This is a genomic window from Microcoleus sp. M2_D5 (genome assembly GCF_036701935.1).
Classification (GTDB): domain Bacteria; phylum Cyanobacteriota; class Cyanobacteriia; order Cyanobacteriales; family Microcoleaceae; genus Microcoleus.
On sequence record NZ_JAUBRP010000029.1, the window covers coordinates 15,456 to 73,126 of the forward strand.

At 46.8% G+C, this 57,671-nt stretch carries 44 protein-coding genes (1 of these 44 only partly in view); 17 read left to right on the forward strand and 27 right to left on the reverse strand.

The window, feature by feature from the left end; all coding sequences use genetic code 11:
- The 3 genes from QUA50_RS14325 to murJ form a co-directional block, all read right to left on the reverse strand.
- On the reverse strand, positions 1-2,174 hold a 2,174-nt coding region (locus QUA50_RS14325; protein ID WP_333262160.1), incomplete at its 3' end, for a DUF4347 domain-containing protein.
- 296 nt (positions 2,175-2,470) lie between these two features.
- A complete protein-coding gene (locus tag QUA50_RS14330; RefSeq protein ID WP_333262163.1) occupies positions 2,471-2,614 on the reverse strand; it encodes a hypothetical protein in 144 nt (47 codons plus the stop codon).
- A gap of 663 nt (positions 2,615-3,277) precedes the next feature.
- A complete protein-coding gene (gene murJ, locus QUA50_RS14335; protein WP_333262165.1) occupies positions 3,278-4,891 on the reverse strand; it encodes a murein biosynthesis integral membrane protein MurJ in 1,614 nt (537 codons plus the stop codon).
- Positions 4,892-5,305: 414 nt separating this feature from the next.
- Between murJ and sfsA the strand changes: the two genes are divergently transcribed.
- Entirely contained in the window at positions 5,306-6,043 is a 738-nt protein-coding gene (gene sfsA, locus QUA50_RS14340) for a DNA/RNA nuclease SfsA (RefSeq protein WP_333262166.1), read from the forward strand.
- 2 nt (positions 6,044-6,045) lie between these two features.
- On the opposite strand, the gene QUA50_RS14345 is transcribed toward sfsA, so the two are convergent.
- The 6 genes from QUA50_RS14345 to QUA50_RS14370 form a co-directional block, all read right to left on the reverse strand.
- Positions 6,046-6,273: a hypothetical protein gene (locus QUA50_RS14345; protein WP_333262169.1), complete on the reverse strand. Its 228-nt coding sequence runs from the start codon at positions 6,271-6,273 to the stop codon at positions 6,046-6,048.
- Positions 6,274-6,372: 99 nt separating this feature from the next.
- Positions 6,373-7,653, reverse strand: coding sequence for a S8 family serine peptidase (locus QUA50_RS14350; protein ID WP_333262171.1), 1,281 nt, complete (start codon positions 7,651-7,653; stop codon positions 6,373-6,375).
- Positions 7,654-7,838: 185 nt separating this feature from the next.
- A complete protein-coding gene (locus QUA50_RS14355; RefSeq protein ID WP_333299474.1) occupies positions 7,839-8,189 on the reverse strand; it encodes a hypothetical protein in 351 nt (116 codons plus the stop codon).
- A 163-nt stretch (positions 8,190-8,352) separates the two neighbouring features.
- Positions 8,353-9,276 carry a hypothetical protein gene (locus QUA50_RS14360; protein WP_333262177.1) on the reverse strand — a complete coding sequence of 308 codons (924 nt, stop codon included), beginning with the start codon at positions 9,274-9,276 and terminating at the stop codon, positions 8,353-8,355.
- Between the two features lie 320 nt (positions 9,277-9,596).
- Positions 9,597-10,031 (reverse strand): hypothetical protein, encoded by a 435-nt coding sequence (locus QUA50_RS14365; RefSeq protein ID WP_333262181.1) that lies wholly within the window; start codon positions 10,029-10,031, stop codon positions 9,597-9,599.
- A 146-nt stretch (positions 10,032-10,177) separates the two neighbouring features.
- On the reverse strand, positions 10,178-10,909 hold the full coding sequence (locus QUA50_RS14370; RefSeq protein ID WP_333262184.1) for a helix-turn-helix transcriptional regulator: 732 nt from the start codon (positions 10,907-10,909) through the stop codon (positions 10,178-10,180).
- A gap of 422 nt (positions 10,910-11,331) precedes the next feature.
- Here QUA50_RS14370 and QUA50_RS14375 point away from each other — a divergent pair, with 422 nt between their 5' ends.
- The 5 genes from QUA50_RS14375 to QUA50_RS14395 all read left to right on the forward strand — a co-directional run bounded on the left by QUA50_RS14375 (position 11,332) and on the right by QUA50_RS14395 (position 16,071).
- Positions 11,332-12,654: a 3-isopropylmalate dehydratase large subunit gene (locus tag QUA50_RS14375; protein WP_333262187.1), complete on the forward strand. Its 1,323-nt coding sequence runs from the start codon at positions 11,332-11,334 to the stop codon at positions 12,652-12,654.
- A gap of 164 nt (positions 12,655-12,818) precedes the next feature.
- Complete coding sequence (locus QUA50_RS14380; protein WP_333262189.1) at positions 12,819-13,616, forward strand: hypothetical protein; 798 nt, start codon at positions 12,819-12,821, stop codon at positions 13,614-13,616.
- Between the two features lie 42 nt (positions 13,617-13,658).
- On the forward strand, positions 13,659-14,417 hold the full coding sequence (locus QUA50_RS14385; RefSeq protein WP_333262191.1) for a DNA-binding protein: 759 nt from the start codon (positions 13,659-13,661) through the stop codon (positions 14,415-14,417).
- A 334-nt stretch (positions 14,418-14,751) separates the two neighbouring features.
- Positions 14,752-15,450 (forward strand): aquaporin Z, encoded by a 699-nt coding sequence (aqpZ, locus tag QUA50_RS14390; RefSeq protein ID WP_333262193.1) that lies wholly within the window; start codon positions 14,752-14,754, stop codon positions 15,448-15,450.
- Between the two features lie 129 nt (positions 15,451-15,579).
- Positions 15,580-16,071: a gluconokinase gene (locus QUA50_RS14395; RefSeq protein WP_333262196.1), complete on the forward strand. Its 492-nt coding sequence runs from the start codon at positions 15,580-15,582 to the stop codon at positions 16,069-16,071.
- A 336-nt stretch (positions 16,072-16,407) separates the two neighbouring features.
- Here the strand turns inward: QUA50_RS14395 and QUA50_RS14400 are convergent, their stop codons facing one another.
- Complete coding sequence (locus tag QUA50_RS14400; protein ID WP_333262199.1) at positions 16,408-17,385, reverse strand: carbohydrate kinase; 978 nt, start codon at positions 17,383-17,385, stop codon at positions 16,408-16,410.
- 444 nt (positions 17,386-17,829) lie between these two features.
- On the opposite strand from QUA50_RS14400, the gene QUA50_RS14405 reads away from it, so the two are divergent.
- The 4 genes from QUA50_RS14405 (at position 17,830) to QUA50_RS14420 (ending at position 20,832) form a co-directional block, all read left to right on the forward strand.
- Positions 17,830-18,105, forward strand: coding sequence for a photosynthetic electron transport-dependent transcriptional regulator PedR (locus QUA50_RS14405; protein ID WP_006633901.1), 276 nt, complete (start codon positions 17,830-17,832; stop codon positions 18,103-18,105).
- A 34-nt stretch (positions 18,106-18,139) separates the two neighbouring features.
- The gene (locus QUA50_RS14410) at positions 18,140-18,424 is read left to right on the forward strand and encodes a hypothetical protein (RefSeq protein ID WP_333262269.1); all 285 of its coding nucleotides are present in this window, start codon (positions 18,140-18,142) and stop codon (positions 18,422-18,424) included.
- A gap of 86 nt (positions 18,425-18,510) precedes the next feature.
- Positions 18,511-19,788: a histidine--tRNA ligase gene (hisS, locus tag QUA50_RS14415; RefSeq protein ID WP_333262202.1), complete on the forward strand. Its 1,278-nt coding sequence runs from the start codon at positions 18,511-18,513 to the stop codon at positions 19,786-19,788.
- A 273-nt stretch (positions 19,789-20,061) separates the two neighbouring features.
- Entirely contained in the window at positions 20,062-20,832 is a 771-nt protein-coding gene (locus QUA50_RS14420) for a Uma2 family endonuclease (protein WP_333262205.1), read from the forward strand.
- Between the two features lie 110 nt (positions 20,833-20,942).
- On the opposite strand, the gene QUA50_RS14425 is transcribed toward QUA50_RS14420, so the two are convergent.
- From QUA50_RS14425 to QUA50_RS14435, 3 genes are all read right to left on the reverse strand, one after another.
- Positions 20,943-21,266, reverse strand: coding sequence for a hypothetical protein (locus QUA50_RS14425; RefSeq protein ID WP_333154693.1), 324 nt, complete (start codon positions 21,264-21,266; stop codon positions 20,943-20,945).
- A gap of 495 nt (positions 21,267-21,761) precedes the next feature.
- Positions 21,762-23,927, reverse strand: coding sequence for a hypothetical protein (locus tag QUA50_RS14430; RefSeq protein WP_333262208.1), 2,166 nt, complete (start codon positions 23,925-23,927; stop codon positions 21,762-21,764).
- A complete protein-coding gene (locus QUA50_RS14435) occupies positions 23,903-25,480 on the reverse strand; it encodes an ATP-binding protein (RefSeq protein ID WP_333262210.1) in 1,578 nt (525 codons plus the stop codon). The genes QUA50_RS14430 and QUA50_RS14435 overlap by 25 nt, the downstream gene beginning before the upstream one ends.
- 176 nt (positions 25,481-25,656) lie before the next feature.
- Between QUA50_RS14435 and QUA50_RS14440 the strand changes: the two genes are divergently transcribed.
- Positions 25,657-26,793 carry a DNA cytosine methyltransferase gene (locus QUA50_RS14440; RefSeq protein WP_333262213.1) on the forward strand — a complete coding sequence of 379 codons (1,137 nt, stop codon included), beginning with the start codon at positions 25,657-25,659 and terminating at the stop codon, positions 26,791-26,793.
- On the opposite strand, the gene QUA50_RS14445 is transcribed toward QUA50_RS14440, so the two are convergent.
- The 4 genes from QUA50_RS14445 to QUA50_RS14460 form a co-directional block, all read right to left on the reverse strand.
- Positions 26,790-28,001 (reverse strand): class I SAM-dependent methyltransferase, encoded by a 1,212-nt coding sequence (locus QUA50_RS14445; protein WP_333262216.1) that lies wholly within the window; start codon positions 27,999-28,001, stop codon positions 26,790-26,792. The two genes, QUA50_RS14440 and QUA50_RS14445, sit on opposite strands and share 4 nt — an antisense overlap.
- Positions 28,002-28,010: 9 nt before the next feature.
- Positions 28,011-28,370 carry a transcriptional regulator gene (locus tag QUA50_RS14450; RefSeq protein ID WP_333262218.1) on the reverse strand — a complete coding sequence of 120 codons (360 nt, stop codon included), beginning with the start codon at positions 28,368-28,370 and terminating at the stop codon, positions 28,011-28,013.
- Positions 28,363-28,701 carry a type II toxin-antitoxin system RelE/ParE family toxin gene (locus tag QUA50_RS14455; protein WP_332985497.1) on the reverse strand — a complete coding sequence of 113 codons (339 nt, stop codon included), beginning with the start codon at positions 28,699-28,701 and terminating at the stop codon, positions 28,363-28,365. The genes QUA50_RS14450 and QUA50_RS14455 overlap by 8 nt, the downstream gene beginning before the upstream one ends.
- 86 nt (positions 28,702-28,787) lie before the next feature.
- Positions 28,788-29,972 (reverse strand): NAD(P)H-quinone oxidoreductase subunit H, encoded by a 1,185-nt coding sequence (locus tag QUA50_RS14460; protein WP_333262220.1) that lies wholly within the window; start codon positions 29,970-29,972, stop codon positions 28,788-28,790.
- 57 nt (positions 29,973-30,029) lie between these two features.
- Here QUA50_RS14460 and rsmH point away from each other — a divergent pair, with 57 nt between their 5' ends.
- The 3 genes from rsmH (at position 30,030) to QUA50_RS14475 (ending at position 34,096) form a co-directional block, all read left to right on the forward strand.
- Positions 30,030-30,932, forward strand: a complete 903-nt coding sequence (rsmH, locus tag QUA50_RS14465) for a 16S rRNA (cytosine(1402)-N(4))-methyltransferase RsmH (protein WP_333262223.1) — start codon at positions 30,030-30,032, stop codon at positions 30,930-30,932.
- A 562-nt stretch (positions 30,933-31,494) separates the two neighbouring features.
- Positions 31,495-33,168: a SpoIIE family protein phosphatase gene (locus QUA50_RS14470; protein ID WP_333262225.1), complete on the forward strand. Its 1,674-nt coding sequence runs from the start codon at positions 31,495-31,497 to the stop codon at positions 33,166-33,168.
- Positions 33,169-33,673: 505 nt separating this feature from the next.
- On the forward strand, positions 33,674-34,096 hold the full coding sequence (locus QUA50_RS14475) for an anti-sigma regulatory factor (protein WP_333104293.1): 423 nt from the start codon (positions 33,674-33,676) through the stop codon (positions 34,094-34,096).
- 137 nt (positions 34,097-34,233) lie between these two features.
- Here the strand turns inward: QUA50_RS14475 and QUA50_RS14480 are convergent, their stop codons facing one another.
- The 3 genes from QUA50_RS14480 to QUA50_RS14490 form a co-directional block, all read right to left on the reverse strand.
- Positions 34,234-34,587, reverse strand: a complete 354-nt coding sequence (locus QUA50_RS14480; RefSeq protein WP_333298552.1) for a hypothetical protein — start codon at positions 34,585-34,587, stop codon at positions 34,234-34,236.
- A 77-nt stretch (positions 34,588-34,664) separates the two neighbouring features.
- Positions 34,665-35,099 carry a nuclear transport factor 2 family protein gene (locus QUA50_RS14485; protein ID WP_333262228.1) on the reverse strand — a complete coding sequence of 145 codons (435 nt, stop codon included), beginning with the start codon at positions 35,097-35,099 and terminating at the stop codon, positions 34,665-34,667.
- A gap of 475 nt (positions 35,100-35,574) precedes the next feature.
- Complete coding sequence (locus QUA50_RS14490) at positions 35,575-36,537, reverse strand: orange carotenoid protein N-terminal domain-containing protein (RefSeq protein ID WP_333262231.1); 963 nt, start codon at positions 36,535-36,537, stop codon at positions 35,575-35,577.
- A gap of 209 nt (positions 36,538-36,746) precedes the next feature.
- Here QUA50_RS14490 and queG point away from each other — a divergent pair, with 209 nt between their 5' ends.
- A complete protein-coding gene (gene queG / locus QUA50_RS14495; RefSeq protein ID WP_333262234.1) occupies positions 36,747-37,712 on the forward strand; it encodes a tRNA epoxyqueuosine(34) reductase QueG in 966 nt (321 codons plus the stop codon).
- A 350-nt stretch (positions 37,713-38,062) separates the two neighbouring features.
- On the forward strand, positions 38,063-38,701 hold the full coding sequence (locus QUA50_RS14500) for an HAD-IA family hydrolase (RefSeq protein WP_333262237.1): 639 nt from the start codon (positions 38,063-38,065) through the stop codon (positions 38,699-38,701).
- A 150-nt stretch (positions 38,702-38,851) separates the two neighbouring features.
- Here QUA50_RS14500 and QUA50_RS14505 read toward each other — a convergent pair whose 3' ends face one another.
- Complete coding sequence (locus QUA50_RS14505; RefSeq protein WP_333262241.1) at positions 38,852-39,679, reverse strand: SWIM zinc finger family protein; 828 nt, start codon at positions 39,677-39,679, stop codon at positions 38,852-38,854.
- Positions 39,680-39,922: 243 nt separating this feature from the next.
- Positions 39,923-43,243, reverse strand: a complete 3,321-nt coding sequence (locus tag QUA50_RS14510) for a DEAD/DEAH box helicase (RefSeq protein ID WP_333262244.1) — start codon at positions 43,241-43,243, stop codon at positions 39,923-39,925.
- A gap of 448 nt (positions 43,244-43,691) precedes the next feature.
- On the opposite strand from QUA50_RS14510, the gene QUA50_RS14515 reads away from it, so the two are divergent.
- A complete protein-coding gene (locus QUA50_RS14515) occupies positions 43,692-45,845 on the forward strand; it encodes a polyribonucleotide nucleotidyltransferase (RefSeq protein ID WP_333262247.1) in 2,154 nt (717 codons plus the stop codon).
- A 359-nt stretch (positions 45,846-46,204) separates the two neighbouring features.
- On the opposite strand, the gene QUA50_RS14520 is transcribed toward QUA50_RS14515, so the two are convergent.
- The 5 genes from QUA50_RS14520 to QUA50_RS14540 all read right to left on the reverse strand — a co-directional run.
- Complete coding sequence (locus QUA50_RS14520; RefSeq protein WP_333262249.1) at positions 46,205-47,455, reverse strand: Rid family detoxifying hydrolase; 1,251 nt, start codon at positions 47,453-47,455, stop codon at positions 46,205-46,207.
- Positions 47,456-47,719: 264 nt separating this feature from the next.
- Positions 47,720-53,056: a response regulator gene (locus tag QUA50_RS14525; RefSeq protein ID WP_333298551.1), complete on the reverse strand. Its 5,337-nt coding sequence runs from the start codon at positions 53,054-53,056 to the stop codon at positions 47,720-47,722.
- 51 nt (positions 53,057-53,107) lie between these two features.
- The gene (locus QUA50_RS14530; protein ID WP_333262270.1) at positions 53,108-54,010 is read right to left on the reverse strand and encodes an HNH endonuclease; all 903 of its coding nucleotides are present in this window, start codon (positions 54,008-54,010) and stop codon (positions 53,108-53,110) included.
- Positions 54,011-54,067: 57 nt separating this feature from the next.
- Positions 54,068-57,160: a methyl-accepting chemotaxis protein gene (locus QUA50_RS14535; protein ID WP_333262255.1), complete on the reverse strand. Its 3,093-nt coding sequence runs from the start codon at positions 57,158-57,160 to the stop codon at positions 54,068-54,070.
- A gap of 147 nt (positions 57,161-57,307) precedes the next feature.
- A protein-coding gene (locus QUA50_RS14540) for a chemotaxis protein CheW (protein ID WP_333262271.1) crosses the window boundary here: on the reverse strand, positions 57,308-57,671 show its 3' portion. Its footprint extends 170 nt past the window's final position; only the last 364 of its 534 coding nucleotides appear in the window; its start codon lies off the right edge, out of view — the gene reads right to left on this strand; it ends in the stop codon at positions 57,308-57,310.

Here is a 57,671-nt window from a genome sequence, read left to right on the forward strand (position 1 = left end):
ACTAAATCAGCAGCAACTGCAATATTAGTGGCGTTGTCTGCGGGGGTGAAACTGGTGGCTGTGGGGGCTGTGGTGTCAGCTACGGTGGTGAAATTCCAAGCAGTTGGGTCTACAAGACCGGCATAATTGTTACCTGCTAAGTCTTTAATCGCACCGGCGGCAATTTCAACGTAGTAATCTGTACCCTCAACTAAATTTGCTGTGGGATTAATGGTGACGCTACTGCCAGTAACCGTGACATTGGCTGAGGTGACATCAATGGTTTCTACAACTGAGTTGTCGGAGACTTTCTTGATGACAATATTGCCAGTACCTTTTTGTACGGCTTCACTCAAGGTGACGACTAAATCAGCAGCAACTGCAATATTAGTGGCGTTGTCTGCGGGGGTGAAACTGGTGGCTGTGGGGGCTGTGGTGTCGAGTAGGGTAATCGTTCCATAGGTATTACTATTATCAGTAGCAGTGGTACTAGCATTTGTGGCGGAATTACTGCTGTAGGTCACTCCTGATGCTGTTACGGTTGCACCAGCGTTCACGAAAATAGCACCGCTTTTACCCTGACCAGGCTGAGCGCTAAATCCACCCGATCCTCCAGTGGCACTGTTGTTATTAAACGTGACATTCGTTAGCATCAGAGAACCATTGCGAAGGAAAATGGCTCCGCCTAATCCAGCTCCGCCGCCACCGCCAGCGTCGTAACCATTGCCGCCGAAACTGCCTCCTAAGCCACCGCCGGTATTCCCGCTACCACCACCACCACCAAAGCCACCATTACCACCAAGGCCGTAGGTAGAACCGTTAGCAGCAACGCCCGCATTACCACCACCGCCACCGAATCCTCCAGAACCGCCTTGACCCGATACACCGCTAAACTGGCTAGCACCACCGGCACCGCCGCCACCAAAGTCACCTCCTTGACCGCCGTTGGTACCATTAGCATTGAAAGCACTGAGGCCACCGCCGCCACCCCCACCGAACCCTCCGTTGCTAGCAACTCCACTATTGCTGGTTGTGCCGCCCGTGCCGCCGGTGTTACCAAAGAAGCTACTGCCACCACCGGTACCCCCACCAGTGGTGCCATTAGTCCCAATGTCACTAAATCCGCCGCCACCACCCCCACCACCAGGTTGGTAGCCACCTGAGCCACCGGCTCCGCCGAAGCCGCCACCACCACCCAAACCATTAGAAGCGCCTCCTTGACCGCCTACTGCCTGGTTCTGGGTAAAGGTAACATTATTGATGGTTACTTGAGCGGGCAGTGAAGTTCCGTTGCCATTGATAAATAATGCACCACCAGCCCCTAGTCCACCACCACCGCCAGCAGCACCATTGCCACCTTGGCCCCGCCCGCCCTGTAGGGTGAGGTCGCTAAAACTTACTGTGCCTTGGTTGACAAAGAACAGGCGCACATCACCGTTGTCATTAATGCCATTATTATTGGCATCCCCGCTAATCTTCACGAGGTTCAGCCCAGTCCCCTGGATGCTCACACTGTCATCGACGATTAGTTGCGAATTGAGGCGGATGGTTTGGGAGGTGTTAAATACACTGGGATCGAAAATAATGGTGTCTGCACCCGTCTGGGTATTGGCTTGGGCGATCGCCTCGCGCAACGACCCCGCCCCACTGTCGTTGGTGTTCGTCACGGTAAAGGTGGCAAGTACCCCATCATACTTCTGTGCTCCTTGTGTCTGAAAAGCTATGGGAGTCTCAATGTTGCCGATGTTTACCTCCAAAGCCCAGTCGCCCCCTAGTGCTGCATTACCGGTCTTGTCGGTGGATGCTGCCACATCCGCCCCTGTTATTTCACTGAGGCGTTTTACGAAGGTTGCTCCAACTTCTCCCGCTGCTACATCGCATCCATAAAGTAGGATATCGCCATTTGCTGTCAGGGCATTTCCCCACTGTTTTATCTGAGCGCTAAAATTTTCTAAGTCATTCCCATTGAGTACGTCTGCACCGAGTTTTAAACTGCCTTCGCTGCCGTGAGAAACTATATGAACTGCTTCAATATCTTTTTGATCTGCCAAGGCGTTTGTAATTTGGTCGATCGCGCTGAAATTTTCATTTAAAATCACAATTTGAGCGGGATCGATGCCTTGGATCAGGCTTTGATAATCTTGTACAGAGGAGTCAACGAAAATAATTTGCTTGTTCGCGGTTGGTACGTTCATAATTCCTGACATCCTTGATATCTATTGTTTACATGGAAGTCTGGCAGGGGTTGAAACCCCCGCCTCGCTTAATTCCTCGCTATGAGGACTGAATAATTTATTAGTTCTCTTGCTTAAATAAATCGGGCGGTAAAATTGTTAGCCCGTTCCGCTGGAGGATTAAATAACCTGGAAACATCCAAGGCGTTACCGCGAATTAGTAACTCAATGCTGTCCATAATTCAAGCGATGTTTCTGATACAGAACATCACTTTGGCTTCGGGAAATAGTGCCAGGATTAATGACAGTTTGCTGCATCACAGGCGATTGGTGTCCCCGATCGCTTCTTTTTCAGCTTGTGGCTGGTAGTCAGCCGAAAAGATACTCATAATCAGCGTCGGTTTTAGTTCAGAGGAAATAAACACGGAGCACTGATTGTTTTGGGTCACGGCTGACAGCATTCGATCGACTGGCGCCCCCAATAGGGGAAGTCATAGCGCTGTGAAACCGGGGATTTTGTCGTAGTAGTGCAGCCAGTAAAGTAGAGCCTGAGCGGGGTAGTCCTGATACGAAGTGGGCTTTCACTGGCTTCGCGTGGGAATGAATGTATATACCATAGATGCAACTTTAATATATCATACTAAAGACATATTTTTCCTACCATGTTTTTATTTAACACTTGGCAACACAACATCCAGGTTTACGATATCTTTACAATCTAGAGATCGTGGGTTGGCTTTCCCTATCTCTATCGTTGCTTCGGGCCCCTGCCTCTGTAAAGTCGGAAAAGTCGGATCTTAAAGTCGGAAAAGTCGGATCTTTTCCATGAGGACATAATTTAGGCATCCAAAAGAGGCTGTGGGTATGAGGGTTTATTTTTTTTAGCGGATTTTTATTGGCTATTTTGCCAGACAGCATAAAGTTTGACGATATCTTGAGAATCTAGACATCGCCCTTGTTAATTACTCTGGAATTTTTGACCGCAGATGGTGGCGGATATACGCGGATGGACGCTTCGGAGTGTTGATTTGGATTTAAGGACGAGATCCCTTTTTGGTATGTGGTGTACTTAAGGGCTCTCGCACTTTTGTTGATTCCTTGAATCGGCCGCCAATTTCGGATGTTTATTTGCGAAAACGCCCCCGAATGCGATCGACAAACATATCAACTTCCGGCAACTTCATTTGACTGACAAACAGGGCAAAAACCCCTAACCCTACAAAACTTGCCACACTCAACTGCACTAATTGAATTACCAAACCTTCAGTACCCAAAACTCTTTGACACGCTTGCAGAGTAGCCAAGGTAACGAAAGCAGTTACAGAACTGGCAGAAGTTAACCCCAGAAAAGGCAAACTCCACTCCCCCCAAGGCAGGCCGCCCAGCTTTTTATCTAATAAGTACAAAAGCATAATCATCGAAACTAGATTCACTCCCACCGTCGCCAAAACTAATCCGGGCGCGCCAAAGGCTCCTACCAATAAATAATCCAAAATAGCGTTTAAAAAGATATTGATTATACTGATGCGAAAAGGGGTTTCTCCGTCTCCCAAAGCGTAAAACACCCGTACCAAAACGTCGCGTCCCAAATACACAAACATTCCAATACTGTAAGCCATCAATATCGGCGTGACAAACTCCGAGGCCGATCGATCGAAAGCATAGCGTTCGTAAACCACGCGGACGATCGGCCCGGCAAGTGTTACCATTAAAGCGCTCAGCGGCAGCATCGTAAGGGCCGTCAAAATTAAAGATTGACGAATTCGAGCTTTTAATTCCGGCCAATCTCTCGGATCGGTGAGGCGAGAAAATATGGGGAGAAATGGCACTAAAATTACATTAGAAATGATGCCTAAAGGCGTCATAACTAACAAGCCACTGTAACCCATCGCAGAGGCAGCTTGAGGGATGTAGGATGCGAAAAATAGGTCAGTATAAACATTAATTTGCAGCATTCCTGATGATAAGGTAGCAGGAAGCATCACCTTAATTACTTCTGGCACTCCCGGCCGTTTAAAATTAAACCGCAAGCGCAATGTTCCCAAGCCCGCGCGCCACTGCGCCACCAGTTGCACCAACCACTGCAAAACAGCGCCCGCTAAAGTTCCCCAAGCTAACACTAAGCCGCCAATTAGTGCGAATTCTGGCTGAATAATTTTGTCTCCGAGTTGCAGTGCGAGAATCCCTAAACCGCCGACAAGTGCAACGCTAGAAAATAAAGGGCTAATCGAAGGCAACCAGTACATATCGGCGGCATTGAGAGTACCGAAACCAATGCCGATTAAGCCTGAAAGTAATGCCATCGGCGCCATAATCCGAAATTGCTGAACAGCAATTGCTTTGATTTGTAAACCTTCTGGTGTCCTATTTAATCCCGGTGCCACCAAATCGATCAGCGGATCTGCAAAAATAATTAAAGCGATCGTCACCAACAGCAACAAGCCGCCGACTAAGGTGGTGATAGTCTCGACTAAGGGCGCTGCTTCTTTTTTATCCCGGCGGGCTAAAACACTGACTATGGCGCTGTGAAATGGCCCGTTAATCCCTCCCAGCAAAATAAATAAGAAACCAGGGATGACGTAGGCGTAGTTGTAGGCATCGACGGCGACACCGACTCCAAAGGCTGCGGCGATCGCAATTTGGCGCACCAATCCAAAGACTTTGCTAATTAGAGTGGCGACTGCGACAATGCCGGCAATCCCTGCGAGGGAACGAGAGGGCTTCTGTAATTGGGACACAAATGGTTACAAACGCTAGTGCTAAAAGGATTCACTTATTTTAATCGCGAATCGGGAGAATCATATCATGAACTGATAAAACTTCTAGGGGGAATTGCGCTGATACCAATTTTATCGATATTACTGACTTGCGGAAATTCAATAATCGATCGGGACTATTCGTCCTAACTACCAACCGCCGTTTCGTGCTATGATGCTTCAATCTCAAATCTACAATCTACAATCTACCATCTAAAAATGATGAAACAAATGAGTTGAGAAAAGCAGATAAATAACATATAGTTGATAACTTACGATCTATTGTGTTAGATCCCAGACTTATTTAAAAAGTGCGAACCCAGGTATTCGGTTATAGGTATAATCTACAATCTACAATCGAGAATCTAAAATCTAAAATCTAAAATCTAAAATCGAATGACTGGCTTAATTTACAAATATCCTCCTCTCTTACCAGGAATTCTCATCAAGCGTTACAAGCGATTTTTTGCCGAAATCGAACTAGATTCGGGAGAAATAATCACGGCGCACTGTCCGAATACTGGCCCGATGACTGGTGTTTGCATTCCGGGCAATCCAGTGCTAGTATCTCTTAGCGACAATCCTAAACGCAAGTTAGCTTATACTTGGGAATTAATTAAAGTTTGCGACACTGTGCCAACTTGGGTGGGAGTTAATACTGGGCTGCCAAATCGAGTAGTTAAATTAGCTTTGGAATTGAAATTGTTTCCAGAGTTGGGCAATTACAGTTTAATTCAACCGGAGGTTGTTTACGGGAATGATAAAAAAAGTAGAGTGGATTTTTGGCTAACTGGTGAGGAAAAACCGATTTTTCTGGAAGTGAAAAATACAACTTGGGTAAAAGAGGAGTTGGCTCTATTTCCCGATACAGTGACGGAGAGGGGACAGAAACATTTGAGAGAATTGATAGAAGTGGTGCGGCAGGGTTCGAGGGCTGTAATGCTGTATTTTATTAATCGCGGGGATTGTACGGAGTTTGCTCCGGGGGATAGTGCCGATCGCATTTACGGAGAATTGTTCAGACAGGCTATGAGTGAAGGTGTAGAGATTTTGCCCTGTCGCTTTGATGTGACACCGGAAGGCATTCGCTATTTGGGGTTAGCAAAACTAGATATACTAACCCCTAAATTATAGGTTTAAATTGCCTGCATTTCTCGATCGATCTCGACACTAGCCACGCCCGGTACTCTCTTTAGTCCTTCTAGCTTCGATTGAGAAACTTCTCCAATAACGATACCAATCACAGGCAGCACCTCATCCACTTTCATTCCCGCCGATTCTAAGGCAGTGACAACCGATTGAATTACCGATATGTTTTGGTCGTCAACAGCCACTATGATGCGCTGTACTTGTTCGTCAGACATATTTAGCATCCTTTGGAGTACATCCATTGCGCTATTGTAAATTGTCTACTGTTAGATCCCCGCAGGCTTAAAGTGCTGCGGGGATTTGGGTATTCTGCATTACGGAGCTTGTACTAAACCGCTTCCGACACGAGTATTTGGCAAGGGTAGCGCCATAGCATAGGAAGTCAGCAATTGCCAAAGTTCAGCGCCTCGTTTACCAGTCGATTCGGCATACAGGGCCGCGAGCCCAGCCACGTGCGGTGTTGCCATGCTAGTGCCATTGTAAGCAGCATAACGCCCTTGCTCCATAGGCACTGATGAGTATATTTCCACTCCCGGAGCCGCGATATCGACTTTAGTTCCTTGAATTAGGCCAGAGGTAGCCGAGAAGTCAGCCACTGCGAGGCAGTTATCGATCGCTGCAACAGCCATAATCGACGGGCTATTGGCTGGTTGTCCGACGCTTCCTCCGGTTCGTCCGTTATTGCCTGCTGCTGCCACGATCAGACACCCATTTTCCAGTGCTCGGCGGCCGACAGTTTCGTAAGCAGTAGACGGTGTTCGAGTGGGGTTTCCTAATGACATCGAGATCACTTGACAGCCGTTGGCGATCGCCCATTCCATCCCGGCGAGAATCCAGCCACTAGCGCCACTACCGGCATTGCTCAACACTTTACCGACATAAATGGTCGATTCGTAAGCGATCCCGTACCGCCGGCCGTTGAGATCCTTGAACCCGCACGCTGTGCCAATGCAGTGCGTGCCATGACTGTTGACATCTTGTACGTCCTCCCCTGGTACGAAGGACTGCGATAGGATCGATCGGCCCGCGAAGTCAGGATGCAATAAATCCATCCCCGTATCCAGCACCGCAACTTTCATTCCACTACCAGTCAGCAGAGAATTCATCACCTTCGTTGCCTTCAAACCCCAAGTAGACTCGATATCATCAGCAAAACATCGTGGTTTCTTGATTTCTGCTACCTCTGTATTAGTGGCTTTGTCGTACAGGTTATCCACCGCATCGCGATAGCCCCGCAGGTAATCTGCCGACAACCCATCGCCAATGGCGTAGAAAGTGCGCTCTGGTTCGATCGCCAGAATAGCCGAATCCTCTCCCGCTGATGTCATGACGCTGCTGAAAGCCTCTTCGTCTAAGGAAACAACGGCCACGCCGAGAGTAGGAAACACCGCTCCCCCTGATGCTTCGAGTTGGCTCAAGTCTAGAGCAGAGTCCGCGAAATCGGAAGCATTTGCCAGTCCTCTGATACCAGTTTGGTCGCTCAAGAGGTCTAATCCTTCTGTCACTGCATCATCGCCGAAAGTAATAATGTAACGCCCTGTTGTTTCATCGGCTCGGGCAGTTTCTGGGATGGAAAAACTAGGTTGTTCAGACATAAATACCTCTTCTTGATTGTTATTGGACATCAATGACAGTTTTTCTGACATTGATTTCTATGGTTTTTGTTGCCGACTCAACTTATTTAGCACTTACGCAGGCGAACAATTTTGACATTATTTATGAAGTAAGGTGCGGAGTGCTGCGTTCTACAGATCGACTCTGTGCGTAACTCCTGTTCTGTTTATTCGGCTAATTTGCTAACTTGATGGTAAAAATCCTCCTCTAAACGGCTTTTTCCTGTCTGGATCAGCCATTTTTCTAAGGTACGGTTTTCATCCGTAAGTAGTTGAGATTTACCATTAGCTATAGCCACTACCAATCCCTTATAAATCACAATTTTTGGATCGCCCTCTACCTCTTCACCACTTTCTCGGACAATCAAACCACGATACCCCAAGCCTTCATTAACAGTTCCTTCTCCTTGATGTGCAGACAATGATTGAAACCGTTGTGTGAATTCCTGAGATTCTTGCACGCTCAATTCCCAATGTGGGTTGGGTCTGCCACTAAACATATCCACTTCTACTTGCATCTTTTTGTCTCCTAAAGCTTTGACCGAACATCCAAGCAAAGTCACCAAAAACATTAAAAAACCCAAGCCAATTATCCTTTTTGGATATGTTGTGAGTGAATAAACCCGTTGCATGGTCTGCTTCTCCAGTGTGAGGAATCCACATTTGGCAGTGCTATAGATTCTATTTAATCTTTTGACTCTTACAAGTGTAAAAGTAGCCACAGAAGATGGTGTAAGGCCCACGGTTACAGGTAGCGGGGTTAGTGATGACTATGCCGCTGTTATCTGTATTTCGAGCCGCTGTCGAACCCGGTTTGTGACCCCAAAATCCTTCTCGCATTTTGCGATACCAGTGGAAATCAACAAAGCCCGGACCAGGGGCAATCACCAGTGCTACTAAATAGCGAGGGGCTTGTGAAGCGGGGAAACAATCGTAGCGTTTGTGCAATCCATCACACAGGGAAGCTTTGGTAACTTCTACGCAATTAATTGCAGTGTACTGATGTCCGCATCCTTTTCCTGGTTGGGCAAAAGTATCTGTCCGCTTGTTGCTGGCATAGTTATAGCAGTTGTTTTTCTGCCGAATTACGGGGTTGTTGTTCCAAAAGCCGGGGTTATAGGGCGAAGTATTATAAATGCAGGTAGCAGCCACCTCACTTGAGGCTTCTACTGCCATGTTTGGTAAGTCTTCAACCTCCGAAACTGAACGTCTGCTGCTGGTTTCCAGTTGTTGTCGCAGGAAATTCTGCAACATTTCATCTAAAGGTAGTTGTTCTCCGAAAGCCGATGCTTCTGGAGATGATTCTGCACTGCTCATTAAGCCGATCAAACGCTCAGCAATCTCGTTTGCTTTATCGCTAGCAGCACTCGCACCGGCTGCCATATACATACTAGCGGGTAGTTCAAAGTCTTGGGCAAGCTCGTCAGAGAGGGGTTCAATGGTGAAACCGCGAAACCCTAATCCAGCATCAGCAGAAGCTGCCTCGGCTACAATGCTACGATGATTAGCAATCTCTTTGAGCGTAGTTCGAGCTTCTTCCTCGTCTGCAACGATCCACTCGGGAGCGGGTCTTCCGGAAAATATATCGGCAGTAATCCGTAACATACTTAACCTCTTTTTTGAGTAGTTTTCAGCAAACAAACTCCACCTTAAAGTTGTTTAATAGCTGGAAATAACAACCTTGGCTGTGAGTGCTTTTTTAGCTGAGTTTCCAAACTGGATAACAGCTTTTGATCTAATAGTCGTCCAAATAAACTTGGAGAGCAATACGACGATCCGCGTAGAGGATTATGAAGATATTGCAACAAATTTTGCCTGTTTTTGGCATAGCTTTTTCTCACAAGACTGGGGCGTGCAAAATCCGGGAATAAACCCCAGCGCCAAGGCTTGCGTTTATGGCGTGGGGTTTCCGGTGAAGCAGCTAGTTACAAACAGATAATTGTGCCGCTCTTAGAAACACACTTCCACTTCGAGAAAGGAGTCGTCCGATAACAAGCCTGTGCTTTATAAGTCAGACAGCTACCTTGCAAACACACTTGAATTGATGCCTTCGCTAACAGGATATTGCCTTGAAGCGTCTGGCACTTATTGAGACCTATATTGGCACAGGCTACCTCAAGTCCTGCCAGTTTCAGGCAGACTTTAAAACCATCGCCAACTTTGGAATAACAAATTGCGATCGGCCCTATGATGCTAAAGCAGCCGGATAGGGCTTCATGAAGCTCTAAAGTAGCTGCCATCTGCTCATCTGCTTTTGTAACTTCCGTCATACCTTCTGGGCTAACCAAGGTGGCTAGTCCTTCTGCATCTAGGAATTCCAACGGATCGTGGTCGAGTTCTATCAATTCATGGTTTGCCATAATCTTGTCGCCTTTATTTAGGTTTGAGTTGTTGTCAATTAAACACCTCAGCCAAACAGCCACTACGGTTAGGCTGTGTGCTTGGTGTATGTTCTAATCCTCCTCAAAATAAACTCGGGCAACAATACGACGATCTGCGTATGGGATTATGAAGATAGTGCAACAGATTCTGCTTTTAACAACCCCAATTTTTCCATAGCCACCATCACTGCCGCAGTCCGGGTTTGTACGCTGAGTTTCCCGTAAAGATGTTCTAGATGTTTTCGGACTGTTCCTTCACGGCAACCAAGAATTTTAGCAATTTGGGCATTATTTTTATCTTTTGCAATCCAGAAGAGAACCTCTGCCTCGCGTTTGGTAAGTCCTAACAATGTCAGGCAACAAATAGATAATTCTTGCATTTCTTCTTCCTCTAATAGCAAGAGATATTGCTCTCCAATGGGATCGGGTATCAGGCGGACGCTCAACTGTTTTCCTGCTTGCTGAATGTACAATGGTAGACAGCTATATGGAATATCTCTGTTGAATGTGAGTCGCGATATCTGTTGATTGAACCAATGTTGTAATAGTTCTGGTAATGAGTGCGGGGCGCGGGATACAAAATACTGGTTCAACAGTTGTTCGGCGCGTTGAGTCATGAATTGCACCTGCCCTGCAATTTCCACAACTATCGCCCCTACCCGATCCAAGATTTGCTTGACTAATGTCTTAATGAAAGTATCTGACTCTTTGTTAGTGCGATCGCCTAAAACTTCGAGAGTATAATTTTGGTAGCAATTTTCGTAACTTTTGGCTTCAGCTTTTGCTGCTGGGAATTTATCAATACCTTCAGATGTTAAAATAACTGCGCGCTGATGCTTTGGTGTCTGGGAATTCATGGGAAGTATCTCCATTGGCATACAGGGTGAGAATGACGAAACCAGATACTCATGCGGGGCGGGTATCTAGCTCATTTCACTTTTGTTGAGGTATATAAGTGTAGAAATGCACTCTGAGATTTTTTGACGGTGCCTGATTTAAGTTGCTTTTCTTAAGTAATCACTAACTAATAACACTCGCTAGCTGTTAGTTACCAGTCGCATAATCGAGTGACTTGCATAAATTTTATTTTTGTGTTAATCGAGGGATAGGCTCTTGTAGAGATTGGCGATATGCGAAAAAGAAAGTGACAGTCAATCGACTTGAGATTTGAGATTTAAGATTGAAGAAAATGTTTAGTTGATAAATTACCTGTCAACATCAGGCGATGTTTCGATTACAATACACTATGTAGCATCTAATAAAAAAGAGCGATCGCACTATGGGAATGACCCTGACCGAAAAAATCTTAGCCAAAGCATCGGGCCGCACTAAAGTCGAGCCCGGAGAAAATATTTGGGTAGAAACAGACGTGTTGATGACCCACGATGTCTGCGGGCCCGGCACTATCGGCGTTTTCAAACGCGAATTCGGTGAGAATGCCAAAGTCTGGAACCCAGACAAAATCGTTCTAATTCCCGACCACTACATTTTCACCAACGACGAACGCGCTAACCGCAACGTGGATATTCTCCGCGATTTTGCTGCCGAACAAGGGATAAAATACTTTTACGACATCACGGATCGATCGGACTTCAAAGCAAATCCCGACTACAAAGGAGTTTGCCACATCGCGCTAGCACAAGAAGGCCACACCAGACCAGGGGAAGTGCTCTTCGGCACCGATTCCCACACCTGCAATGCCGGCGCTTTCGGACAATTCGCCACGGGTATCGGCAATACAGACGCGGCTTTTATCATGGGAACAGGCAAATTGCTGATTAAAGTTCCGGCGACAATGCGCTTTGTACTCAACGGCGAACTGCCGGATTATTTGTTAGCAAAAGACCTAATTTTGCAGATTATTGGTGATATTAGCGTTGCAGGTGCTAACTACCGGACGATGGAATTTGCGGGCGATACAGTTGAGCGTTTGACGATGGAAGAACGGATGACGCTGTGCAATATGGTGATTGAAGCTGGCGGTAAAAACGGCACGGTTGCGCCCGACAAAACTACGTTTGATTACGTTACTTCGCGCACTGATAAAGCCTTCGATTCATTTTACAGCGATGGGGATGCTAAATTTTATAGCGATCGCACCTACGATGTCAGCCAATTAGAACCCGTCGTCGCCAAACCGCACTCCCCGGACAACCGCGACTTAGCCCGCAACTGCCGCGATGTCAGGATCGATCGAGTTTACATCGGTTCCTGCACCGGCGGCAAAACCTCCGACTTTCTGAATGCCGCCCGCATTCTCAAAGGAAATCAAGTCAAAGTTCCGACTTATTTAGTACCGGCAACTCAGAAAGTTTACGAAGATTTGTTTGTCACAAAATACGAAGGTCAAACGCTTTCGGAAATCTTCTTAGCTGCAGGCTGCATCGAACCCGCAGCGCCTTCTTGCGCCGCTTGTTTGGGCGGGCCAAAAGATACTTTCGGGCGGATGAATGAAGCAGAAATTTGCGTGTCTACCACTAACCGCAATTTCCCCGGCCGGATGGGGAACAAAGAAGCGCAAGTTTATCTAGCTTCGCCTTACACGGCGGCGGCTTCTGCCCTGACTGGGTATGTCACCGATCCGCGCGAATTCCTGTGTTAGAAGTTGTTAGCGATGTTTAGAATCTTAGATCCCCGACTTCTTAAAAAAGTCGAGGATCTGGGTATTATGTTTTTTTTAGATGGCTTTACCTATCGCTGAATTTGACGGCGATCGGCTAGTTAGAATAAAATGAAAATAAATATCGATATCAAATCTAAAAAGTCATGATAAATCATAATATTTTCCGCAAAGTGGCTACCGCATTTGCCCTAATTGCTATTACCCTATCATGCAGTGCAACGAAGACAGTAACTCGGACACAAAAGAAAGCAGACAAGCCACAGCCACAGATTGCTTACGGCGATTTAATTGTTGACCCTGAATCAGAATATATTATGATTCCAGTTATTCTATCTAGCGATGAAAAATACTCTGGACGTGACAGTATCTCATCAAAATTAAGTTTTTATGGAGATTCAACGGGCAGCCGCATGATAGGTAACAATATGATTTTTTACAACAAAACTAACGGAGAATCTAATATTCTATTAAATAGAAAAGCGTTAATATCTAAATATGAATATTTGCTAGGTAAAAAAGATCCAGAAAATCCCAGCAATCAAAATGAACAAACAAATCAACAGAAGCAAAATTCATCTAAAAAAGTATCCAGCAAGCCTCAGAATCAATTGCTGTTGTTTCATATCATAGATAGCGACACAAATGCTGATGGCAAAATTGACGGCGCAGACGCGATCGTTGGATATTTATCTAACTTGGGAGGCAAATCGCTTCAGGCAATCACTCCCCCCGATACCCAGTTAATGAGTTGGGTATTTGATAAAAAGAGCGGCGGGATTTTTGTTACAATTAGAAAAGACTCTGATGGCGATCGCAAATTTACCGAAAAAGACGATCTCGATTTTGTCCGAGTTAATGTCAGCAAACCCAATGTAGGCAAAGAGATAATCGACGGTAAAACTAGGCAAAAATTGCAAAAAATTATTCTTAATTCAAAGTAAACATAAGGTGCACACCCTACTTGAATTGACAGGAGATTTACTTTGAAAACACTATTTTTAGCTTGGCAAAGCCCGGACAGCGGTTCTTGGTTTCCGATTGGTCGATTGATATTTAACGGTAAAGAATACCAGTTCAATTATACAAATGGTGTTCTAGAAGCTAAACTTAAGTGCGGGTTTCAACCCTTGCCATCTTTCCCGGATTTCAATAATGTTTACACTTCACACAAACTGTTTTCGTTGTTTTCTAATAGAGTGATGGGCAGATCGCGCCCTGAGTACCCTGAATTTGTACAGTGGTTGAATATCCCTGAACGCGAACATGACCCAATTGCTTTATTGGCGCGCAGCGGAGGCAAACGGGCAACTGATAAATTTGAGGTGTTCCCTTGTCCCGAACCAGATGAAAATGGACGTTACTGTATCCATTTTTTTGCAGATGGACTGCGATACCTTTCCAAGTCGGCAATTGAACGGATTAATCGGCTTCAAGTGGGCGAACTTTTGTATTTAGCCCACGAATTTCAAAATTCGCGCGCTTCCCGTCTGCTTCTGTGTACTAAAGATCACTGGATTGTTGGCTATTGTCAGCGCTATTTTGTGGATGATATTTTTGAAATTATTTTGCAGCATCCAGAATTGGTTCGCGTACAAGTCGATCGCGTCAATCAACCCCCAACGCCGCTACAGTTCCGCTTGCTGTGCAAGATGACTGCCGATTGGCGAGACTTTCGCCCCTTCCAAAGTCGGATGTACCAGCCGGTTAGCAATGATGTTTTAGCTGCAAGTGCGATCGGATAATCAGCAACAATAAGTAAAATTACGATCGCAGAATTAGGGAAGAAGTCAAGTTAATTGTTTTGAATTGAATACAGAAGATTGCACAATTTATACAAATAATTAGCTGAATCTTGACATATTTTACATAATAGAGTATGTTTGAGCTAATTAATCGATTCCTAATTTCGCATTCTCAGTTAAGCCCATACAATCTATGAAAATTATAGCTACAGATTGCTAATGATTTTGATTAGTATTGTTGCGCTAACTGAAACAAATTCTAGTTCTAATTTTTATATTTAGAACTCGTATGGGTGTAAAATTCACCGATTATAAACTTGAGACAATTGTGAGTATGAACAAAAAAATAAAGATTGGGATTGCTGAAGCTTTTGGTACTTTTGTGTTGGTATTAGGTGGATGTGGCAGTGCGGTTTTAGCTGGAGATAAAATCGGCTTTTTGGGAGTTTCGATCGCCTTTGGTCTGTCTCTCTTAATCATGGTTTATACGATCGGCCCTATCTCTGGATGCCACATTAATCCGGCGGTAAGTATCGGTTTAGTAGTTGCCAAACTGATCGATGCTGTTTTGCTTCCTTATTATATAGGAGGTCAGATTGTAGGGGGAATTTTAGGCGGTCTTGTTTTGTACATGATAGCATCAGGAAAACCGGGTTTTGATGCGGCGGCTTCGGGATTTGCATCTAACGGTTTTGCAGAACATTCTCCCACTGGTTACGGACTGTTGGCAGCAGCTTGGACGGAAATTGTACTGACTGCTTTTCTGTTATTTACAATCATGGGTACTACCCATCCCAAATATCCCGTCGGTTTGGGCGGAATTCCCATCGGCTTGATGCTGGTGTTGATTCACTTAATCGGAATTCCCGTAACCAATACTTCGGTTAACCCAGCTAGAAGTATCGGTGTGGCACTTTTTCAAGGCGGATGGGCAATCCAACAGTTATGGGCGTTTATTGTATTTCCCGTGATCGGTGGAATTATCGGCGTTTTGGCTTATAATTTCATTAAACCCACTATGGAAGAAATTTGAGCTAAAATCAAAAATAAGCCGGGTTTATTGAATTTTTTAGGGTGGTAGAATTCATCCCACAAATTAACAAACCCGGTTTGTCGATCGCACAACTTGATAAAATTGCAAGTATTTCGGTAAATAGGTGCCATGATTACGATCGTGATGGGAGTCTCAGGTTCTGGCAAAACTACTGTTGGCAAGTTGCTGGCGCAATCTCTCAACTGGGATTTCAGCGATGCCGACGATTTTCACCCATCAGCTAATATCGATAAAATGAGTCGGGGCATTCCTTTAGAAGATGCGGATCGCCTTCCTTGGCTATTACAATTGCAAGCTACAATAGACAGGTGGCTGTTAGAAAATAAAAATGTGGTTTTGGCTTGTTCTGCTTTAAAAAAATCTTACCGCGAAATGCTCTACCGAGACCAAAAGCGCATGAAGATAGTTTATCTAAAATGTTCTTTTCAGCTATTAGCCACCAGGTTAAAAACTCGCGAAAACCACTACATGAAAGCAGACTTGCTGTTAAGTCAGTTAGACAGTCTCGAAGAACCAGAAGATGCAATTATCATAGATGCTTCGCAGCCACTAGAGTTAATCGTGCGCCAAATTATATCATGTCCGATAGATAGCCCATAATACCATTGCCGGGGCGGGTTTTTGAGATTGTCCGTTAGGGGCCAATATTATTGGTGAAACCAACCTACAGGAATCAGGGTAATCGATCGGACATGATATGATGTGCGGTTAATTGCCCCCAATAAAACCTATAATACTAAATCGAGCTTAAATACCAGTTTATTTCTTAGTCCCTCTTAACTAGGGCAAGAATTTGTATAGTAGCTATTTCAAACGGCGAGTCTTAGCGAGGGTTTTTAACTCGGATTTAGTATAACAGTTATTTTTTTCCTAGCAACCGAGTTTATGAACCAAAATTAGCCCCCTTTCCGTTTCCAGACTGATAGGTTGGCAGCCCTAATTTTTGTACAAATATAAGAAAGCTTCTACTTCAGCCGCAGTAGGTTGAGATATAATTGCCCCGGGTTTCATCGCTGTCATCGCACCTACCGCACTGGCATAAGTTACAATTGTTTGGGCTATTTTGGGATCGGCTAAATTCTTAATTCCATGCTTGCACAACTGTCGCACAAAACCAGCCAGAAATGCGTCGCCTGCACCTGTTGTATCCTCAACATCTACTTTAAAGGCGGGGATTTTTCCTTCATTTTCCGAGATACAATAGGCGCAACCTTTCTCGCCGGCTGTCACCAAAACGCCTTCTACGGAATCGAGGCGGTAGGTAATAGCTCCAGCATCGGTAGTGTCAAACAACCATTCGGCTTCTTCCTCAGATAACTTGACAAAATCAACTTTTTTTAATATTTTTCTAATGCGCGCTTTTGCTTCGTCTGGATTTGGCCAAAACACGGGACGCCAATTGATGTCAAGTATAATTTTAACGTCATACTGTTCTGCTAGTTCGATCGCTCGGACGATCGCCTCTCGACTTTCAGGATAAGCTAATTCTAAAGTACCTAGCACTAAATATTCGGCATTTTCAAACAGCACTTCGGGTAGTTGTGCAGCGAGGAGGCGGGTGTCTGCAAAATCGGCCGTATCAAATTCCCCAAAACCGGCAAAAGATCGATCGCCCGCTTCATTCCGCAAGACATAAACTTGCCGCGTCGGCGCACTTGGATGTCGCTGCAATCCAGCAAGATCAACCCCTACTTCTTGCAATACCTGCACTAGGGAATTCCCCAATTCATCCCCACCTACAGCACCGATAAATCCCGCCGCCGTCCCCAATTTAACCAAAGCACAGGCAACATTAGCAGGAGCACCGCCGGGATATGCCGTCCAAGATTCTACCTCTTCGAGAGATACTCCTGGTTTGTCTGCTAAACAATCAAATAAAACTTCACCCAGACACAGAACGCGAGGATAAGTCATGTCTATTTTAGATTTTAGATTTTAGATTTTAGACCAGCAGTTGACAGCTCAATAATTATTTTTAACCCATCCCAGAAAAATTGCAAGCTATATTTTAATAGCTGCTCCTATAATACCAGACTTACTGATACTGGCAGTTACTCGCTCAACGCACAAGTGCAGTGCGGGCGTATCAGTTGTTTTACCTGAAAACATCTGCAGGTTTTGCCCGGATGTCAGATGCGGGCAGGTAAAGGACTCGCCCGCCACCGGAAGGGTGCCAGCAGTGCAAGTCGGTGCGGGTCATGCTGTGTCAGCGCTGGGTTTGCACTCTTGGCGATTCTACAGGCGAGTTGGTGCTTCGGGCCCTAAAGAGTAGCACAACAAATTAAATTTGCTCTTCATACTCGATCCCTCATCCTTTAGAATTGTAGATAGGTAAATATGCAGACATAGGAAAAATTTATGAGTGGGATTGTCTCTGGGACCCCTGTCACCCTTTCGGACAGAGAATTGCAAGTGGTAGAGTTAGTAGCAGCGGGATTGACTAATGAGAAAATCGCCGAAAAGTTAGAGATTAGCAAGCGTACAGTTGACAACCACATTAGCAATATCTTGAACAAGACGCGGGCTGACAATCGAGTTACGCTTGTACGCTGGGCGTTGCAGTGGGGAAAGGTATGTTTGGACAATATTAACTGCTGTCCTCTACCGCGGCCGATCGACAAAGAAGTATCTTAAGTAGGGATTTTGGTTGGGGACAGGCAAATAAATGATGCAAACGGCACAAGAAAAACAACTCCGCTATCAAATTCAAAGCCCTGGATTGCCGCTGGCGGTGTATCGCGAAGTGGCGATCCATTTGCGTCAAGTTGAAGGGGTGCAAACCGGTTTAATCCCGCAGCAGTCGCAGCGGTTTGATTACTACGACAGCCAAGTTGGAGGTTTGTGGATACAGTATCCTGAAGGGTTCGATTTGGCAGGTCGCGAGCGGGTCGATCGCATTTTGGCTTATTATGGCGATCGTTACGGAGCCTGGGAATCATTAGTTATTGGTTAATCCTTCGATGATTCGGCGATTGAAATCGCTACTACACAAACGAAGTCCACTCCAAGCGGACTAAGAAATAAAGACTGACTAACAAAATGAGTGCAATTAAAACTTTACCGGGAACGCGGGATATTTTGCCCGATGAAATTCGATATTGGCAAAATATCGAAGAAGTGGCTAGAACAATTTTGAAAAAAGCGGCTTATCGAGAAATTCGGACGCCTATTTTTGAACAGACATCTTTATTTGAACGCGGCATTGGCGAAGCTACCGATGTGGTGGGCAAAGAAATGTACACTTTTAAGGATAAGGGCGATCGATCGACTACTTTGCGCCCAGAAGGCACCGCCGGAGTAGTCCGATCTTTTATTCAAAACAGTTTGTACGCGGCGGGAGACGTGCAGCGTCTGTGGTATGCTGGGCCGATGTTTCGCTACGAACGCGCGCAAGAAGGAAGACAGCGGCAGTTCAATCAAATTGGCGTGGAAGTCTTGGGGAGTGCGAATCCCCGTGCGGATGTCGAAGTAATTGCGATCGCCTGCGATATCCTGCAAACACTCGGTTTAAAAAATTTGCGCCTCGATATTAATTCTGTCGGAAATAAGCAAGACAGACAAAATTATCGGCAAGCTTTGATAGATTATTTTACACCGCACAAAGACGAATTAGACGCCGATTCTCAAGACCGCTTGACTCGCAATCCGCTGCGGATATTGGACAGCAAAAATGAACGAACTCAAGAAATTGTAGCTGGTGCGCCGAGTATTTTGGACTATTTGGGAGAGGAATCGCGAGATCACTTCGAGCAAGTGCAGCTTATGCTCACAAATTTAGGAATTAGCTATCAGTTAAATCCCCGATTAGTGCGCGGTTTAGATTACTATACCTACACCGCATTTGAAATTATATCCGACGATTTGGGAGCGCAAGCAACAGTTTGCGGAGGCGGTCGCTACGACGGTTTAGTCAAGGAATTGGGCGGGCCAGATACGGCGGCAGTCGGTTGGGCAATGGGTATCGAAAGGTTGATTATCCTGCTGCAAAAGTTGCAACCTTTGCCCGCGCCGAAGTTGGATTTCTATGTGGTATCCAGGGGCGAAAAAGCCGAACAGCAATCGGTATTGTTAGCTCAAAAATTGCGAAGTGCGGGGTTTAGCGTCGAGATAGATTTGAGCGGTAGTGCTTTCGGTAAACAGTTTAAAAGAGCCGACAGAAGCGGTGCAGTTGGGTGTTTAGTTTTGGGAGATGCGGAAGCTGAAAACCAGACGGTACAATTGAAGTGGTTGGCGAGTGGCGAACAAAGTGCGATCGGGCAATCGGAACTACTAGCAATGACCACCGAACTACAGCAGAAAATCCTAGCTGCATATTAAGTCCGGCAGGGAATGAATTCCCTGCCTCAAAGCTAAAGTCCTCGCTATGAGGACTAATTATTTTAACAGTCTTCTTCTCAGTCCTCTTAAGAGGACTTTAGCTATTAGCCAGGGGTTTCAACCCCTGGCGGAATGTCGGCTTAAGTCGTTACTAATTGACTCTGCCCGGTAACGCAGATCCAGAGGCTCTGCCTCGTCATTAAGCCATTAACATTAATCCCAAAAACCAAGAGATATAATTTAAGAATTAAAACATTTAATCTCTGATAACCTATGTCTGTAGCAACTAAAAACCCAGAAACACAACTCACAATCACCTGGCCGCTACTACCAGAAGATTTCCAACTACCAGACGACCCCGTGGAAGACGAAAGCCAACCATTGTTAGCCGCCGCTTTGCGCCAGCCGCTAACAAAATTTCCTGAATTAATGCAGGATGCCTTAATTGTTTCCAACTTTGCCATTTGTGCCGGCATAAGTTTCCCAGGTTCAAGCAGCGACGAACAGCGCATTATCTGCAAAGCACCAGATTGGATGTACGTGAAACCCGTCAATCCAAAAAAGGTCTCGCAAGTCCGCCGCAGTTACACCCCGCACACAGAAGGAACCATCCCCCAAATCGTGATGGAATTTCTTTCAGAAACCTATGGAGAAGAATACTCGGTTGAGTTTACCTCGCGGGTGGGAAAGTGGTATTTTTACGAGCAAGTAATCAAAGTTCCCCGATACGTCATATTCCGAGCAAAAACCGCTCATTTAGAAGTTTACGCTTTAGAATCAGAGCACTACAACTTGCAAAAACCCGATGAAAACGGACGTTATTGGATACCGGGATTAGACTTATTTTTAGGTATTTGGGAAGGAACCCACGAAGGAAGGACAGGCTGTTGGTTGAGGTGGTGGAATCCTGAAGGCGAGTTGTTGCTGTGGTCTGAGGAAAGAGTAGAAGAAGAACGTCAGCGGGGCGATCGCGAACGACTCCGCGCTGAAAGATTGGCCGAAAAACTGCGTCAAGCGGGAATCGAGTTAGATGATGAAGAGTGACCAACAATTTGGGTGACCAGATTAAGATATTCAAATAACTCTTGAGCCGATCGCCCCTTTAGAATAGAAAGGAGCGATCGCACCTGTCGGATAAAAGTGGAGAGCGATCGCTAAACAGTCACCCTTAACAGGTTTTGCTTAAGTAGATCGATAATTTCTTCGCCCCACTTAATTTGATTTCCACTCCAGTTGCTATGAGAGGACTCGACTTTGTAGACTCGTCCGTATTTTTTGCCTCGTTCAGTGAGTTGCCACTGCCGCTTGCTTCCTCTGGGTTCTAACTTTTGCTGCAAGCCGAGTTTTGCCAAATCCTCGTTGACTTTAATGCAGGAAATCTTTTTTCCTGTCTCCTGGCTAAGCTTGGTGGCGATTTGCGTGGGTGTCAAATCGACATTTTCCAGCAGAACTGAACGATCTACCTTGTTTTTAAACATGGTAAACTCCTTATAAGTAAATTAATTGAACTTGAGCCAGACACCCGCGACGGCAATCGCTAGGTCTGGCTTTTTCATTGCAAAGCTGCAACAGATGGGATAACCGCTTCATAGAAGCTATTTGTCCGGCTTGGCTACAACAAATATTACAATAATTAATTGTTGCAGATATTTAGGTAGCTGTCAAGTCTTTTGGCATCAGGCTGGAACAAAAATTTTTCGTAGGGACACGGCACTACCCATTGGTGTCAACTTAAGCTTTTAGTCCGCCAGTCCTCCCGCTCACCCGGCAGTCCGCCAGGGAATGAATTCCCCCTCTTATAGCGAAAGTCCTCGCTCAAGAGGACTGAATCATTCATTAGTCCTCTTGAGCGAGGACTTTCGCTTTGAGGCAGGGGTTTCAACCCCTGACGGACTATCGGTTTTACCTTAAGTTGACACGCCTTGGCACTACCGTGTCCTTATCTGTATCTTAGAACCGCAACCAGAGCCTACTCAATGCCCCTTTCCGAGCCGTTTTCTCAATTCTGCAATCAGCGCCCTAATCTTATCCTGTACCTCTTCACCCAACTTGTCGCGGGTAAAGGTTGCAGCTTCATGAGCACGGACAATAACATCGGGTACTAAGATAGGAAGACTATGTTCTCGATGTCCCGTATCAAACCCTGATTGTGTGTGACGGCGATCGAGCTCTATATGCCCCGCCGCCAACCAGGAAAGCAAACCATCTAAACACTCTTGTTCGTGTTCCGGCTCCCGTTCTAATCGTTCCGTATTGATAGCAACCTCCAAGCGAGGCAGTAAGAAATGTGCTGAAATACCGCTGTTGCCTGATAACAATGCGTAAGCAGATGTGGGCGCGGCGTAGCACATAGAAACGCCAACTTTAGAACAAAGATAAATAAACGGTCCGTAGTCGTCTATATCCAGATTGATTGATTGGTAATGTTTTCTTTTCTTAGCAATGTGCTGCTCGATAAACTCCTTCCAATCTTTCGGATTGTTCTCCCCCACTCGCCTAATTTCATCACCTTCTGAGATGATCGGAGACATTTCCTCTGCTTCAAGGGCGATATCTGAAAAACGTCGCAGAACTCGGCAAGTAACAAATAGGCGATCGGGTGAGAAGTTGCTCGCATTCTTTGCGACACCTAAAAACAGTAAATGCGATACTGCTGTATCCGCAAAAGGATATTGATAAACTTCCTCAGCACTGCTAACTGCAACTCTTCCGTCTACCACAGATTTATTAACGTACAGATACCAAAATACCAAAGGTGCGAGCCACGACATCCCAGGACTTTTAACAGCAGCACCGTATACAATATTATCTAATCCTGAGCCTAATAGAGTATTGTGAAAAACTTGCATAAATTTATCAATCTCGCTGCGAACAATTTGCCCGTACAAACCGCCACTTTCATAATCTCTCAGTCGGTGTACCAAAGGGAAAACTCGACCATCACGGATAATCAATGTCGGTTTATTTTTAGTTCCTAACTCTGGCGAATTGCCCATTGGTCGCCAATCCGCTTCTTTAGTAGCAATCCGAAAATCCTGCCAGTATTGGCGGAGATCCATTGCAGCCTTGCGAGTATGCTGTAAATTACTCTCCTCCACAAAGTTTCTTGCCAAAGCTGGCGACAAGACTAAGCCATTTGCAGCAGCGGTATGGTCGTCATAGTCCTTAAGTTTATCTGGAAAAATATCGAAATCTTGGTATTCGTCTGGAAAGCCATATTTGGAGTTAGTCACTAACGCGGCCGCTGAGGTGGGAACAATCACAGGATCGGGGGGAATAAAACTGCCAGATGTATGCTCTAAAAATAGGTCTGCTACAGAAGCATCCGTACCTGCTGCTGATTTGTGCAAGTCTGTTGGTAACAGTTTTTCTTCTATTAACCGATCGCCAAAAATGCGTTTTTGCAGTTGCTCTCTAGCTTTTTCTTCATCTAATTTAGCAGTTTGCCTGTACAAGCGAAAGTGCTTGGCTTGAGACGGCAATTCCAAAATACCAGGAAGTTCATCGACGGGAGCATACAGCTTCCAGAATTCTTGAAAATAACGCTTTGCCCACCCTAACTGCGAATCTAGTTTCACAGCCATTTTTTTTGATTCATCTACTGCCCCGCGTCTCAATTTGCGCTCTATATCAGCAGCCAGTTGGTTCAGATCGTTAACTACCCAACTCGCCATCTCAACTACTAAATCTACCGGATTTTTTTCTGCTAACTTAGGTGCAACTTCGATAATCGCCCGTGCATAGGATTCTTGATGTAAGTGACCGCTGGCGATGTTTTCTAAAACAGAAATTGCTTTTTGCCTCTGCTGGCTTTCTTCATAATTCAATTCCCCAATCTCAAACTCATTTTTAGTATGAATTTGATACTCTTTAATTCCAGGAATTTCAAGTTGGCGCGGTTGGGTCTTAGGGTGACAGTAAGTATAAGGTTGTGCGCCCGGTTTGCGACTCCAACCTTTGCGTTTAATTAGCTTGCCTTCTTTCGCCAATCGGTTGAGTAGACTGCGTAAACCTCTTTCTGAACCTACATCTTGGGCTTGATTGAGTTGTTCGACAATCTCTGCAAATTCTAATCCATCTGGCTCTTGAACCAGCAATTCCATAATATTCTGAATTAGAATTCCTGCATCTTTCGCCATTCTTTTACATCCTCTGCTAAGTTAGGTGTCGGCGCACCGTGTCTGGTCTGACGCTGACGAATTTTGATAAGGGCTGGATGCCGCATAATATCGGTAGCTGATGAGATAATTGCAGTCCCTTTTGCTAGTTTAGGAATGCGCGACTTCATTTCTTCAGAAACATCTCCCATCGTGCCAGATACTAATCTCAGGTCATCTGGATCTAGGGCAAATACTACCCGTGTATTGCAAGTTAAAATTACTTGTTTGTCCATAGATGCTGGACTTTGGGTAATCAATGTGATACCTATCCCATCGTGACGCGCTGTACGGATCATCTCTCGAATCACCAAAGTTGATGGCGTTGTTTCTCCTCCAGAAGGCAAGAAGAAATGAGCTTCGTCAAGCAAAAATACAAACGGCGGAACTTGCGATCGCTTTCGGAGTGCTTGCAGCATTCGGGCTGTTGCTCCTACTATTAAGTTCCGCTGCTGTTGGCTCAAATGTCCGACAAAGATGTTAGTTATCGGTTTCTCTACAAATTCGCTCAACCATTCTTCGGTTTTCGCAGTTAAAAGCGAGTTGCGGTTGAAAGCAGTTTCAACCTTCTTTGCCGCTCGCCCTCCTACGGCAGTTTGACCGAATTCTGCAGCTAAATTTTGGATTTCATCGAGTAAATTTTTAATGGGAATGTTGACTGCTGCTGTCTCGTCTAAGATTTTGAATGCTTTGTTGAACAGAGCATCATAAGCAAAAGAAACTATCTCCAGTTGGTCTGGTGTCAAATTTGGGACAAATCCCAGAAATTCCTTCACTCCAATAACTGAATAGGGGACTCGAAAGTTTTCTCCTGCTTTAAAGTTGCAACCTCCCAAATCTTCTGTTGCTTTTAGCATATCGCCGAGCACGTCAAAGGCAATCACGGGAATCCCGTGTCGTACCAATTCCTCCACCAAAACCCCGACAAAATAGCTTTTACCTACACCAGTTTTTCCAACTACTGCCAGATGTCGCGCGATCGCCTCCATCGGCAATATAAAGTCCACTGAACTATTCCCCGATTCGACTCGCCCAATGTGGAACCCGTTTTCGGATGAGTCTGGAATATTAAGCAACTGCGGAATCCTATCTGCTGGCAATTCATAGACACCTTTGCCCGTTTGTGCTAGCTGATTTGGCTCTTTAATCGTTATATTGCTGTTATCGTCTAGGTATATCTCCCCCAATACCTCTGCTGCCATCACGCGGGTAACGTGAGGTGCTTTATCCGTTGGCCTCGGATCTCTGTTACCGACCTGATAAGCTTGATTCTGTTGCAAAGCCGAGGGATTGGCTCGCGGGTTATCTTCCGTACCGCTGATGATGCGTCCGTAGTGAACAAACTCGTCTGCATCGCCCACGATAATGATATACGTACCCAAAGCGGGCCTGCATCCTACATGAACGTGAAACGGCACCTCGTCAAAGGTTGGAGAACCCAAATAGGGGTCTGAGGAGGTTGTCCCAATCCGCATCTCCTCTGTCAAACCCAGTATTGCTTTGATGCCTGTGCCACTTCGCTCGGCTACCTGCATAAATTATTTGTTGTAATGTTTACTGTATTTTAATAGTAGCAAGCTCTCTTGGCTGCGACTACCCCCGCACTTTTTTTGTTACAAAGCTTTACATTTAGGCTGCGATCCCTCATCTATGATGAAAAAGCTGTTACTGCCTCAGTAGGAAAGGAGGCTAAAAGGAAGCGATCGCCTCTATGTCACTCGAACGTCTCAAGCGCACCTGGGAGAAGCCACCAAAACTGATATCCTTGTTTTCAGGTTGTGGCGGCATGGACTTGCCATTCCACAAAGCCGGGTTTGAAGTAGTGTGGGCAATTGATTCAAATAAATATGCTTGTGAGACTTTCAGAAGAAATATTGATCCAGTCATTCTCCTCAACGACTCAATAGAAAAAATCAATGACATTAAACATGAAGTTCCCGACGCAGACATTATTATTGGGGGCTTTCCTTGTCAAGATTTTTCTCTGATTTGGAAGCGTTACGGACTGGATGTAGATAGAGGAAATTTGTATACATACTTTCGAGAGTTTGTCAAACAGAAACAACCTAAAGCATTTGTGGCTGAAAATGTTAAAGGTTTGTTGAGCGCTAATAATTCTCAAGCTATTAAGCGCATTATTGCTGACTTTGAAAATATAGAGCCTGGGTACTTAGTTAAGCCTAAACTCTACAACTTTGCTGAATACGGAGTTCCCCAATTTCGGCAAAGAGTATTATTAGTTGGCATTCGGATGAATACTGACTTTAACTTTGTTCATCCTCAGCCCGAATACGGTTCCGATCGCAAACCTTATCGAACTGCTAGCCAAGCACTTGAAGGTGTGGAGGAAGTACCATACAATAATGAACTGCTGAAAATTAATCCAAAAACTAAACAAAGATTAGACCAGATAAAACCAGGTGGAAATTTTAGTGATATTCCAAGAAATAGTCCCCTTTATGTTAAAGGCCTGATCAGTCACGTTTATCGGAGATTAGATCCGAATCAACCCTCCAGCACAATCATTGCTGGAGGTGGTGGTGGTACTTGGGGTTATCATTATAAAGAACCCAGAGCATTGACAAATCGTGAAAGAGCAAGATTGCAAACATTTCCAGATGATTTTGTTTTTGAAGGTTCTACTACTGAAGTGCGGCGGCAAATTGGAAATGCAGTGCCACCGGAGGGAATTGCTGCTGTTGTTGAGGCTTTAATTCCGCTATTTAAGGGAGGTTATCCGAAAGTTGATTTATATGAGATGAGCAAAAAGTTGCAGGAGATGTCAATTCAAGAACGATTAAAGGACGCAGAATTAGAGGTGCAGGAGCAAAGTTTGCAGTTAATTTAAGGTACACTCAAACCTTTGAGCTTTTTCTTTTTCTCGTCCTCCTTCAACCCCTTCGACTGCACCAAAACCCCAAAACCCCCCAAACCCATCGGATCGATCAATTGATGCAAAGCCTCCCGGCGCTGCAAAAACGTTGCCACATCCAATACTTCCGCATCATTTGTTGATAGAGAAGCAATACGATCGCCCAAACCCAACGCCATCAAAAACAAAGCCTGCTGAGTAAACCCTACCACATCCAAACCGCACAATTCACCCTGCCTTTCCAGCGCCGTAAAATTAACATGAGCCGTTAAATCCTGCCGCCCCACATTAATATAAGGATTATTGTGATATCGGTGGCGATAATAACACTGTAGCGTCCCCTCCCTGCGCCTCGGATTGTAATAGCGGTGCGCCGGATGGCCGTAATCAATAGTTAACAAATATCCCCGCTGCAACTTTTGAGCAACTGTACTCATCCAGTCCAAAGCCGCCAAATTTACCTCACTGCGATAACCATCCCCATAAACACTCGCCGACACATCGATGCTTACCAAATCAAAATATTCGGCTATTTTAGGCGTGGAAACTTCGCCAGTTACTTCAACAAAGCTTATCTCTTCTTGTTCATCTTTTGGGGTTTCTGCGGCAACGTAAATCTCCCTCAATTGCCCTTGTTCAAGAATAAATTGATGCACGGGTAAAGCATCCACTAACTCATTAGAAAAAAAACAACCGACAATAGAGTTATTAACTATCTCATCCCAATTACACCACTTAACACACTTAGTATCAGCTAACCTTTGCCGCTGTTCCGCTTGGAGTACAGCGGAAACTTCAATAATGATATATTCTACAACCTGAAATAAATCGGGATATTGTATTTGCAGATATTGCAGAATATTTTCGGCGAAAGTTCCCCGCCCCGCCCCCATTTCTACGACAGTAAAAGAATGAGGTTTGCCGAGCAATTCCCACATTTCCACAAATTGCTCTGCCAAAACCTCCGCAAAATCAGCACCCCAATGAGACGACGTTATAAAATCGCCTTGTTTGCCGATCGACGGGCGATCGCTATTGTAATAACCGTGCTGCGGATGATACAATGCCAAATCCATATATTCAGCAAAAGTAATACGCTGCTGCGGAGTGGCGGCAATTCTTTCGCAGATTAAAGCGCAGAGTTCCGGGTTACTATCGTTAATATCTAATTGCTGGACTGCCATAATTAATCATTATACTGTGGGAAGATGCTCTGCGACTGCGAGCGCACCCTCAGCCTCGAATGTTGAACTATCAGATTTAACCCCTATTTGTAGCTGAAACCCCAAAGCATCCAGAAACGCCGCCAACAGATAAACTTCATCTCCTCCTGTTTTCGAGAGCAAATTTTTTAACTTTTCATAGTGCAACTTAGCTATATCTGAAAGCTGAGTTATCCCCCCGCGAGCCTCAACAATATTACTAAGTGCTAGTGGTAAAAGTTCCGCTTCTACATTTTTATCTTCCAAAATCGCCTCGATATAAGCAGCAGCAGCTTCAGGTTTTTTCAGGAATTCAATCAAGTCATCTTGGTAACTTACACTTTTAGTCATTATCTCGACTCCTGTAATCTATCCAATATTCAATAGCTTTACGAATATCTCGATCTTGAGTGCTTTTATCTCCACCGCAGAGGATGAGAACAATCGTTTGCTCTATTTGCCCAAAGTAGACGCGGTAGCCTGGACCCCAGTCAATTCTTAATTCAAAAACACCTTCTCCTACTGAGCGACAATCTCCCAAATTTCCTAGCTTAATTCTCTCTAGCCTCCCGCGAATCTTGGCTTCTGCTTTGATATCTCGAAGAGACTTCAACCATTCAGTGAAAGGAATTTTTCCATCTGGTGTGACGTAACGCTGAATTTCTTTTGGTTGAGCTTCCATAATTTATAGTAGCCGATCGAGGCTAAAAAAAAGCAGCGATCGCACTTTTTAGCAAACAGCCCAAAAACGCGATCGCCCTTTTCCTTCTACCTGTCAACCGAGCCCATAATAATGTCGATACTGCCCAAAATTGCCACCAAATCGGCAATCTTCACGCCGCGCACGATGTGAGGCAAAATCTGTAAGTTATTGAAATCCGCAGCCCGAATCTTCCAGCGCCAAGGAAACACACTATCATCCCCGATAATATAAATCCCCAACTCACCCTTGCCGCTTTCCACGCGGACATAATGTTCGCCCTTGGGAATCTTAAAAGTCGGGGCAACTTTTTTGCCAATAAACTGATAGTCAAAACCATTCCATTCAGATTTTGGCCCGCTTTCTAAGCGCTTCGCTTCCAAATTTTCGTAAGGGCCGCCGGGGAGTCCTTTCAAGGCTTGATAGATAATCTTCACCGACTCGCGCATCTCCCGAATCCGTACTAAATACCGGGCTAAACAATCGCCTGCAGCTTCGGTACAAACTTCCCAGTCGAAGTCGTCATAACATTCGTAACGGTCAACTTTCCGCAAATCCCAATTTACGCCGGAACCGCGCAACATGGGGCCGGAAAGTCCCCAGTTAATCGCTTCTTCGCGAGAAATAGTACCGAGCCCTTCAATCCGGCGGCGGAAGATTGGATTGTTGGTAATTAAACGTTCGTACTCGTCAATTTTGGGAACGAAGTAATCGCAGAAATCTTCGCACTTATCTACCCAACCGTAGGGCAAATCGGCGGCAACTCCGCCGATGCGGAAATAGTTATTATTCACCATGCGATAACCTGTCGCTGCTTCCCACAAGTCGAGAATTGGTTCGCGATCGCGCATAGTATAGAAAAAAGGAGTTTGCGCGCCCACGTCCGCCAAAAACGGCCCTACCCACATCAAGTGGTTAGCAATCCGGTTCAACTCCAGCATAATTACCCGAATATAACTAGCCCGTTTCGGAACAGCAATATTTGCCAACTTTTCCGGTGCATTCACTGTCACCGCTTCGTTAAACATCCCCGCAGCGTAGTCCCAGCGGCTCACGTAGGGCACGTACATCACGTTGGTGCGGTTTTCGGCAATTTTTTCCATCCCCCGGTGTAGATAGCCCAAAACTGGCTCGCAGTCCACCACATCTTCCCCGTCCAGGGTGACAATTAACCGGAGTACCCCGTGCATGGATGGGTGGTGCGGCCCCATGTTGAGCACCATCGGTTCGGTTCTAGTCTCAATTCTTGACATAATTAAATGAATTAATGATTACTGACTATTGTTGATTTTTGTTTCGCTTTATAGATTATGAAGGATATCGAGCTCTCTGAGAAGGATACCCCTGGATTAGATGTCAGTATTGACACCTATCACGTTCCAGTTTTGGGTCAAGAATTAATTGCGGGTTTGGCTGTGCGTGCAGGCGGGCGCTATTTGGACGCGACGCTTGGGGGCGGCGGACACACCAGTTTGATTTTAGGGGCGGCGGCTGATGTTACAGTGGTGGCGATCGACCGCGACGCACAAGCCATCCGTTTTTGCCAAACCCGATTTGCCAACTCGCCCGTTGAGTTTTGGCACGGCAACTTTGCTGAATATCAGTCCCCAGAGGCTGAATTTGATGGTATCATAGCAGACTTGGGCGTCAGCTCTGCTCAGTTCGATACACCGGAACGAGGATTTAGTTTTCGCCACCCAGCTCAACTAGATATGCGTATGAACCAGCAGCAATCTTTGACGGCAGAAGAGATTATCAACCACTGGGAAGAAGTTAAACTAGCAGATATTATTTACAGGTACGGCGAGGAGCGACTGTCGCGACGCATCGCCAGGCGGATTGTGCAAGGGCGCCCTTTTCAAACTACAACAGAACTTGCAGGGGCGATCGCCTCCAGCTTCCCCCCCAAGCAGCGCAACGGCAGAATCCATCCGGCCACCCGTACTTTCCAAGCTTTAAGGATAGCTGTCAACTCCGAACTCGCTTCTTTAGAAACTTTCCTCCACCAAGCGCCAAGGTGGTTAAAACCAGGGGGGAGAATCGGAATCATTACATTTCACAGTCTCGAAGACCGACCAGTCAAGCACCAACTCAGAGGAACACCCAATTTGCAGGTACTGACAAAAAAGCCGATCGTCCCACAATCCGAAGAAGTCGCTAGAAATCCCCGCTCTCGTTCTGCTAAGCTCAGACTGGCAGAAAGAATAACTTGATTCGGCAGTAGTAATATGCTTGCTGCAAAAAGTTGAGAGATTAGGGAGACTTGCATGCAGCAATCAAGTACGATGCGGCAAAGATGTAGGCAATAGCGCCAACAACCCACCACTAACCCTTCGGGTACAGTGGGGCTTGAAATACAGCCGGTGTTGACCAGACTTAGGTAGCAATACCTGCCTTAGTAGTAAGTGTTAAAATTCACACCGAGGACAGTGCCCAGCTAGTTAAGAACTCTGCAATCAGAGCATTAATTAGCCGTTTTGAATGCTGGTGTGTTTAGAAAAGTACCAACTGCTAACAAGGTCATTGCTAGTATCACAGCGTGAAAGCTGACTCGGGAATTTTCCCTATTGAAGCGGCCTACCGAGGCGGGTTACAGTATCGAAAGCCTCTCATCTGTGCGAACAGATGGTGCGAAAGGAATGCTCACCTTGAGGTAAAACGGGTTTCTTTAACTCAACTTGACGTAACTGATATGTTGCATATATCCAGCCCCCCTTTTCCTCCCGCCACCTTGCTGATTACAGCTATGGTGGGGGTTTTCAAGGGGGAAGAAAGATGAGTCGGGGAGATGGAAGCAAGCTGAAACTGATGGTAGTCGATGACGAACCCGACAACTTGGATTTATTGTACCGGACGTTTCGACGCGACTTTCAAGTTTACAAAGCAGATAGCGCCCTCAGCGCCCTGGAAGTTCTAGACGAACAGGGTGAGATGGCGGTGATTATATCTGACCAGCGGATGCCAGAAATGAATGGCACCGAGTTTTTGGGGAAAACAGTCGAGCGATTTCCCGATACGATTCGGATTCTGCTAACGGGATACACAGATGTTGAAGATTTGGTCGAGGCCATCAACTCAGGTCAAGTGTTCAAATACATCACCAAACCGTGGAATCCAGAAGAACTCAAATTGGTGATCAATCAAGCCTCAGAAACTTACAAATACTACAAGCAGCGCAGCGTTGCACTGCGTCGCGCTTTACGCAAGGAATCTCTGTTCAATGAGGTAATGAGCGTGATTCGCGGGTCGCTAGATTACTCTAGTATGGTACAAACTATTGTTCAAACCGTAGGTCAAACTTTTGAGGCAAACTATTGTATGCTGCGGCCGGTAGAGGCCGATCGACTATTGCCGAGTACCTTCCCCTACCAAGCCCAAACCTCTGAAGCCAGCAGCTTTTCTTTTGATGAAAATTTGCTGGTTCAAGCCGTAGCCAGCCGCCAAACTCAAGTCAACCCAAACAGTCGCGGGGACGGTAACTCCGTTGAGATTGCCGTGCCCCTGACTTACCAGCAAGAATTGCTGGCGGTACTCGCACTGTGCCAGATTGGTGGCACTAACCCTTGGTCGGCAGAAGAGATAGAGTTAATAGAAGGTGTAGCAGCTCAAGCTGCTCTCGCCCTGTCTCAAGCTAAGCTCTACCAGCGCACTCTGGATTTGGCCAAGCAAATGCAAAACGAGTTGGAAGTGGCCCGCCAAATCCAAACCAACTTGTTGCGCCAAAGTTGGCCGGATTTTGAAACAGTCAGGGTGCAAGCTTGCTGCTATCCCGCGCGGGAAGTTGGCGGCGACTTTTTTGAAGTCTACGTCCACTCCCAAGGGGATATTTGGCTAGCGGTGGGAGATGTTTCGGGTAAGGGAGTTCCGGCTGCTCTATTTATGGCGAGCGCGATTTCGGTGATGCGGCGGGAACTTTCCCAAGAAGTTTCTCCAGAGCCCGATCGAGTTATGCACAATATGAATAGCAGTATGTCTGACGACCTGATCGGCAACAACCATTTTATTACAATGGTTGTTGCTCGTTACACTCCGTCAACCGGACACCTCGCCTTTGCTAATGCCGGTCACATTTACCCGATTGTTTGGTCTCACTCGGAGGTGAAAGCTCAAGCCGCTAGCGGTAAAACGCCAGCCGAGCCTAATTTCCTGAAAGCTCGCGGCATTCCTTTGGGGATACTACCAGTTTGGAGAGGCAAAGCAGGTACGATCGAATTAAAGTCAGGAGATGTATTTCTGCTGACGAGTGACGGAATTACTGAAGCTAGCGTGACCACCGAAGCGGTCGGAGGGGGTGTACCAACCCGTTCTATGCTACAACAAGAAGGGCTTTGGCAACTTTTGATTCAGGAACCTGGTTCTTTCAACTTGGACAATTTGTTGGCTCACATCCGAGCCGACAATCCCGTTCAGGAAGACGACCAAACCATACTCTCTCTGGAGGTTCTTTGAATCTGTCAGCGACTCCCGACGCATAGTCGGGGGTGAGAGCAGAAAAAACTTAAGCCCTGCTTGTTGACGGCCCATAGATTAGTCCTGCAAAGGACGGCGTTATCGTCAACAGTCAAAAACCACAGTAAAAAACCTAGCCGGCGATGGCGCAGCTAGTTTCCTGAATCGCTTTCTTGGGGGATTAAATACCTGTAAAGGGTTAAGGTAGAAGGCATTCGTCAGAAAAAACCAACGCTTAAAAGCCAAGGATTGAAACACAGATTTTTTATACCTCACTGCTTGCAGTCTCGGTATAATTATCAATTGTTAAGGGGCTTTAAGCCCATAACAAAAGTTTTCAACTATACTCTTAACTTCTGCCTTCTACCGAATGACGAATGCCTGATTTTTCAACAGAAAAGGCTAGTATCCCCCGATTAGCGACAAGTATTGAGGCCGAATCCATTCGGCTCGTCGTATTTCATACCTGGAAGACACAGGGTTTTCAAACTTACGGGATTTTTTTATGAATACTGAGCTTCATGTGCCAAGCGACTTGCGGTTTTTAACAATTGTTGAAAATTGGTTGCTGAGCAGTTTGGAAGTAGAGCTAGGAGAGCACGTCGATTGGCCGCGTCAGTCGAATCGTTTGCGCTTGGTGTTAGCAGAAGCCTATTCTAACGTGATCCGCCATGCTCACAAAGATCAACCCAATTTGCCCGTGTTAATTCGCTTGAATTTAAAAAATAGGGATATTGGTTTAGAAATTTGGGATTACGGTAAAGGTTACGAAATGGATACTTACAATCCCCCGATGCCGGAAGCTAAACAGGAAAGCGGCTACGGCTGGCTGATTATGAGCAGACTTATGGATCGGGTGGACTACACTTTGCAAATAGACGGTCGCAACTGTCTGAAGTTGGAAGCGAGTTTGCCGGAAAAATCTTAATTAGTCGTTAGTCGTTAGTCATCAATGATTAGTGATTGACCCTCCACTTTTAGACTCGCTTTGGCTGTCTGTCGCACGCGCTGCGGTGACAGCCAATTTTCCGTGCAGTAGCGTCAATCGATTTTAGATTTGAGATTTTAGATTTTAGAATTGAAGCATTGACTTGCGCGAGATAAATACGTTCGGCAAGTTTCATCGGATACAGGTTTTTTATTTCTGGACGGATGAATCGCGTGGCGGGTATCCTGGATGCGGGAATTGTCAGCCCAAGGCGAGACTGTAAGATTGTAGGGGTACAGTCCCGATCGCACAAATACCCAAGAAACCGGGTTTTTCAACGGTTGACGGCGCTTCACCAGAGATTTGGATAAAAAACCCGGTTTCTGCCTCAATTGCGCGCAAATAATCAAGAAACCGGGTTTTTCAACGGTTGACGGCGCTTCACTGGAGATTTGGATAAAAAACCCGGTTTCTGCCTCAATTGCGCGCAAAAATAATGATGGCTTGAGCCATTACATTCGATCGACAGGTCAAACCAAAACAAACAATTTAAATGTGAAACAGATTATCAAACATCAAATTTCGTCTGTGACCGCAGATTTAGCAATTCTTGGGGAGAAGCTAACAGTTTGACCGTGACTGAAAGGATTTTTTGGTCAGAATTGAGCAAGAACAGCCATCCGACATTAACACCAAAGGCGGAAGTTTGCACCCGGCCGCTGACCTGAACTTCTACTTGGCCATCTTCTAACATTTTGCTGACACCTTTCTGTGGTTCGAGCTGCATTCCTCGCGCTTCTTTTTTTAGATAACTGGCGATCGAAATGCTGCCGATAATTGGATCTTCAAACGGCGCGTGCATAACCCCGTCATCGGCAAATAAATTAGCCGTCGCGTCAAAATCGCCCGCGTTTAAAGTTTCAAAATATTGCAGTATCCCTGGCATTGTGATACCTGCAATCTTTATAGAGTTAGTTAAAATAGGTCGAGTTGTTGCGGTCATAAAACAAGTGATTTCAAATGAATGAGTATACTTTAATCATTCTCTTTGCCGCAGCAAATCCCTCAAAAGATATAAGTAGGGCTAGGAAAATAATTCTCCTAAAAAAGGAGGAAGCGGAGAGCGTCGATCGGAGCTTTGGGAGCGATCGACCAAAATCAATACTACTTTCAAAAAATGTAAGTGTAGCCAAGCTGTAAACCCTTATACCATCAGTCATTCGATTTTAGATTTTAGATTTTAGATTTTGGAGGCGACCCCACGGATAAATTCGGGGGACGCAAGGATTTTAGATTTTAGATTTGGGATTGATTCCACGGATAAATCACGTGGCGGGTACCACCTTTGAAAGTCTTGGTCATTTTCCATCCTTCAATTCTTGAATCTAAAATTTAAAATCTAAAATGACATAAACCCAGACACCTAGCGGCATCTGGGTTTTTGGGCAAGCCTGTTTAACAGAGCCAACCAGAATATTCTATTTGCGGATCAAATTGAGCAATTCTTTAGGAGATGCCAACAAGTCGATCGCCACAAAGAAAATTTGACCTTGAGGATCGAGCAAAAACCGCCACGCAATGTTCATTCCCACATTCGCGCCAAACCAAGGAGTTTCCACAGTACCTGTGACTTTAACTTGGCGGTAGCCGTCTTCTGCGGGTTCGGACACGCCTTGCTTGGGCATCATTTTCAGTCCGACGCACTCTTCGCGCATATAGTTGAGGATAGCGTCGCGACCGACGATCGGCTTTTGGAAAGGCGGTTGCAGGGCACCTTCTTCAGCAAATAAACCGACGGCTGGGGTGAAGTCGAAGGCGTTCATGTAGTCGATGTAGTTGAGGACAGTCTGCTCGCTGATACCCTCAATTGTGGTTTTTACCCGCTCTTCTGGAGCGGTGGGAGTGCTGCGGGGGGCCGAGCGTTTGCCGTACTCTTGGTTAAAAGCAGGGTCATAGCCCATGTTAACTACGGTATTGCGAAGTACGGTAATTTGCTGACCCGGATCTAGTTTCTTGATGGTTTCTAAAACTGCGGTGGCTTCGGGAGACATTTGATAACCCGCGGGGATCGGAGCGACAACGCCCTGTTTCATCAACTGACCCAACTCGTACCAGAAACCGAGTTTGGTGTTGACGCGCAAGGATGTGTAGATCCGGCCGATCGTGGTGTCGGCGTTGCTGGCTAGGTCAAACATGGTTTTGCTTTGAGCAGCAGGCGACATTTGCTTGATTTCGCTCAGAATGCCTTCGACAAGCGCCATGCTGGCTACTCCCGGTGCTGCTGCGGTGATGGAAACGCCCATTTCGGTGTAGGCATACCAGAGCAAGGCTAGTTGGTCTTCAACGCTGAGTTTGTAGAACGCTTCGGTGGTAGCCGGAACAATGCTAGCAATCTCGGTGTTGGAGAAAATAGATTGAGCTGATTGAATACTAACTGCCATATGTATGCTGTGCGATTCGCTGTTGGTTTTACTTGCGTACTTGAATTAGCGAATCGAATTCTCCCTAAATTAAATTATGTAACAGTTTTGACATTTTGGAGTTCAAACTTATAAATATAAAGATTGCCAAAGTATTATCAATACTGTCCCAAAATTACTCTGAAAGTTACTAGACTTATGGCACAAATTGTGCAGTGGTTTCTTAGGTGATGAAAAAATCAATTAATAGCGATCGCATTAAGCAAAAAGCCCTTGAGTTGGGATTTCACAAAGTCGGGATAGCCTCAACAGACAGGGATTTTGATATAGAAAAACAAAGATTGCAAGCTTGGCTGGACAAGGGTTATCAGGCGGATATGGCATGGATGGCAAACCCGAAACGGCAGGATATTCAATTGGTGATGCCAGAGGTGCAGTCATTAATATGTGTCGCCATCAACTACTACACGCCCCACCAACGCCCCGAAAATCCCCTGTGGGAGGGGGGGGACGATGCAGCGGTCGAATATGCTAAAATCTCTCGCTACGGTTGGGGGCGGGATTACCATAGAATTTTGCACAAAAAACTGAAGCTTTTGGCAAATTGGGTGCGATCGCAAGGCGAGGGAATTGAAGCGCGGTATTATGCTGATACCGGGCCGATTCAGGATAAAATGTGGGCGCAGCGTGCCGGGATTGGCTGGATTGCCAAAAATGGTAATGTAATTTCCCGCGAATACGGTTCTTGGGTGTTTTTGGGAGAAATCTTGACTAATTTGGAGTTAGCGCCGGATGAGTCTCATACGGAACATTGCGGTACTTGCACTCGCTGCATTGAGGCGTGTCCGACGGGAGCAATTACTGAGCCTTTTGTGGTGAATGCCGATCGATGTATAGCCTATCACACGATCGAGAATCGAGCCGAAAAATTGCCCGACGAAATTGCATCTAATTTACAAGGCTGGGTAGCAGGCTGCGACATTTGTCAGGATGTTTGTCCTTGGAATCAGCGATTTGCTAAACCAACTGATGTCGCAGAGTTTGAGCCTTATCCTGAAAACATAGCACCGACACTTGCAGAATTAGCCGACATCTCCGACGAGGAATGGAACCGCAGATTTACAGCTTCGGCGCTGCGGCGCATAAAACCCGAAATGCTGCGGCGAAATGCCAAAGCCAATCAAATTAACCCTTAAAAGTTGAGATGTTCGCCCTTCGGGTGCCCTCATCAGCACCTTACCCTATACATACAGCATATTCCATTTATATGCGGTACACACAATCTTGTAGTAAGCATCGGTGCGTCGCCCACGGGCGATATGCAAGTTCCATTGAACCATAGAACAGCGACGCACCCTACACAACACGTACCCCACAATATAGCTGCTACTGTACTTCATAAACCACCGAATATGCTGTAATAGCCCTAGGGTGCTGATGGGCGCACCGAAAGCCCATACATTATGGAGTAAATCATTCCCATCTAAAATCTAAAATCTAAAATCTAAAATTGTATGCTTCCCCGTTCCTTATTTGCTATTGTCCAATGACCAAAGTAATTATTTTTGATTTTGACGGTACTTTAGCAGATACAATCGATATTCTTCTAAGCATCACCAACCGTTTGTCAGTAGAATTGGGCTTTAAATCTGCGACCAAAGAGCAAATCGCTCAACTGAGCAATTTAACTTCTTGGCAAGTCCTTCAGTATTCAGGTATTTCTATCTTCAAATTCCCGCTGTTGATTAGAATGTTGAAATCGGAGTTACGCAGCGAAATCCCCAACATTCGTTTATTTCCGGGAATTAAAGAAGTTTTACTGGAGTTAAAAAAACAGGGATTTCAACTGGGCATCATCACATCTAATTCCAGAGAAAATGTCTTGGAATCGATCGAGAAAAATGCTTTGCAAGACACTTTCACGTTTATTTACTCTGGCTCAACTTTTGGCAAACATAAAGTTATTAATAAATGGCTAAAAACCGAACATATAAATGCTAAAGAAGTCGTTTATGTAGGAGATGAGATAAGAGATATAGAAGCTGCTCGAAAAACCGGAATTAAGGTAATTGCTGTAGGTTGGGGTTTTAATTCTGAGGAGGCTTTGGTGGCACACAATCCAGATTTTTTGATTCAAACCCCCCAGGAATTGATAGAAATTATGAGTAATTTGCGGGAAGTATAAACTGAAATTGCCAAAAGTAAGACTCCTCGGTTGAAATCTATTCTAGACAAACTCTCGTTCCAGCAGAGAAGGACTAAAGAATCAAAGGATATTAAAGCTTGATTTGTTATCAGCCATATTCCCTAGTATCATCTCTGCGAATAAATTATCTTAATCTCCTTCGCCCCGTTTCAGTGCTGCTAAAACTGCTTGCTGGCTAACTGCTTGGTAGATTTTGCTAAAATGCTGCTTGAGGGCGTCAGAGGCGGGCGAGGATTTGCTAGCGCTTCCTTTTCCGTCGGTGGCGATGGGAATTGGGCCTAAGATATCTAATACGGTTTCGCTGCTGGGCGGCGGTACAATGACTACTAAAGATGATTCTAGCTGCTGGTTGTATTCCCAAAAGCGATCGACCTTCGGCAATTTAGCATTCGCAGCGGGGGAATTTTCGCCGGAGTTGACTTGGGAATTTTCGTCTCCCTGCGTACCTCGTCTTTGACGGAGTGCAGTCAAGATTTGCTCTTTGGTTCTCCCCCGCAGTTGAAAGAGTACGAAGGGGTCTTCGCTGAAGCGATCGCCCAATAAGTAGTATACTGCACTGATGTGTTTGCAAGGGTTTTTCGGGTCAGGACAGCTACAGCGCGATCGAATATCAGATAAACTTAACGGAAATAGGGTTTTGCCAGCAGCCGCAAATACATCCTCAATATTGTGCGGCATTTCTCCTGCTAGTAATTTAGCTGAAAAAACTGCCCTTTGCGACATATTTTCAATCACATAATCCCAATCTTCATCAGTCAATGTATCGAGTCCTAAAGAAACTTGATAGGGTTTGGGATCTGTTCCTTGAACTATGGCAATTACTTCTTGGTTGGGAAATTTAATGCTGAGAACTTTACCTTCGCGCGCGTATTGCCAGCCACGTTCTAACCGCTTTTTAAAGCGGTAGGTATTGATTAAATCTAACCACTGTTGTGTCCACCATTCTCTGTCAATCATAAGCCCAAGGAAAAAGGAATAAAGGAAGAGTCAGAAACCGGGTTTTTGACGAAAAAATGGACTATAACCTTTAATTCCGGTAAAAAACCCGGTTTCTTTGGTCGGAGTGTGTAGTTATTCTGATTTTTGAGGACTGAAGTCCGCACTAGACATCTCCCAAAAAGACAGTCAAGAACAGGCATCCTGCCTGTTCCACAATAATTATGCCAGATGTCTACTACAAAGCGAAGAAAATTAAGCACATTATTCTTCTTCCGTTTCTATAATAGCATTGCGATCGAGAATTAGTAAATTGCGAAGTTGGTCTGTATCTAGTTCGGTGAGCCAGTTTTCGCCGGCGCTGACAACTTGTTCGGCTAGAGCTTTCTTGCTTTCGATCATATCGTGTATTTTCTCCTCTAACGTACCTGTACAAACAAATTTGTGGACTTGCACATTGCGGGTTTGACCGATGCGAAATACGCGGTCAGTTGCCTGATTTTCTACTGCTGGATTCCACCATCTGTCATAGTGGAAAACGTGGGTTGCTCTGGTTAAGTTCAGGCCTGTGCCGCCTGCTTTTAAGGATAAAATCATAATCGGCGGGCCTTGGGGGTCGTGTTGGAAGCGATCGATCATTTCTTCCCGCTGCTGCTGCTTAATTCCGCCGTACAAGAACAAAACTTCTCGCCCTAGATGCTGTTCTAGATGGGGTTTCAGGAGTTTTCCCCATTCCGCAAATTGAGTAAAAATTAAAGCCCGATCGCCCTCAGCGAGCACCTCTTCTAACATTTCCACCAACCGCTGCAATTTCCCCGATTCCTGACTCTTAATCTCCAATTCTTTCGGCTTAGCTTCTGCTTTCACAAGAGCCGGATGGTTGCAGAGTTGCTTGAGTTTTACCAGCAAAGCCAGAATCATTCCCCGGCGCTGAATACCTTCGGCTGACTCTAATTCGGCTATTGACTCTTCGACTATTTTCTGATATAATACCGCCTGTTGATTCGCCAGCCCGCAAAATACAGTCATCTCCTGTTTTTCGGGCAAATCTTGGATGATTTCTTTGTCAGTTTTCAGGCGGCGGAGGATGAAAGGCCGAACGAGCGATCGCAAAGTCTGCAATGATTCTCGATCGCCGTATTTCTCGATCGGAATTGCAAATCGGCGCTGAAAGAAATTGCGCGGCCCCAAATATCCCGGATTCAGAAATTCTAAAATTGACCACAATTCTTGCAGTCTATTTTCCACCGGAGTTCCCGTCAGCGCAATTTTAAAAGATGCCTCGATTTGCCGCACCGCTTGCGACTGCTTCGCCTCGGAATTTTTAATATTTTGCGCTTCATCCAAAACCAATCCTTGCCATTTAATGCCTTGAAATTCCTTCGCATCGCGAAACACCAGGGCGTAACTGGTAATGATTAAATCCTTTCCCTTAATTGCCGTCGCAAATGCTTTGCCTTTAGCGCGTTTGTCTCCGTGGTGCAGTAACACTTTCAAAGTCGGGCCAAATTTCTTGACTTCGCGTTCCCAGTTGCCTAATAATGATGTTGGACAAACCAGTAATGTCGCCGCCTCTAGGGCATTTTGTTCTTGTAAGTGCAGGAGGAAAGTAATTAACTCGATCGACTTTCCTAATCCCATATCGTCCGCGAGACAAGCACCCAAACCCCAGCGTTCTAAGAATGCTAACCAGCCTGCTCCTAGGGCTTGATAAGGCCGCAATTGTCCTCGGAAACTAGCCGGAGTTGCGATCGCACTTACCGCTTGATTATCGCTCAAAGTATTCAACAATTCCTGAAGTTGACCCGTCGCCTCAAAATTCACAACAGGCAATTTCTCGATCGTCTGAGAATCGCCCGACGCCAAACGCAAAGCATCCTCCAAAGAAAGAGTCATTTGCTCTTTGCGGCTGGCAAAAAAAGTTTGAGCCGCTTTCACATCCGGCGCGCGCAACTCCACCCACTCGCCGTTAATTTCCACCAAAGGCGAATTCAACGCGATCAATCTGTCAAACTCTGCCTTAGAAATGCGCTGTCCGCCGATCGTCAATTCCCACTTAAAATTTAGCAGACTTTGCAATCCCAGCCCACCTTTCGCCGGATTCACTTTCGGAGTTTCCGCTTGAATGCTCAAACCCAAACGACTCGCCCAACCACCTGTCTTTGTCAAACTCGGCGGCAAAACCACGCCCAACCCGCTATCAGCAAACCGCCAAGCTACAGACTTAATAAACTCGTAAGCTTGCAGCGGATTTAATTGACAAGATTGAGGCCGCTGTGCTTGCAAACTCGGTTCAATTAACGGATAAAGTTTCGAGGCTAAACCCAAGCCGCTGAGCAAAGTTTCTTGAGGCAATTCTATTGTCCGCCCCGCATAAGCCAAACGCTCAACTGAGTTGTTCCAAACAGTTGTCGCGTCTACCAAAAATTCCGCTTCATCTGCTGCTTGCAAGCAATAATTTAAATTCCAGTTTGCTTTACCAGGAGACGGCGGTATGAGTTGAAAGCAAGTGCGAAATTGACTTTGTTGAGATAATTGATTTTGCAGCGGTGCAGTCCAAGCAGTCAGCTTGGTTGCCAAGTTTTCCAATGCTGCTGTTTCTACTTGAACTATCCCAGATTCCTGCTGCAAAGCTTGCAGCCAGTCGCGCACAGGAGAAACTGCTTTGATGTCTAAAGTAGAACTACCAGCCGAGCGCACTTGACTATCTACAATACTGCTCAAAAAGCCTAACACCAATTCCTCAGCCCCCATCGGCAAATCTACCGCCACATCCCGCACCTTCTTCCCTGCCGAATTTACTTTTTTATTGTGACTTTCATCCGTTACATCCGTTACAAAATCCGCTGCCGAACCTTCCTTCGATTGATATGTTCTGCAAGCCGTCGGCATTTGCTTGACAAAAGTGGCGAGGCGGAGTGTATCTGTAGAACTATCTAACAGCGGTTGCCATTTGGCAATAGCAGAACCGTCGGACTGTTTCTCTAATCCCGGCAAAAATTTGCATCTTGCCAACAAATCCAAACTCCACCTAGCAATATGAGACCAAAAACGCAAATCTGAGCCGACAAAAGAGTCTAGTTCCGTGCTGTTAAGCGGTAGTGATTGCAAGAAAACAAAAGCGGCTTGAGGGTTGAGACAAAAACCCTCGACTTGCCAGGGATAAAGGTAGATATCCTCGGTTTTGGCCGGTTCTGAGAGTGCTGCTGCTGAGTGCTGCGGCATCAGATTTGTGTTCGATTCTGAGATTTGGGTGGGAAGTGCGATCGCCCGAATTTCCCTTCTAATTGAGGAGTTTTGGGAGGTAATTTCTGCTGCGTTGGGATTTTTGGGCGATCGCCGAGTTTTTTTGCTTGTTTCCTTGGGAGTTTCTGCGGTTTCCGGTAATTGCCAATCCAGTTTTCCCGACTGCCGCAAGGAATTTAGGAAACTCTTAAATTCAGATTCGGTCATTGCTAAGGGATGCGGTAAATTTATTCCCGATTCCCTGGTTTCAATTGCCCCAATTTTTCGCCAAGTTTCTCCCCAAATAAATAAGCAATTTTTGTCATTATCTATGAGCCAACTGCCGTGTAAAATTGCCATATTTTTTACCCTGATATTTGTATTTAAGTACGAGGTTGACTACAGCATTTATATGGAATTTGTGAAAATTTTATTTAAAACAAACCGAGGAAATTTTGAGCCAGATAGGAATTAGGTAGAACCTGTATATTTAGGTACTTATGGCACACCTTACCGCTTATTGCCTGGCCTAGATAACTAAATCCTTCTTCCTTCTTCCTTCAACGTCCCAATTCCCAAACGAAAATTCATCGTACCATCTATGGAAGGCGTTTAGCGGACGATCGACCGCAGAATCGACCCCAGACTGCAAAAAATAATTATCGAGTATAAATGCTTATAATCGAGACACAGACAGTCGATCGCGACGCGATTATCCCTGTCTTTTGGGGTCGGACTCTCAAACATCCTGTGGTAATGTTACGATCCCGACAGAGAAAGAATGTGGTAGATAAGGAAGCAGTGCTACATGGTAGAGATAGACAAGTCAATATCCTTCGATGGACGGGATATTAGACTGAAGATTGGTTTACTAGCGCCTCAAGCAGGCGGTGCAGTTTTGATTCAGTCAGGTGACACGGCGGTTTTAGTGACAGCGACTCGATCGCAGGGGAGAGAAGGAATTGATTTCCTGCCCCTGTTGGTGGATTACGAAGAGAGACTCTACGCTGGCGGTAAAATTCCCGGTGGATTTTTGCGAAGGGAAGGGCGTCCCCCAGAAAAAGTGACTTTGACTGGCCGTTTGATCGATCGACCGCTGCGCCCGCTATTTCCAAGCTGGCTGCGAGATGACATCCAAGTTGTAGCCACAACGGTTTCGATGGACGAACAAGTGCCGCCGGACGTTTTGGCGGTGACGGGGGCTTCCGTAGCGATACTGCTGGCGAAAATGCCGTTTTACGGGCCGATGGCGGCGGTGCGAGTCGGTTTGGTAGGGGACGATTTCATCATCAACCCCACCTACAGCGAAATCAAAGAAGGCGAGTTGGATCTCGTGGTAGCTGGTTCTCCTGACGGAGTAATCATGGTGGAAGCCGGCGCCAACCAATTGCCGGAACAGGATATCATCGAGGCGATCGACTTCGGCTATGAAGCAGCCTGTGACTTGATTCAAGCCCAGCGCGAAATTATGGCGGAATTGGGCATCGATTTGGTGGTAGAGGAACGGCCATCGCAAGATTCGGCCCTGGAAACCTTCATTCGCGATCGCGCCCAAGAACCCATCCGCACCATTTTGTCAAGATTTGAAAAAGACAAAACAATACGGAATGCAGCATTGGACGAAGTTAAGGCAAATGAAGTCGAAGCTGCGATCGCCGAACTTGCCGAAGACGATCCGGTAAAACTAGCAGCCACCGCCAACAGCAAGGCGATCGGCAACGTTTTCAAAGACGTTACCAAAAAAATGATGCGGAAGCAAATCCTCGAAGATGGCATCCGCGTAGACGGCCGCAAGCTAGACGAGGTGCGACCCGTTTCTTGTCGCGTAGGCGTCCTGCCGTCGCGAGTACACGGCTGTGCGCTGTTCAATCGGGGGTTAACCCAAGTCTTGTCCGCAGCTACCCTGGGAACCCCAGGCGACGCCCAAGACTTAGGAGACGACTTGCACCCGCAGCAAGACAAACGCTACCTCCACCACTACAACTTCCCGCCGTTTTCGGTAGGAGAAACCAAGCCGATGCGATCGCCCGGAAGGCGAGAAATCGGTCACGGAGCCCTGGCAGAACGCGCTTTGCTGCCGGTTTTGCCATCCAAAGAAGATTTCCCCTACGTCATTCGCGTAGTTTCCGAAATCCTTTCTTCCGACGGTTCCACCTCAATGGGTTCAGTTTGCGCCTCAACGCTAGCATTAATGGATGCAGGCGTTCCCCTTTCCCAACCCGTCAGCGGCGCGGCAATGGGTTTAATTAAAGAAGGCGATGAAGTCCGAATTTTGACTGACATTCAGGCAATTGAAGACTTTTTAGGCGACATGGACTTCAAAGTAGCCGGTACCGACACCGGGATTACTGCTTTGCAGATGGACATGAAAATCAAAGGTTTGCCCTTAGATGTGATTGCCACCGCCATCCGCCAAGCCAAACCGGCCCGACTGCACATTCTAGAAAGAATGCTGTCAACCATCGACACTCCCCGCAAGGAAATGTCGCCGTTTGCACCGCGTTTGCTAACCCTGAAAATCGATCCAGAATTTATCGGTTTGGTAATTGGGCCTGGTGGCAAAACGATCAAAGCCATCACCGAAGAAACTGGTGTCAAAATTGACATCGAAGACGACGGAACCGTAACAATTGCTGGCAACGACAGCGAAAAAGCTCAGCGGGCTTACAACATTGTCCAAGGCATGACGCGCAAGTTGAATGCAGGAGACGTGTATGTCGGCCGCGTAACTCGAATTATTCCCATCGGCGCTTTTGTGGAAATTTTGCCCGGAAAAGAAGGAATGATTCACATTTCCCAGTTAGCGGACTACCGCGTTGGCAAAGTGGAAGACGAGTTAGCTGTGAACGATGAAGTGATTGTCAAAGTGCGAGAAATTGACAATAAAGGTCGAATTAATTTGACCCGGTTGAATATTCATCCCGACGAAGCGGTAGCCGCCCGCGAAGCGCTGAATAAATAGTTTACGGTTGGTAATTGGTAATTACTTGTAGAGTAATTGCTAATTGCTAATTGCTAACTCGTGATTGGTAATTGCTAATTGCTAATTGAGATTAAATCTGATTGTTTCAGATTGATTGGGGAGTAGGTGCGCGACAGCGACAGATCGACAAAAGTGCGATCGGCTGTAGAAGTTAATACAGTCGCGCACTTTACCCTCTGCGGTTGCTATAAATAAACTTTCAAATTATTCATCTCTCTCCCCTCTTCCTCTGCGCCCTCTGCGCCCTCTGCGGTTAAATCACTCATAAATATTAAAAAAAACCAAATATCCAGAAACCAGACTTATTGAAAAAGTCTGGCATCTCAAAGAAGATGAAATCAAATAACCGCAATACAGTCAATTTCAACTAACACATCTTTCGGCAAACGCGAAACCTCAACACAAGCGCGCGCCGGCGCAGTTGCCTCATCAAAATATTTCCCATAAACCGCATTCACAGCGGCAAAATCATTCATATCTTTGAGGAAAACCGTAGTTTTTACCACATCCAACCAAGTCGCGCCGGCTTCTGTGAGAATCGCTTCGAGATTTGCCATAACTTGTTCGGTTTGTTTTGCCACGTCGTCGGTGTAGACAATATCGTTTAGTCTAATGTCGATCGCAATTTGACCGGCTACAAACAGCATAGTGCCCGTAGCGGCGATCGCTTGATTGTAAGGGCCCACGGGTGCCGGTGCTTTGTCAGTACGAATAATTTTGCGCGTCATAGATGTCACTTTTTGGGATAATTTTTCGGAGGTTTCCGGCTGGTAGAGTTCTGCGTCAGAGGTTTCAGGCTGGTAGATTTCTCCATCGGGCATTATAGCACCAGTGAAGTCAGCATTTTTAATATTCCAGCCATAGGTTTGAACATCAGTCAAGTCTGCTTTCTTAAGGTTGGCTCCCTCCAAACTTGCTAGCATCAAAGTTGCTTGTTTAAGACTAGATTTTTCTAGATTTGTCCTTTCTAGACAGGCTTTTTTCAAATTTGTCCCTGTGAGGTCTGCTGCACTAATATCAGCCTCAGTTAGATTCACACCAGACAAGTTAAATGCAGACAGATTGACACCTCGGAGTTTGGCTCTCTGAAAATTGATACCTTGGAGGTTAGCACCCGCTAATTTCACTTGAATCAATTCTGCTCCTGTCAAGTTTGCCATCGTCAAATTTGAATCGCTCAGATTTGCTCTATTTAAATTTGCGTTCTTCAAGGAGGCTTTCGTTAACGATACGGAGCTTAATTGGGCATCACTCAGGTTTGCATTGTCCAGCTTAGTATTACTCAAATTTGCCCCATTGAGGTTTGCCATACTCAAGTCAGCACCGCTGAGGTCTGCAAAACTGAAGTTGACATTATTACCTGCCACCCCGATTAAGTTTGTTCCTAACAGGGATGCTCTACTGAAGTCTGTGCCATAGAGGCTTGCTTTGTTAAGAGTTGCCTCATTCAAATCAGCTCCCGTCAAATTTGCACCGCGTAGGTCTATTCCACTCAAGTCTGCACCTTTGAGGTCTATCCCGCTTAACTGTGCTTTTGTAAAGCTTCGTTCGCCTGCGGCGTATTTTTCTAAAAGTTCTTTAGCATCCATAAATCACTGATCGCCCTTCCGCTACACCCCACTTTCCCAGCCTACCACCAAACCCCAACGCGCGATCTAAATCTGCGTCAATCCGCGTTAATCCATCTTCATCTGCGGTTAACAAATTACCTTTTTGCAACCGCAGATAGAGGCAGATAAACACAGATTAACGCAGATAAATTAGAAATTATCTGCGTTAATCTGCGTTAATCCATTTTCATCTGCGGTTAAGAAATTCCCTTTTTTAACCGCAGATAAACGCAGATTTACACATTACACACCAACCGGAGCACCAACAACCTCACCTTTCAACATCCGAGAAGCAGCATCAAGCAATTGCTCCTCCAAATAAGGCTTAGTGAAATAGCCTTTCGCGCCCAAACTGTAAGCCATTTGGCGGTGTCTGTCAGCACCGCGAGAAGTTAGCATCGCGATCGGCAATTCACACAAAACCGCATCCTTCTGCATCCGAGAAAGTAGTTCCAAACCGTCCATTCTCGGCATCTCAATATCGCAGAAAACGATATCGCAAGGCAGACCAGATTTCATCTTTTCCCAAGCTTCCTTACCGTCGCGAGCTTCTTCCACGCGATAGCCAGACTTCTCAAAAGTAATCGACAATAGCGATCGCACCGTAATCGAGTCATCCACAATCAGCACAGTCGGCTCAGTCTTCTCGATTTGGGCCTCCTTAGTAGCCTTCTCGCCCTCATCCCAAAGCGTACCGCCAGTATCCTTCCGCAGCCTTCCCGTAGCCAAATCGATCAGTTCCAGAACATCGGCAATCGCCACGATCCGACCGTCCCCGAGCACCGTGGCCCCAGCAATCCCGATCGGCTTCGGCACCGGCCCCTCCAACGGCTTGATCACAATTTCCTGTTCAGTCGAAACCTGATCCACCTGCACCGCCAAGAAATTGCCAGCAGAGCGCAGCACGATCACCGAAATCATGTCATCGTCAGTATTAAACCCGTAAACACTGCCCCGACCCAAATGGCGGCTGTAAGCCAGCAAATCCCGCAGCGGCCGGAACGGCAAGCTTTGACCCCGCCACTCAATGCAAGGCAAACCGTCCGCCCCCGTCGTCACCTGATCGCGAGGTACATCGATCATATCTTCGACCCCATCCATCGGGAAAGCAATGCGAGCTCGATCGCTAATGCAAGTCAGAGCCTTAGAAATGCTCAACACCAGAGGTAAACGGATGGTAAACACAGTCCCTTTACCGATGGTTGAATCGATCGACACAGTGCCCCGAATCTCCTGCAAAGAAGTCTGCACCACATTCATACCGACCCCCCGGCCCGCGTACTCCGTCGCCTGTTCCTGAGTGCTGAAACCGGGCATAAACAGCAAATCGTAAACTTCCGAGCGAGACATCCTCTGAGCCTGAGCCGCCGTCAGCAAACCCTGCTTGATCGCCTTCGCCTTCACCCTTTGCGGGTCAATGCCCGCCCCGTCATCAGAAACCGAAACCACGGTTTGGTTCCCTTGGTGGAAAGCGCGAATCGTAATCCTGCCGACAGCAGGCTTCCCAGCCGCCAGACGCACCTCCGGCGCTTCGATCCCGTGAGTAATCGCATTGTTCACCAAATGAGTCATGGGGTCATAAAGCTGATCCACAATCATCTTGTCGATCTGAATATCCTTACCCTCCACCTGCAACTGAGCCTGCTTCCCGCACTTAATCGCAATTTCCCGCACCGCCCGGAACAGCCTGTCCGTCGTCTCCGCAAACGGCTTCATCCGGGCGCGAGTCAAACCTTCTTGCAGTTGAGTCGTAACTTGCCGCAGTTGGCGAGTCACCTGATCCGCCTCATCCACCAAAAACTCAATGTCCGCCGCCGACTCCCGCACCCGCACGATCAGCTCAATAATCTCTTGAGCCAAACTGTGGAAAGGAGTAAACCTGTCCATTTCCTCCGGTCTCCAGGCACTGTCCCGCGTATGGGCCGAATCCTCAGAGCGCCAGGCCGATCGGTGTCCCTGCCGGTTTGCCAGCAAAGCAATCTCCAAAAGACTCCGCTCGTAGAAATCCTGAGTCCGCTGGCTCACATCGCTCAGCAGCGTTACCTGGTGCAGCAAATTGTCCAAAAACTGCCGCATCCGTTCTTGGTCTTGCTCCAAACTGTTGCGGTTCACCACCAGTTCCCCCATCAAATTGCTGAGGTTATCCAGTTGCTTGACCGGCACCCGCATCGTCTGGTCGCCGAACCCGCCCGCGCGCATATTGCGCCTGGGTCTGTTGATCGCTGACGGCCCCATATTGCCTTCCCCCTGTGAGCGGCCGCTGTCCTTGGGATCTTCGAGCAGTTTTTCCAAATCGCCAAATTCGTCGTCGCTCTCATCGGCAGCAGTGCGCGCGGCTTTACTAGCAGTTGTCGCCGGTAGCCCGTGAATTTCCGGCATAGTTGCGCTCTCGCTGAGGAGTTCTTCAAGATCCGAGAAAACTTCTGTATTTACCGGACTCTGATTTGTACTCGCAGAAGCTGCCATAACAGCTCCCGCACCGCCTGCAATTAACAGTGCTTCTAAATCGTCAAAATTGCCTTCAGAATCATCCTCATCGCCTGATTCGCCATCGCCAAAAAAGTCTGCCAGCGACCCCTCATCTAACTCCGAGGCATCGGTCTGGGCTGACTCGTCCTCAGCGTCCCAAAAGCCCGTCGTCAGTTCCGAAGTCACCAAAACCTCAGCATCGATCGAATCCAACAAATCATCAAAACCCTCCAACTCTGCGTTGTTGAGAGTAGCGCCCGTTTCCATCGCCGAGAGCAAGTCAGCATCGCCCTCAAACATACCATCGAGAGATTCAGCAGGCAGCGGCTCTAAATCCACACTCGAAAAATCAGTTTCCAGGGCATCAAACAAATCATCTTCGCCCTCATACTCCCCGGCGATATCTGTTTCGGCTCGATCGAACAAATCTGCACCCGCCCCGCCTGCCAAACCATCGGGAGGTTGGGCAGACAACTCCTTCACCTCCACAGCCGCGCCCTCCGAGGGCGCCGATCCAGCATCGCCCTGCAGCACCATGCCTTCGGCAAACATATCCTCCAAGAAATCGAAAGCTGCGCCCTCATCAGATTCGACATTATTATTTGAAATTTCCGACTCAGGACGATCGTCGGACAAAGCCCCAAGTTCAACCTCTGCCGAATTTGCCAAGCCTTGGTCGGAAACCGCCGCACCATGATTATTGTTCTCGAACAAACTCCCCAAATCGCCCTCATCAACTCCCACATCCGCACTCAGCAATTCTGCATCCCCATCCTTGGGCCAACCCCCACGGGCTTGCCCCGAAGCTTCTGGGTCATACTCCGTACCCGTAGGTACAGAACCGAAAAGCTCAGCCAAATCGGCAGCTTCTCGGGAAGTAGCCACTCCTTGCCGATCCCGCACAGTCTGTTCATCCTCAGACATCGCGTCCGAGGTCATATCCCCAAACAGCGCATCCAAATCCGTATCGTCCACTTCCAGGTTGAGCGATTGCACAGACTCGTCTTCCAGGCCGAAAGCATCTTCTAGCCAGTTTTCATCCGCAGAGATATCTAAATCAGAATTTGATGTCATGTTAACAACGTTGCCCATTTCCTCATTTTGTGGGATGCCTGCAGCTCGATCTCGATCGCCCCCGTTCTCCCCACCTTCGTCTTCTGAAGAAAGGAAATTAGAAGTAATCCCCAACAACTCGCTCAAATCCGAATCCTCGCCAAGCTCAGAGAACAACTCGAAATCATCCATTTCAGGCTCTTCAAGTGCTTCGGCATTCGCTGAATCATTATTGTCCCCCCCGGCTGCCGGCTGCTTCGATTCTCCGTCTAAAGCCTCCGACTTCAGGGAATACTCCGAATAGACTGCCTGCCCACCTGTTGCCTCAGATAAGCCTAAATCGTCGAACAAATTCTCGAAATCAGCATTTTCCTCCGTACCACCTGCAGAAGTTTGGGCCGCCACTTCGTCCAAAAGTGTACCGAGAGCATCTTCGTCCGCTTGTCCCCTCGCTGGGACCACCGTGTCGTCTCGCCGCTGCAAACCGCCCCTACCGTTACCCGTTTTAACCTGGTTGCGAGTTAACCGCTGGCTCGAACCCGCATTTTTCTGACCCGCAGCTACTGTCGAGCCCTCTGCCTCCTCTCCAAACAGCAAATCCTCCCCAAACAAACTCGTCAGGTCATCAATCGGAGGCGTCCTATTCGTTTCGGAACTTTCCGCATCGTATTCGTCAAACAACAAATCAGTAAAATCGCCGGAATTGTCATCATCGTCTAACCCCAGCATTTGGGTCGCCGAGATCCCAGAAGAGTGTGCATAGTCGAGGTCTTCTTCTTCTTCCCAAGCGCCGTCGAGATCCGGGGACTCGCCGTCAAACAAGTCCGCTAAAGTGTTGAGTTCTGCCGCGCCCACTTCCGGGCCCGTGCGGGTCGAGCCTCTAAAAGCACCCGTCTCCATATCCGATTCTGCGAATGCGGAATCGTCGAACTGGGACGAGCGAATGCCAATGTCATCGTTGCTGTCGCCGCTGTCTAGTTGGTCGAACAGCTCGTCTATACTCAGCCCAGAAATAGTCGGCAGCAACTTGTTCGATCCATCACCGGAATCACCCGAACCCACGAGATCCCAAGCCTCATCCTCAACAGAAACCACGTTTTTCCCGGATGTACTCGGTTGAGCAAAGGCCAGCAAATCTTCAAAATCTGTTTCTGGAACCAGAACAGCAGGCTGCAGCGCCAGAAGTTTTGCGCTTGGGGCGATCGACGATTCTAGACCAGAAATTACCAGTTCTTGCGCTTGTTTGATGTCTTTGATCACCGTTGGGGCTAAGGTACGGTAGGTATTGTCTGGGTTGCCGATCGCCTTGGATACAGCTTGGATCAATTCTATCCAGCAGGGCAGTTCAAATTCTTCCCCCGCCCTGAGCAAGTTCCGACAAATGTTCTTGAGTTGCCGCCTGCTTTCTGGCCCCTCCGGCTGTTTGAACTCTTGCAGGAGTTCCCGCATCCTCGCCGGCACGTCCGAGTCAAATACTAGCAGCAGCGCGCTGTCTTCTGTTGTTCTGGCATCAGGTGCGTAAACTGACCGCGAATCTGGAAAACTCTTTGATGAGGCAAAGGCCCCGACGCCCACCCCCGCCATAACTGGTTCGGGTACTGGCATCGCGTAGCTCTCGTCTGCATGGTGTTCTCCGTGTCCAACGAGTCCCCCCAAGTGCCCGTTAAGTTCTTCAAATACTGGTTCTAATTCTCGAACCATCTGTTCTCCCAATTCCTCTGTCAGTCCAAAAGGCCCCGACAGTTGCTCTAACAGCCCTTGCAATGTGTCAAAAATTCGCAGAAAAAGGGACTCTAGCTGTTGGTCTACTTTAACGCTGCACTCTTTTAATACTTTAAAACTATCTTCTAGTCGGTGAGCTGTTTGCTGAATGCTCGTCAGCCCCAGCATTGCTGCTCCTCCTTTGACAGAGTGAGCGGCCCTAAATACTTCGTTGACCAGTTCTGGGTCTTCGATCGTCGTTTGCAGATTCAGCAACCCTTGTTCGATCGTATTGAGGTGGTCTTTTGCCTCCTCAATAAAGTAGCCCATTATCCTCTGTTGTTGCTCCGGTAGCATAGTTTTATTCCTGATTTTAAGCGTTATTGTATTGGGTCTATGTTAGTAGTTCTAGAGAAGGTCTCTGTATATCTCGCCCCTTGACAAGAGAATAATCTGACTGCGAGATATGGCAAATGTCCTGGCTATTTCTGCTTTCGACCTCCCCTCACTTAAAAGATAGCGAATCTCCCGCACCTGTTCGGGTTTTAGCTTGCGGGTAGGACATATCTTGCCGGGAACGAAAGGAAAGCGGTTTTTTTCTATAGCATCGCGGGAGTTATCGGCAGGAGTTCCTTCCCACAAATGGTCAGGATTCACACAACCGCGATCGTCGCAACTGTGACAAGCAAAATAACCGGGTTTGACAGACCGTCCCAGTTTGTGTTCCAGTACAAGTCTGTGGGGATAGAAACTTTGATTTTTTCCGTTAATTTTGATAGTTTTAACCGAATAACCATCACTTCTTTTAGCCAAGGTGCAAATCATGCAGCCGTTCGGCTGTATTTGGGCGCGAATGCCGGGAATTATTTCTCTGCCTCGCAGTTCTTTTTGAGGTTGAGGAGCCGATGTGCTTCCTACATCTTTAATTCGTCCTTTCCTAAACCTGTCTTGAGAATTTTCCAGTCGAGAACCTTCCCATAAATGGTTGGGATTAATGCAGTTGCGAACATCGCAAGTGTGGCAAGCAAAGTATTCCGGTCTAATCGGACGACCTAAGATATTTTCTAATACTAAACGGTGAACACTCAGCGTTTTCCATTCACCGTTAATTTTAAGTCTTTTGTTGGCATAGCCCCTGCTGTTTTTTGATAGGGTACAGATAATACAGCCCGTCGGCTGTATTTCACCAAAGATGCCAGGAATAACCTCTACTATGTTATCGTCCATTTGTGCAACTCCTACTTCCTTTAGGTGTTGGATTGGCAGCCCCGCAGCGGTTTCAAGGCTGCGAGGTTGCTTTTTGTCTATCATTGTTGCCACACTAATGTGCTTGTAATTCAGCAAGTAGAAAAAGCATTAAACAATCAATTATTGTCTTTCTGCTGTTTCTACTCGGAACCTTTCCACCGATGTCAAAAGGTCGCGTGCAACGCCCACCAAATTTTGCAAAGCACCCGAAACTCGCTGCGCTTCTTGGGACGTTTCCTGAGCAGTTAATTCGACAGCTTGCATCACACTGGCGACCGAGCGAGCTGTTTCGTTCTGCTCCACAGTGTCCGCCGTAATCGATCGCACTAACACGTCAATTCGATTAGTAACTTGAATGATATCTTCAAGCGATCGCTTCGCCTGTTCTGCCAATCTTGTACCCTCAATTACCTGCTGCGTCCCTTCTTCCATCGCCGTCATTACCGCGCCGGTTTCGCTTTGAATTTGCATCACGATCTGTTCGATTTCTTTCAAAGACTTCGCCGATCGATCTGCCAATTGTCGCACCTCATCCGCCACGATCGCAAAACCCCTGCCCGCTTCCCCAGCTCTCGCCGCCTCAATACTGGCGTTGAGTGCCAACAAATTCGTCCGCGAGGCGATCGTCGCAATTAAAGCCACAATCTTAGAAATTTCTTGAGAAGCTTCCGCCAACCTCTTGACTTTTCTGGTGGTTTCTGCTACCGTTTCTCGAATTTCCAAAATCCCGGCCACCGTCCGCTCCACAGCCTCGCCCCCTTTCAGAGCCGTTGCCGCCGCGCCCCTGGCCACTTCTTCCGCCTCTCTAGCGCTCTCTGCGACCCGCTGAATCGCATCCGTGAGGACTTGCACCGAATTCAGGGTTGCCGCCAGTTCCTCAGCTTGTCGCAGCGCGTCGGAAGACAAATCGCCCGCAAACTTGGCACTATCCGTAGCGCCTTTGCTGACCTCCCTCGCCGCCTGTTTCACCTGATGGACGATTTCGCGCAGATTTTGAATTGTCAAGTTAAACGAGTCAGCAACAGCGCCCAAAACGTCTGCGGTCACTTCCGCAGTCACCGTCAAGTCACCCCGTGCCGCTCCTTCCACGTCGTCTAGCAAGCGAATCACTTGGCGCTGCAAGTCTTCTTTTGCCTGTTCCTGCTCGTCAGACTTGCGCCTGGTATCGCTAATCGTGGTTTGGATGACCTTCGCCATGTGGTTGAATTTAGCAGCCATTTTGCCAAATTCATCTTCCGAGTAAACCGTAGCGCGAGCGTCCAAAGTTCCTTGAGATACGGCATCGAACTGAGCTTGCAAATTGTCCGACGACTTGCGTACCTGCTTGGCGATCAACTGGCCTATGCCCCAAGAAGTTAAAAAGCTGGTAAAGCCTGCGGCTGCGGTCATTACCCAGCCTGTTTGGCGCAGATAAACAATCGCCTCCGGCTTGTCTTGCCGCAGAGCATTATAGGAGGCAATGTTGGTGACGAAAGCCACAGCTACCAGAGAAACCAGTCCCGCCCCGATTGCCGTGTACAACTGTTTTGTAAACAAAGGGGCATTTTCCAAGAAAGCCAGTCCCCCCTGTTCTACTGTTACCGAAGTATCGACCGCTTCTGTTTCTGTGGGAGAAAAAGTAGACACAGACGCATCAGCCGGGCCGCTTATGCTAAATATCTCGTCATCCCGAATTGCTGAGCCATCGCTGTTGTCAAAGTCCAGGCTGCTGCCTGTCGTTCCCATCATGCCGCTGGTCGAGTTGCCGAAATTGGTGTTACCTCTAGTCAAGATCGAACTGCTGGCATCTTCTGAGATATCAAAGTCCGGCAAATTGCCCAAATCGTCAAACTCGTCAAATTCGTCTAAAAAGTCGCTGTGTTCTTGAGCGTTCCCAGTTTTTGACGACCAGGCGCTGCTGTTCTTGTCGGACGCTCCGAAAGCTGTTGCTTGTTCGTTTTCGTCGAACGAGAAAGAATCGCTAAAAGCGTCGTCTTCAAAAGCATCTAACTCGAAGTTGTCTGAGGAGCTAAATGCCGGGGGTTCCGAGTCGCTGTAACCGTTGCTGTTGGCGGAGGCTGGATCCACTGAATTAAATTGTCCCCGGCTCGACCTTGACGAGTGAGAGTTGGGGACAGCACCTCCCATCAACAGCGTTTCGTCTTCCGCCAGCGAATAGTTTGACGAGTAGTCCGACCCATTATTCGACTGTTTGTTTTGAGGTCTAGAAGAGCCAAAACCCGACGAGGGCATCGCCTCGGCAAAGGGGTCTTCATCTTCGACCCCAGGTGTGTTATGACCGTAATTTTGGCCGATCTGGGGCGGCGATTGGTAGTCGTAGTCGGAGTTATCGTCGAATTCGTCTGGCAAATCGAGCGCACCAAAAGGTTCGCCAAAATTGTCCGAGGGGTCAATGGGGGAGTCTAGTTGGTTCGAGTCGAAGGAATTCCCGCTTTCTGAAGAGGCAAAACTTTGACCGTTGAGCATCTGAGTCGGAGCTTCTGAAAACGAATCTCCTGAGTAAGGTGCGCTTGAAGCAGACACTTTGCTGCTAGACAAGTCAGCAGCATCAAACCCTCCATCATCTAAGGCAAAAGGGTCTCCAAAGTCCGAGTCAGCAAACTCGTCTATGTCTAGCGAGTCGGAGGTCTCAGCATAAGCTGCCATTCCGCCGCTGTCGCCACCAAATGGATTAGAATGTGAGGCTAAATCTGGGACTGAGCCTGCGCGATCGTCGTCTTCTGGTTCCCACCCCAAGCCACTCATGCCCAAGTCGGCCAAGTCCTCGTTTTCCATGTCGTCTGGGGATTGACTTCTATAGGAAAGGGATGGGGAATTTCCTTGGAAAAGTCCCAAATCCGGGTCTTCTAACCCTTCATCAAGAGATAAGTCTGGATAGAATTCTAATTCAGTTTCAGCAGACAAAGCCTCGAAATTTTCCGTTTGCAGTTCTCCAGATAAAAATTGGTCTGTGTAGGTAATTCCGCTGTGAGCGTGTTCCACCAAACTCGGGTCATCACTCAGACCTAGCACAACCGTGTACTGTTCCCGCGCCACCTCATACTGTTGCAGGCCGTAGCAGTAAATGTGTCCGCACAGCAGGCGAGCGCTGGGGTCTTCGGGAAAATCTTCTACTAATTGATAAACTAGGGCTGCGGCTTCTGAATAATTGCCATCCATGTAGGCCGCTTCTGCCCGTTGGTAGTCCTGCTGAAAGTTGGTACTTGTTGCCATTTGCCGCCCTCTTTGGATTTTAGATTTTAGATTTGAGATTTTTGATTTTTATCTTGAATTGAATGTTTAGATGCGCGCCTCACGTCGTGTGACTGTTTATGGTTAGACCTCAATCGAAAATCGCAAATCGCAAATCTAAAATCGATTTCACGCTGCCCACCGCGCCGAGCGCAGAATTTTCACTTGATCTAGCAGTCGGAGCACTTTAGTCGCTGGTGCACCTAACATCCATTCTCCCCTCAGAAATGGAATCATGCCGTCTGGTGCATTGTTCTGAGAGTGCAGTTGCTCTACGTCGAGCCAGTCCATCCCCACAATTCGATCGACTGCCAGCCCCAAAATCGTATCTTGGTCTTCCACAGCCACGATCGGGATTTCGGGTCTATCTGTGTTCAGAGGTGTTTGGTCTCCCAGAAATTGGCCGAGGTCTGCCACCCAAATCACTCGTCCTCTCATATTTAGCGTACCTAAAAGCAAAGAGGAAACGTTGGGGATCGGTGTCATGCGGTCT

Bases quoted from the DNA above. Each gene is read 5' to 3' on its own strand.
- QUA50_RS14435 (WP_333262210.1), bottom strand. From the start codon at position 25,480: ATGCAGGTAGCCGAGCGAAGTGGCACAGGCATCAAAGCAATACTGGGT.
- QUA50_RS14445 (WP_333262216.1), bottom strand. From the start codon at position 28,001: ATGGCAGTCCAGCAATTAGATATTAACGATAGTAACCCGGAACTCTGC.
- QUA50_RS14425 (WP_333154693.1), bottom strand. From the start codon at position 21,266: ATGTTTAAAAACAAGGTAGATCGTTCAGTTCTGCTGGAAAATGTCGAT.
- QUA50_RS14375 (WP_333262187.1), top strand. From the start codon at position 11,332: ATGGGAATGACCCTGACCGAAAAAATCTTAGCCAAAGCATCGGGCCGC.
- QUA50_RS14330 (WP_333262163.1), bottom strand. From the start codon at position 2,614: ATGCTGTCAGCCGTGACCCAAAACAATCAGTGCTCCGTGTTTATTTCC.
- QUA50_RS14410 (WP_333262269.1), top strand. From the start codon at position 18,140: ATGCAAACGGCACAAGAAAAACAACTCCGCTATCAAATTCAAAGCCCT.
- QUA50_RS14360 (WP_333262177.1), bottom strand. From the start codon at position 9,276: ATGTTACGGATTACTGCCGATATATTTTCCGGAAGACCCGCTCCCGAG.
- hisS (WP_333262202.1), top strand. From the start codon at position 18,511: ATGAGTGCAATTAAAACTTTACCGGGAACGCGGGATATTTTGCCCGAT.
- QUA50_RS14405 (WP_006633901.1), top strand. From the start codon at position 17,830: ATGAGTGGGATTGTCTCTGGGACCCCTGTCACCCTTTCGGACAGAGAA.
- QUA50_RS14515 (WP_333262247.1), top strand. From the start codon at position 43,692: ATGGTAGAGATAGACAAGTCAATATCCTTCGATGGACGGGATATTAGA.
- QUA50_RS14490 (WP_333262231.1), bottom strand. From the start codon at position 36,537: ATGGCAGTTAGTATTCAATCAGCTCAATCTATTTTCTCCAACACCGAG.
- rsmH (WP_333262223.1), top strand. From the start codon at position 30,030: ATGAAGGATATCGAGCTCTCTGAGAAGGATACCCCTGGATTAGATGTC.
- QUA50_RS14510 (WP_333262244.1), bottom strand. From the start codon at position 43,243: ATGGCAATTTTACACGGCAGTTGGCTCATAGATAATGACAAAAATTGC.
- QUA50_RS14450 (WP_333262218.1), bottom strand. From the start codon at position 28,370: ATGACTAAAAGTGTAAGTTACCAAGATGACTTGATTGAATTCCTGAAA.
- QUA50_RS14430 (WP_333262208.1), bottom strand. From the start codon at position 23,927: ATGGCGAAAGATGCAGGAATTCTAATTCAGAATATTATGGAATTGCTG.
- QUA50_RS14500 (WP_333262237.1), top strand. From the start codon at position 38,063: ATGACCAAAGTAATTATTTTTGATTTTGACGGTACTTTAGCAGATACA.
- QUA50_RS14440 (WP_333262213.1), top strand. From the start codon at position 25,657: ATGTCACTCGAACGTCTCAAGCGCACCTGGGAGAAGCCACCAAAACTG.
- QUA50_RS14460 (WP_333262220.1), bottom strand. From the start codon at position 29,972: ATGTCAAGAATTGAGACTAGAACCGAACCGATGGTGCTCAACATGGGG.
- QUA50_RS14345 (WP_333262169.1), bottom strand. From the start codon at position 6,273: ATGTCTGACGAACAAGTACAGCGCATCATAGTGGCTGTTGACGACCAA.
- QUA50_RS14455 (WP_332985497.1), bottom strand. From the start codon at position 28,701: ATGGAAGCTCAACCAAAAGAAATTCAGCGTTACGTCACACCAGATGGA.
- QUA50_RS14520 (WP_333262249.1), bottom strand. From the start codon at position 47,455: ATGGATGCTAAAGAACTTTTAGAAAAATACGCCGCAGGCGAACGAAGC.
- QUA50_RS14420 (WP_333262205.1), top strand. From the start codon at position 20,062: ATGTCTGTAGCAACTAAAAACCCAGAAACACAACTCACAATCACCTGG.
- QUA50_RS14395 (WP_333262196.1), top strand. From the start codon at position 15,580: ATGATTACGATCGTGATGGGAGTCTCAGGTTCTGGCAAAACTACTGTT.
- QUA50_RS14505 (WP_333262241.1), bottom strand. From the start codon at position 39,679: ATGATTGACAGAGAATGGTGGACACAACAGTGGTTAGATTTAATCAAT.
- sfsA (WP_333262166.1), top strand. From the start codon at position 5,306: ATGACTGGCTTAATTTACAAATATCCTCCTCTCTTACCAGGAATTCTC.
- QUA50_RS14380 (WP_333262189.1), top strand. From the start codon at position 12,819: ATGATAAATCATAATATTTTCCGCAAAGTGGCTACCGCATTTGCCCTA.
- QUA50_RS14370 (WP_333262184.1), bottom strand. From the start codon at position 10,909: ATGAATTCCCAGACACCAAAGCATCAGCGCGCAGTTATTTTAACATCT.
- aqpZ (WP_333262193.1), top strand. From the start codon at position 14,752: ATGAACAAAAAAATAAAGATTGGGATTGCTGAAGCTTTTGGTACTTTT.
- QUA50_RS14475 (WP_333104293.1), top strand. From the start codon at position 33,674: ATGAATACTGAGCTTCATGTGCCAAGCGACTTGCGGTTTTTAACAATT.
- QUA50_RS14365 (WP_333262181.1), bottom strand. From the start codon at position 10,031: ATGGCAAACCATGAATTGATAGAACTCGACCACGATCCGTTGGAATTC.
- QUA50_RS14400 (WP_333262199.1), bottom strand. From the start codon at position 17,385: ATGACTTATCCTCGCGTTCTGTGTCTGGGTGAAGTTTTATTTGATTGT.
- QUA50_RS14530 (WP_333262270.1), bottom strand. From the start codon at position 54,010: ATGATAGACAAAAAGCAACCTCGCAGCCTTGAAACCGCTGCGGGGCTG.
- QUA50_RS14470 (WP_333262225.1), top strand. From the start codon at position 31,495: ATGAGTCGGGGAGATGGAAGCAAGCTGAAACTGATGGTAGTCGATGAC.
- QUA50_RS14535 (WP_333262255.1), bottom strand. From the start codon at position 57,160: ATGGCAACAAGTACCAACTTTCAGCAGGACTACCAACGGGCAGAAGCG.
- QUA50_RS14485 (WP_333262228.1), bottom strand. From the start codon at position 35,099: ATGACCGCAACAACTCGACCTATTTTAACTAACTCTATAAAGATTGCA.
- QUA50_RS14355 (WP_333299474.1), bottom strand. From the start codon at position 8,189: ATGCAAGTAGAAGTGGATATGTTTAGTGGCAGACCCAACCCACATTGG.
- QUA50_RS14525 (WP_333298551.1), bottom strand. From the start codon at position 53,056: ATGCTACCGGAGCAACAACAGAGGATAATGGGCTACTTTATTGAGGAG.
- QUA50_RS14350 (WP_333262171.1), bottom strand. From the start codon at position 7,653: ATGTCTGAACAACCTAGTTTTTCCATCCCAGAAACTGCCCGAGCCGAT.
- queG (WP_333262234.1), top strand. From the start codon at position 36,747: ATGAAAAAATCAATTAATAGCGATCGCATTAAGCAAAAAGCCCTTGAG.